Origin of the sequence: Nocardia sp. NPDC060249, from assembly GCF_042728755.1 — a bacterium.
In the GTDB taxonomy this organism is placed as follows: Bacteria; Actinomycetota; Actinomycetes; order Mycobacteriales; family Mycobacteriaceae; genus Nocardia.
Genome location: NZ_JBHXAQ010000002.1, coordinates 284,950 through 340,503, shown reverse-complemented (window position 1 = coordinate 340,503; position 55,554 = coordinate 284,950). Strand labels below are relative to the sequence as shown.

The following is a 55,554-nucleotide window of genomic DNA, read 5'->3' as shown; positions in this document are numbered from 1 at the left end:
CGGGGCCGGCGCCCGTGGTGTGGAAGTACCCGGTGTTGGGAATGCCCGCGCTGTCGGTCCAGGTGAGGCGATGGGTCGCGCTGGTCACCTGATCCGGGCGGCACGGCCGCATGAACCGCTCCAGGTACATCCGCTGGGACTGGGTCAGCGCGGCGCCGGATTCAGGCTGTAATGCGGTGGCACGATAGGTGATTCGCGACGGCGGTGGTTCGGTGGCGGCGAACAGTCCGGGCGCGGCCAGACGGGCCAGTACCCGGGACGCGGCGCGACGATCGTAGTGCTGCACGGTGGGCGAGCCCATCGTTCCTCCTCGGCGTCGGGGGCTTGAAGGGCAGGTCGTTCAGCGCCCGTGTCCGGTGATACCGGACACGCAGGCGACGAATCGGTCGATCTCGTCGAGGGTGTTGTAGAGGTGGGTGCTCACCCGCACCGAACCGTTCCCGGCGTCGGCCGAGGGCACGCAGTGCGCTCCGGTCCGCACCAGGAAGCCGGCATCGGCCAGCACGAACCCGAGGTCGGCCGCGCTGATCGTATCGAGGGTGAACGAGACGATCCCGTAGCCGACGGCGCAGGCCGCGTGCGCGGGCCCGGGGAGGAAGTCGAGCCCAGCGACCTCGCGCAGTCCGTCGGTGAGCCGCAGGGTGAGTACCCGGTTGTGCTCGGCGACCGCGAAGCGGTCGAGCTCGTCGAGAAGGTCGAAAGCCGGTGCCAGGGAGAGGATCCCGGGAATGTTGTGGGTACCGCCTTCGAGTAGCTCGGGCATTCCGGTGCCGAGCAGACCGTTCTCGGTGATCCTGACCCCGGAGTTTCCGCCGGGCAGGAAAGGCCGCAGTTTGTCGTGTACCCGGCGGTGGCAGTACAGCAGGCCGGTGCCGGGCGCGCCGAACATCTTGTGCCCCGCGAAGACCGCGAAATCGGCACGCAGCGCGGTCACATCGACCGGCAGGTGCCCTCCGCTCTGCGAGCAGTCGAAGCACAGCAGGATCTCGGGGTCGATCCGGCCGTGCAATTCCTCGAGAGTGGTGAGCCCGCCGTACACGTGATGGAGGTGGCTGGTGGTGATCAGGCGGGTGCGCGGACCGACCTGCGCGAGGATGTCCTCGATATCGGCTTCCCCGGTCGCGGTGCTTCGATAGGGCCGCAACACGATGCGGCGGCCGAACCGGGCGAGGGTGTCGCGCAGGTGGTGCCACGGCAGCACATTGGCGGCGTGATCGGCGGGGTTGTAGAGGATCTCGTCGCCGTCGTTCAGCTCGGCCAGGCCCCAACTGTGCGCGATGGCGCCGAGTGCGGCGGTGGCTCCGCTGGTGAACACGATCTCGTCGCAGTGGTGCGCGCCGACAAAACCGGCCGCGCGGGTACGGACAGCGGCGATCCGCGCCGACAGCGCGGTGGCCCAGCCGTAGGTGCCCCGGCCCGCGTTGGCGGTGTGCTCGCGGTGGTAGCTGGTGACGGCCGCGATGACGGTGTCGGGCTTCTGTGTCGTCGCGGCACTGTCGAGATAGACCACCGCGGGATCGGTCAGGGCCGGAAACCGTGTGCGAACCGAGGCGGGCACCGGGGTGGGCGCGTGCCGGATCACCGAGGCGGCGAGCTCGGGCCGGACGGGGTGCACCTGCTCAACGATACGCACGTTTCTGGTACAGCTCGCGAAGAATTATCGGGCGCAAGGCTTTTCGGTGTCGCCGGTCGGCGTCGGGCTCAGTAGTTGCCCTGCAGGTACTCGACGAGATGTTCACGTTCGGCGGCCAGTTCGGTGATCTCGCTCTTCACCACGTCACCGATGCTGACGATGCCGATGAGCCGGTCGGACTTCACCACCGGCATGTGCCGGATCCGGTGCTCGGTCATCACATCTCGTAGTGAGGACACGTCCTCATCGGGCCCGCAGGTGCGAACCCGGGCGGTCATGATGTCGGTGACCGGCCGATCCAGCAGAGCGGCGCCGTGGGCGTGCAGATGACGCACCACATCGCGTTCGGAGACGATACCCGTGATCACGGCACCATCGGGGGAGACGACCACCGCGCCGATATTGTGGTCGGCCAGCGCCGCCAGCAGGTCGCGCACGGTGGTGTGCGGCGGCACCGTCGTGACCGCCCTGCCCTTGTGACGCAGGATCTCCGCTATCCGCATACGCGCACCACCTGTCCGGATCGGTCGTCGCCCACCAGCATGACCTGTCGGAACCGGCCTGACCAGCACGAAGACGTTACGACCGCACTATTCGTCGTCCAGCCCCGCAGACAGGTACGCGGCGGCGGCCAGCCACTGGCGACATTGCGGACCGTGGATGTCGTGTTGGCTCAGCATCTCGCGTGCCTGACGGTAGGTGAGCCCGTTCGGCTCGTCGCTACACGCCGTGGGCGGTGCGCCTGCGGCACCGAGGTGTCGCTGAAACGGACTGCTCATCGAGTCCCCTCCCATTCGGCGACGGGAGGCCTGCCCGGCTGGTGGAGCCGACGTACCTCCCGGTGATCTTGCGGCCTGAGTCTACGGGCGGTCCGTTTTCGAATGCAAGCACATCTGCACGCTCGTTGTGGCCGTGTCGGGTCGCGATGGGGTTGCGGCGCTTACGAATTCAGGGGGCTGGACGAGACGGCCGGCGCCTGGCCCCGGTCATGACGTCGGGTAAGTACCGACCGGTGCGCGGTGGCGTTTCGCGTGTTAATGTCCCCATCGCGCAAGGCAGATGCAAGAACGTTTGTGCGTGCATCTGCAACTTTCGTACCGGTGGGCATCATTCGACAACGAGGAGTGCGGTATGTCCGGAATGCAGCATGATCAGCGTGAACGCCCGGGAGACGGCGCGTGGCGCAAAAGCACCTACAGCAACCCCAGCGGCAACTGCGTCGAGGTCGCCGAAGCCGCCGACGGCTCGGTCGCCGTACGCAACTCGCGCGACCCGCAGGGGTCGGTGATCTTCTACACCCGGCCCGAGATCGACGCATTCATCCGCGGCGCGAAGGCCGGAGAGTTCGACTACCTCACCGGGTAATCGGTAGGATCTGGGTCCATGACGGCTGAACCCGACGAGATCGGTCGCGTACAACCTGTTGTCGACCGTGGCCCCACCGTGTTGCGTATCGCGCTAGGTGGCCAGTTGCGCAAGCTACGCGAGAGCAAAGGCATCACCCGCGAGGCCGCGGGCGATGCGATCCGCGGCTCACACGCCAAGATCAGCCGACTCGAGCTGGGCCGCACGGGTTTCAAGGAACGCGACATCCGGGATCTGCTCACGCTCTACGGCGTGCACGACCCGGTGGAACGCACCGCGTTCTTCGAATTGGCCAGGCAGGCAAGCGAGCCCGGCTGGTGGCATCGCTACAGCGATCTGCTGCCGTCGTGGTTCAGCACCTATCTCGGGCTCGAGCAGGCGGCCAGTCAGATCCGCACCTACGAGGCGCAGCTGGTACCCGGCCTGTTACAGACGCCGGAGTACACCAGGGCGATCGTCACCCTCGGTTTCGAGGACGCCGAAACCGACCGTCGGGTCCAGGTTCGGCAGTTACGCCAGGATGTCCTGCGCCGGGTCGACCCGCCGGTGGTGTGGGCGGTGATCGACGAAGCCGTACTGCATCGCCCGATCGGTGGGCGCGAGGTACACCGGGCCCAGCTGCGCTACCTGGCCGAGCTCTCGGAACTGCCGAACGTGACGGTGCAGGTGCTGCCGTACTCGGCGGGCGGGCACGCGGCGGCGGGCAGTTCGTTCAGTATTCTGCGCTTCGGTGAGCCGGAACTGCCCGACATCGTCTACCTCGAGCAACTCACCAGCGCGCTCTATCTCGAGCGTCGCCAGGACCTCGCGATGTATCTGTCGGTGATGGATCAGCTCAGCGTCCAGGCCGAACGGCCGGATCGCTCACGCGAGATTCTGTTGTCCTACGCGGAGCGGGACTGACGACACAGCGGGACTGACAGCACAGCGGTGCTGATCAGTCGGGTGGAATCGGGCACGGAGAACTGATCGAACTACGCGCAGGGGGCGGGCCAGTCGATCCGCGGGTACCGATTCGTTGTCAGTACCGGATACAGCCGGCGGCGATACGCCAGAAAGTATCGGGACTCAACGTTTGCAGATCCCAGTCATCGGCCAGTTCGTGTGCGGTGGTCACGATCCGGTCGATATCGAAATCGTTGCGGGTCGCCGCGCCGGTGGATTCCACGGCATCGATGACGAAGGCGACCGCGCTTTCCCTCGACCATCGTGCAGTGCCGGGATGGGCGCGATCAGCGAGGCCGAACCGGCCCGTGGTGTTATTCATGTAAATGCCCCTGTGCTACTCAGGCAGTGGCAAACCCAAGGCAATCCTGGCCCCGGGTGTACCGCTCGCGGCCTCCCCTGACTATCCCCTGAATTGTGTTGCGGCCCTGAGTTTAGGACGGGGGGACTTTCAGATGCAAGCACATCTGCACGATCGATTCCGTCTCGATGCGGTGCATTTCCCCGCTTCTGAGCGGCGAATCCAGGGTGGCGTCACCACCTCCGTCATGCGTGCTGCTCGAATAGTGGCGTGACCGGCGGATCGCTGCGTCCATCGGGAGACGACAATGCGGCACGAGTTGCCGGCAGTCGCGGCCGAGGGGCGAAAAATAGTGCGATAGTTAATTTATGGCTATCAAATTGCCGCGATAGCTGTCTCGATCGGAAGTGACCCGGAGACCAGCTCGAGTGTGCGCCGAAAAGTATTGTCCGCGACCAAGATCGACGCGAGCGTCGCGGCGACATCGGCGCGCGGCACCGAATCGCGCGGAATCGGCGGCGGTCCGAGCGTGATCAGACCGTTGCCTTCGGTGTCGGTGAGCCGGCCCGGTCGCAGGATCGTCCAATCCAGCTCGCGAGTCCGCAGGTCCTCCTCGGCACGGGTCTTGGCATCGATATAGGCGGCCCACACCTCATCGGTCCCCGGCGCGGGCGGGCTGCCTGCACCCATTGTCGAGATCTGCACGAACCGCGCGACGCCCGTGTGCTCGGCGGCGTCGGCCAGCTGTACCGAACCGTTGAGGTCGACCGTGTACTTGCGCGCGACACCGCTGCCCGCGCCCGCGCCGGCGGCGAAGACCACCGCGTCCGAACCGGCGACCGCGGCCGCGAGGTCGGCGGGGGTGTCACGTTCCATGTCGTAGATCACCGGCACGCCGCCGGTCGCGGCGATATCGGCGGCCTGGCCGGGTTCACGGATGAGCGCGTGGACGTGATCGCCGCGCCGGGTCAGTGCCTGGGCGAGCAGGAGAGCGATTTTGCCGTGTCCACCGGCGATGACGATGCGCATGGGATGCTCCTATCAGCGTTCGGGGCCGCCGGGATTGCAGTTCGCCGCCACCGTGGCCTGATAACCGACGTCGGGGCGCCACGGTTCGAGATTCCAGCTCGGCTTGTCGGGCGCTACCATCCTGGCCCAAACCCAGTGACAAACGAACTGGTCGCGCATGCCCGGCGCGTCGGCGTCGGCGTCGAGGGCGCGTACTTCCTGCCACGCCAGTTCATCGGTGCCGGGCGCGGCGGTTTTGCGGCCCGCTTGGGTGGGGAAGACGAGCAGGCGGGGGCCGTCGACGTTCTCGGTCCAGGTCACGTGGTCGATGAGGGGCAGGCCCGCGTAGGGGTCGACGGTGGTGGTGGGCGGTGCGATGGTGGCGGGCACCCGCTTGGTGGTAGTTACCGGGGCGGTGGTGCTCGGCGCAGTGGCTACCTCCGTGGTGTCGGCCGAGCCGCAGCCGGTGAGGACGGCCACCGTGGCCAGTGCGAGCGGGAACTGCCACCGTGTCACGAATGCCCTTTCTGTCACCGCGAGCCGCGCCCGCCGTGCCAGCCTAGTGCGGACGGCGCCTCGGTGCCGCGAGCGTCAGTGCCACAGCGACCGGCAGGGCAACCGGCGCAGGCCGGGGCCGACGTTGCCGTCGACGGTCACCAGCAGGCCCGAATGTACGGCCGCCGAGGTGAACTCCCAGGCCTCGGCCTGGGTCGCGGAGTATTGCAGGACCAGTGCGTCCTCGGGGGTGGGACCGTCGAAGTAGACCGTGATCCGCCGGGTCGGTATCTCGCTCGGGTCGATGCGGTGGAGGGTGGCGGCGATGTTCTCGTCGGTGGGAATCATGGCGTGCTCCTTTCGCCCCGGCACTGGTGAGCGCCTTCCTACTCGACGGTAGGTCCTGCACCATCGAGAGGAACACGTTCCGATTTCGCTTGGAGATCTCACAATCCACCTGTCGCCGTGGCGGTGCGTCCGCATATCGGCGTGCTGCCTCCGGTCACAACCGCACCCAGGCGAGGTTGTGAGCTCCGCCGATGTTCGCGGCGACCCGTCGACGAGGTGCCACGGTACCGGCGAAGATCGGTCTCGACAGCAGCGACACGGGAGGGACAGCCGCATGATCCGGTTAGCCGCGGCACGACAGAGCCGGCCGGGCCGAACACTATTGATCTGTTTGGCGGCAGCGGTGCTCACCGTGGTCCCCGCCGCGGCGGGCCACACCACACCGCTGTATCCGACCGCCGACCCCGACCCCTTCTACAGCCAGCCCGCCGGCCTCGCCGAGCACAAGCCCGGCGACGTACTCGGAGTGCGGCAGATGCCGCCGCTGGCCATGTTCCCCGACGCGACCATCACCCTGATCCAGTTCCGCTCCACCAATTCCGCGGGCGAGCCGATCGCCGCGACGACGACGGTGCTGCAGCCGAACAACCACCGCACCGACGCCCCCGTGCTGTCCTACCAGCACATCATCAACGGACTCGGCACACGCTGCTCGGTCTCCAAGGTCCTCTACACCGACGACCCCGACCTGATGGTGCGCGAGGCAGTCGCCTGGAACTACGCGCTCGCGCGCGGCTGGACGATGGCCGTGCCCGATCACCTCGGACCCAATTTCGCCTATGGCGCAGCGAAATTGGGTGGCCAGGTGACCCTCGACGGCATCCGCGCGGTGCGCCGGGTCGAGCAGTTGCGGGTGGCCGGCAGCCGGGTCGCGATGGCCGGGTACTCCGGTGGCGGCATGGCGACAGCGTGGGCAGCGGCGCTGCAGCCCGAGTACGCGCCCGAGCTCGAGATCGCGGGTGCGGCGATGGGCGGAGTGCCGATGAACCTGGTGTCGATGCTCGAGGGCCTCGGTTTCGGTTCGCATCCGGTGTTCGGTCTCGCGCTGGCCGCGGGGATCGGGCTGGAACGTGAATACCCCCAGCGGTTCCCGATCAGCGATCAGATGAATGCCAGCGGTTTGGCCGCCCGCGCGTCGATCCGTGACGCCTGCACCAATGACATCCTGGGGGCGGGAGCCGGGCGCGGCATCCTCGACTTCGCGGCCACCACCTCACTGGTGCAGGATCCCGAAGCCCGCGCCGTGGTGGAGGAGAACAGCCTCGAGCTGTATCAGGGCGCGCCGACGATGCCGGTGTTCGAATGGCATTCGCCGATCGACGGCCTCATTCCGGTCGACGCGATCACCGCCACCACCCATCGCTGGTGTGCCGCGGGTACCGAGGTGGTCAGCCAGCAGACACCGACCCCGGACCATCTGACCGCAGCGGTGCTCGGCCTGCCTTCGGCGCTGAGCTGGCTCGACGCCCGGCTGCGGGGGGAAGCGGCGCCCAGCACCTGCTGAGCAGGTTTCTCTCGGCCCGGATCCGCTCGCCCCGAGGCGAATCCGGGCCGATTCGCGCCGTCGCGGTCGATTCTTGTTGCGATACAGCGGCATTGCGCACACGACTCGGGCACAACGCCGAAGTCCGTTCGCCCCGCACCGTAGCGTGAAGGATCTGACGACGGCGCGGTGGGGGAGTTTCGGCGGGGGTCGGAGCACCGCATGGTGGCACGTCATCGACGAATCCGTTGCCACCCGAAGGCGTGTGTGCCATGAGATCTGTTCGAGTACTTATCGGTTCGATGCTGCTGCTGTGCTCCTGTGCGGTCGGCACCGCGGCCGCCGAGCCGCCGCCGACCCAGGAATTCCCGGTGCCGCAGGTGGGGACACCCGGTTTCCTGCCCGATCTGCAGCGCTGGATCGACCAGGTGATCCCCTCGCCGATCCCGGTGAACGCCGCCGATCCGGCGGCCGAACTCACGGCACTGCACGCGGCGGTGCTCCCGTCGCCGGTCGGCGATCCGATCTTCGATCAGTGGCCGGCCGGGCTCGACGAGTTGTCGCCCGGCGATCTGATCGAATCCCGCGACGTCACCGCGTCCGCGGCCTGGTTGACCCTGGTTCCCATCCGTTCGGCGACACTGCTGAAGTTCCGCACCGACGACGCCCACGGCAGACCGTCCTACGCCACCGCGACCCTGATCGTGCCCGCCACCGAGTGGACCGGGCCGGGGGATCGTCCTGTGCTGGTGAACAACCTGCCGATCGACGCGCTCGGTCGCGAGTGCACTCCCGGCTACTCACTGGCGCACGGCCTGACAACGCAGTCGAGCGCGACAGAGTTCATTCCGCCGACCACCCAGCTGGCGGTCCTGCGCGGATACGCCGTCCTGGTGCCCGACCACGAGGGCCCGTGGATGGCCTACGCCGAACCGTATGTCGCCGGGCACGCGGTGCTCGATGCGATCCGGGCGGTGCGTGGTGTCGACCCCGCGGCCTACGGCGACAGCCGATTCGCGATGACCGGCTATTCCGGGGGCGCCATCGCCACCCACGGTGCGGCCAAACTGATCGATTCCTACGCACCGGAACTGGCCGACGCCATCGTGGGCGCGGCACTGGGCGGCGTGCCCGCCGACTTCGAAATCCTGTCGCGCAGTATGAATGCCAACCTCGCGTCCGGAATTTTTATGGCCGCGACCTTCGCGATCGGCCGGGAGCGACCCGAAATCCTCGCCGCGATGAACAATCTCGGGCGCTGGGTCACCACCTCGATTATGAAAGATACGTGCGCCAGCGTGTTCGCGGTGCCGGGAATCTTGCACCTGCCGATCGATGTGGGCGCCAATATTGCCGACCCGCTGCGTTCGGAACTGGCCACCGACATCTACGAGATCACCCGGATGCAAGGAATGCGGTCGTCGACTCCGCTCTACATCTACAACGGCGAGCAGGAGTGGTGGATTCCCGCCGAGGGTGCGCGCAATCTCTACGATGAGCAGTGCGAACTCGGGGCGAACGCGGTGTATCGCGGGGTGCTCGGTGAGCACATCATCGGCGCGGCGACCGGCTATCCGGAGGTGATGCTGTGGCTCGACCAGAGACTTCTCGGAGTCGCGGCGCGTAGCGAGTGCTGAATATTTTCCTGTGCCCTGTCATGGCAGTTTTCGAGGGCCTGTGGTGACCTACCCAGACCGCGCGTGACAATCGTCTCGTAAGGAATTCTGCGGCTTATGTTTTGGGCGGTTTCGACAAGCCATTCGTTCTCCCGGCAGAAAAGGGCGGCGAATATTCGAATCGCACAGGAAGACAAGTCAACACATGAAATCTCCCAGTCGCAGGCGCACGCTGCACACGGCGGTATTCGCCGGAGTCGGCGCCCTCTCCATGGTGCTCACCGGGCCGGGGGCGAGCGCGGCTCCTGCCTCGGCGCCGACCGAGCAGGATCTTGCCGGCATCGTCTCCGAAGGTCGGCAGGTCGCCGGGTCCGGGTCGGCGTGCACCTCCGGCAGTGGCGCCGGATCCGGTAACGGGTCCGGCGACTGCTACGGCGGTTCGGGTTCCAGCTCGGGTTCCTCGGGTGGCTATTCCTCCGACCCCGGTGCGTACGGACCGGCGTCGACGGCGTTCCTCGCCGCGTTCGCCTACGGTCTCGGCAACCCCGATGCTGCCGCGCCCGGGACGAACGACTGGAACTGCAAGCCGACCGCGCAGCATCCGCGCCCGGTGGTGTTGTTGCACGGCACCTGGATGAACGCCTACAACGGTTACGCCTACATGGGTCAGCCGATCAAGGACGCAGGCTACTGCACGTTCACGTTCAACTACGGCCGGTCCAATATCGTCGAAGGCGGCGGGCTCGGTTCGTTCCTGCCCGGCGTGATGGGCACCGGCTATATCCAGGATTCGGCGAAGCAGACCGCGGCGTTCGTCGATCGCGTGCTGGCTGCGACCGGCTCCGACGAGGTCGACATCATCGCGCACTCGCAGGGTGGGTCGATGGCGAACTGGTACACCAAGTTCGAGGGCGGCGCGGCCAAGGTCAACAAGCTGATCACCTTCGGCGCCACCCATCACGGCACCAGCCTCGACGGCATCGGCGCCCTGGGTCGCATGGTCAACAACCTGGGCATCGACATCCTGGGTCCGATCGAGATCTTCGTCGGCCACGCCGGTATCCAGCAGACAATCGGCTCGGATTTCGTCAACAACCTCAATGCCGGCGGTGACACCGTCGCCGGTGTCGACTACACCATCGTCGGCACGCGATACGACGAGGTGACCAATCCCTACGAACTGACCTTCATGAAAGCGGGCCCTGGGGCCACGGTCCACAACATCACCCTGCAGGACGGCTGCGAACAGGACATCTCCGATCACCTGACGATGATGTACTCGCCGCGGGCACTCTCGATCGCGTTGCGCGCGCTCGACCCGGTGCAGAACCCGCAGTTGACCTGCGCGTTCAACCCGTGGCTGGTCGGTGGCGGCGGCTCACTCTGACCCGCGGGCGCTGAGAACGACGAAGGCGCTGCCCACCATGGTGGGCAGCGCCTTCGCCGTATTCGGGATCAGGCCGCAACGGAGCGGTAACTGCGCGCGACCAGCGCGGAACGCAGGTACCACAGCCCCGAGGGCTGGGTGGGATCGAAACCGGTGAGCTGGCCGATGCGCTTGAGCCGGTAATCGACCGTATTGGTGTGCACGTGCAGCACACGAGCGGTGCGCTGACGGTTGAGGTTGTTGGCGATGTGGCGCTGCAGGGTCTCGAGCAGCTCGGGGTACTGATCCAGCGGATCCAGCAGCGAGCCGAGGAATTCGCGGCCGGGGCCGGGACGGGTCAGCTGGTATTCCAGGGCGAGCTCGTCGAAGCGGTACAGACCCGAGGTCACTTCGAGGCGCTGCACCATGTCCAGCAGTTCGTGGGCTTGGTCGGCGGCATCGGGGACCCCGGTGGTGCTCGTTTCGACCATCGCGGCGGTGATGCCGACCTGGGCTGCCTGGGAGAGCTGGGCGACCAGCGCGGTGAGACCCTCACGGTCGAAGGCGTCGGCGGGGATCAGCACCGTCCCGCCGTCGACGCTGAGCAGCGACAATGCCGAGTCGCCGCAGCGCTTGGCCAGTTCGGCTTGCACCCGGCGCAGCTTGCGGCGGGCGACGACCTTCGAATCCAGCGCCGGGTTGGCTTCTTCGCGGTGCTGGGGGATAGCCAGGGCGAAGACCGCGTAGGTCTCGGCGATGGTGATGCCGCATTCGCGGGCCATCGTCGAGGTGCTGTGTCCGCCGAGCAGGGCCGAGGTGAGGGTGTGAACGGCGGTGTGGTGCTCGCTGACCACACCGCGCAGCTCGCGCACATAGGCCAGCGAGATCTGGGCGGTGATGGTGTCGAGCAGCTCCATCACGACCTTGACGCCGCCGACCAGACTGTCGAAATCCTTGCCCGACGCGCTCGATACCACGAGGTCGAGGCCGATTTTGAAGCCCTCGGCGATCGAGTGGTGGATCGTGTCGATCGGCACGCCCTCCCTGGCCCACGCCCCCGCCGCGTCCTGCAGGCGCTGTAGCTGGCTCGGGACGTCACGCCCGTCGAGCATGCCGACGGCGAATTCCAGGCAGATCCGGGTGATCGTGGTCACATCGCCGGAGATGGCGTCACCGGGCAGCGTGCCACAGGGTGCGACGGTAGCGACGAAATGGCCGACCATCTGCCGCGAGAGTGCGCGAACGTCTTTGAGTGGCAACGACATCGGTTTGCCCGAGACGGTCAGCGACGGTCGGGGTGGATTGTGGACGGACATCTGTGTTCCCTTCGCCAGTTTCGGCTGTACCCCCCCGCTGTCCAGCGAACCCCACCCTAACGAACTACAAACGAAACCGGAATGGATTGTCAGGTTCTGGGTAGGGGGCCCACCCCCGGCCGCCGCCGCAGTGACGGATCACAAGTCTGGTTCTTCGCTATCAGTGGTTGTAGAGTTCAGCGCCATGCGACCTGCCGTCCGTTGTCTGGTCTGGGAACTGGACGAGACCCTGTGGGAGGGTGTCGTCCACGACGAGACCGGCACCACGCCGCGCCCACCGGCACTGCGCACGCTGACGAAACTGAGCGAGCGCGGTGTGCTCCATGCTGTCGCCGCGCGCGGTGACCGAGCCAGAACCATGCACACGCTGTACCGCCACGGTCTGTACGAGATGTTCTCGGCGGTCGAGGTGGGCTGGGGGCGCAAGTCCGCCTCGATCGTCCGCATCGCCGGCACCCTGGGCCTCGGTCTGGACTCACTCGCGTTCGTGGACTCCGAGCCGGTCGAACGCGCGGAGGTCTCGCGAGCACTGCCGATGGTGCGTTGCTACGCGGCCCGCAATGTCGACGTGCTGCCGTTGCTCCCGGACTTCCGCCACGAACTGCGTTCGGGCCCCGTGCCGACTCCACCGTTGGGGTTCGCCCGCGTTCCTGCCTTCTGACGTGATCGATGCATCGGCTGCGCCGTTGCATCGAGTGCCGAAACGGGGAAGTTCGGGTGCTTCGCGGCCCTGATCAGGGAATCAGCGACAGGGTGAGCGCGGCCAACCGATCCGGCGCGGCCACCACGTCGTAGGCCGTGATGCGCCCACCGCGGACGAGGAACGTCACCACGAAATCCGGTCCGCCGGCCCCCGGCACCACCAGTCCGGGCGTGCCGTCGACGAGCACCAGCACCGCGTCGCGCGAACGTCGCCGCAGCGCGAGCGCGCCCTCGGCCACGGCGCGGGCGCCGCGCACGACCAGGGCCATCCCGGGTGACAGCGCCGCCGGGTCGGCGGTGCGCACCACATCCGGTGCGAGCACCGCGAGCAGACCGCCGAGATCGCCCTCTCGGGCAGCCTGCACAAAGGCCGTCACCGCGACCTGGTGCGCGAGCAGTTCCGTCGGCTCGGCCTGTGCGGGCGCGTGCACACGCAGCCGGGCCCGGCTGGCCATCTTCTTGGTGGTGGCCGGCGTGCGCCCGAGCATCGGCGCGATCTCGGCGAACGGCACCGCGAACAGATCGTGCAGCACGAAAGCGACACGTTCCTCGGGGCCCAGCGTGTCGAGAACGACCAGCAGCGCCCGCCCGACGGAATCCGCCCGCAGCGCTTCGGTTTCGGGATCCACGCCGACGCCGGTCGCCACCGCAACGGCGGTCTCGGGGGCCGCGACCTCGGCGCGACGGGTACGGGCGCGCAGCATATCGAGGCAGATCCGCGACACCACTGTGGTGAGCCAGCCGTCGAGATCGGCGATCTCGATGTCGGTCTTGGCCAAGCGCAACCACGCCTCTTGGACCGCGTCCTCGGCCTCGGCTCCCGAGCCCAGCATCCGATAGGCGACGCCACACAGGCGATCGCGCCGTTGTTCGAACGCGCGCGCCGCTACTTCGCCCCGGTCAGTGCGCATCGGTCACCTTTCGCTCGCGCCGGTCGTCTCTCCGAGGACGGCACTCGCTGTCCCGTCACGGCTGTCTCCACCATGACAGAGGCGCCGATCACCGAAACCGGAGGATCTGATCCGATGCACACCACTTATCTCGTCGTCACCGTGCTCGCGGCCGTCGCTGCCTTGGCGGCCGCGTTGGTCGACGTCGTTCGCGCCGACTGGGTACGCGAGAACATGCGCCATTACGGCATCGCGCCCTGGACGCTCACGCCGCTGGCCCTGATCAAAGCGGCGGGTGGACTCGGTCTGCTCGCCGGTCTGGCCTATCGGCCGCTGGCGGTGGCAGCCGCAGCCGGGCTCGTGCTGTATTTCGTCGCCGCCGAATTCACGGTGTTGCGAGCGCGTCGGTACGCGGATCTGGGCTATCCGCTGCCGTACCTGCTGCTCGCGGCCGCGTCGCTCGGCCTCGCGGGAGCATGAGTGGTGATGGTGGCGCGCCGTTGCCAGCACGCCACCATCACCTCCGTCAGGCCTCGGCGAGGATGAAGTCCGCGGCCTGTTCGCCGATGAAGATGGCGGGGGCGTTGGTGTGGCCGCGGATGATCAACGGCATCACCGAGGCGTCGGCGACGCGCAGCCCCTCGACGCCGCGGACCGTCAGGTCCGGGGCGACGACGCTGGCGGCGTCGGTGCCCATCCGGCAGGTGCCGACCGGGTGGTACAGGGTGTGCGAGAACTGTTCGATGGTCAGCGCGATGGCCGCCTCGAGATCCTCGGGTGCCTCCGGCGGGTAGATCAGCGCGCCGAGCGCGCTCTTGAGCGCGGGCTGCGCGGCCAGCCCGGCGCACACCCGAAGTCCGGCGGTCAGCGCGGCCCGGTCGGCACCCTCGGCATCGGACAGATACCGCGGATCGATCACCGGCTTGGCCGTCGGATCGGCCGAGGCCAAGCTGATCTTGCCGCGGCTGCGGGGGCGGAGCAGGATCGCGCCGAGCACCACACCGTGTTCGGTGGCCTCGACCAGACCCTCGTGATAGAACGGCGCCGGAGCGTAGATCAGCTCCAGGTCGGGGTGCTCGAGGTCGGGCTCGCTGCGCACGAAACCGTACGCCTCACCGACATTGGAGGTGAGCATGCCGCGGTGGCGGACCAGGTAGTTGATCAGTTCGAGTGGCTTCTCCGCGGTGAACAACGAATCCGAGTCCACGCTGTAGCCGAGCGCCGAGATGAGGTGGTCCTGCAGGTTCGCGCCGACCTCGGGGGAGTGCGCGATCACCTCGATGCCGTGTTCTTTCAGCTCGTCCTGATCGCCGATGCCCGAAAGCTGCAGCAGCTGAGGGCTGTTCACCGCGCCACCACACAGGATGACCTCGCGATTCGCGGTCACGGTGCGGGTCTGCTCGCCGTTGCGGTACTCGACGCCCACGGCTCTGGTGCCCTCGAACAGCACACGGGTGGCCAGCGACTCGGCCAGCACGGTCAGGTTCGCCCGCTTCATCGCCGGACGCAGGTACCCGTCGGCCGTGCTCCAGCGCCTGCCGTCGCGCTGGGTCACCATGGTCTGGGTAAAGCCCTCGGGCGCGGGCCGGTTCGCCGATTCGAGTTCGTGGCCCGCCTGGCGCGCGGCCTCGAGGAACGCGTGCGTCGAGGCGCGCGGGCTGCGCTGGCGCTGCACGTGCTGGGGACCCTTGGATCCTTCGTCGGGGAACTGTGCGTCCTGGACGTTCTCGATCTTGCGGAACTGTTCCACCGCGGCGGCGAAGTTCCACTTCTCGCCTGCCAGCAGCCCCCATTCCTCGTAGTCGGCACGGAAACCACGCACCCACATCATCGCGTTCATCGAGGACGAGCCGCCGAAGGTCTTGCCGCGCGGCCAGTAGATCCGCCGGTCGCCGAGTTCGGCCTGCGGCTCGGTCAGATAGTCCCAATCACGCTCGCTGCGAAACAGTTTCGAGAACGCGGCCGGGATATGGGCGAACTTGTCGTCGTCGTCCGGACCTGCCTCCAACAGCACGACCGTGGTGCTCGGGTCGGCGCTGAGCCGATTCGCGAGCACCGCCCCCGCGGATCCGGAGCCGACGATCACGTAATCCGCGGACGTCCCACCTGCTTGCACTGTCCAACTCCGATCTGCACTTCGTCTGTCGTTCGGCGCGCCTGCTCCCCGGCGTGAAAAGACCGTGAGCCCAGCCGGACTGGTCGTCGGGCGTGACGCTGCAAGCAGAGTACTGACGAAACCTCCGTGGTGGGTCGTCCGCGGTTCAGCCCGCTGCCGCCGCTTTGCCCGCGCGACGGCCGTAGAAGCTGCCGTCGCCGAGCGAGGCCCCGCTCACATAGCCGTACGCGCACAGCCCGGACGTGCAGCGACCCGCCGCGAACAGGCCCTCGATCGGCTCACCGCTCACGTGCAGCACCCGCGAATCCAGGTCGGTGCGCAGCCCGCCGAGGGTGAACCCGGCGGTGAACCCGCGCAGATCGAAGCAGGCGAGCGCCCCGGTGATCGGACGCACCCATTCGGGTTTCTTGCCCAGCAGCGGATCGGTGCCGTGCTCGGCGTGCTGGTTGTAGGTGGCGATGGTGGTCTGCAATGTCTGTGCGGGCAGCCCCATCTCGGCCTCGAGTTCGGCGACCGTCTCGGCGACCCACTTGGGCTGGAAGCGGAAGAACGGGGTGGCGCTCTCGGTCGCGAGCGCCTCTTCGAGCGAGGTCTCGTCGATGATCAGGAACGCCTGGTTGTCGTTCTGCAACAGCGTCGCCTGACCGATCCGGCCGGGGTAGGTGTCTTCGGTGACGTAGCGCTGACCGCGTCCGTTGACGAGAATCCCGCGCGCCATCATCTGCGGATCGCCGAAGATGGCCACTTCACTGGCGTCCATGTGCGCGAGCTCGGCGCCGAGCGCCTGAGCCAGCCGGATGCCGATGCCGTCGTGTTCCTCGATGGCCGCGCCGGGCCTGCCGCTCAAGCGCGGGGTGTAGCGGTCGATCATCTCGGTGTCGTAGGCGAAGCTGCCGGTGGCCAGGACGACACCCCGCGCGGCCCGCACGGTGACGGGCTTGCCGTAGGTGGTGGCCAGCACGCCCACCACCCGGTCCTCGTCGTCGACGACCAGCCTGCGGATGCGCGTGTCGTACTCGACGTCGATGCCGAGCTCGGCGACGGTGTCGGCCAGCGGCTTCATCAGCATGTAGCCGCCGCTGCGCTTACCGATCTTCTTGCCCGCCAGCTCCGGAACGTGGCCGCGCGGAGCGGGTTCGGCGATGTCGAGGAACGGCGCGGCGTTCTCGCCGCCGGAGTACATCAGGCCTTCGTCGTGTGGGGGCTCCCAGCCGGGCTCGCCCCAGAACGACTCCTTGAACGGCACACCGCAGTCGACGAGCCAGTTGTAGTGTTCGACGCTGCCCGCGCAGTAGTCGTTGATCTTCGCCTCGTCGACGCCGGGTCCGAGCGCGGCGGTGAGGAAGGCCGCCATGTTCTCCGGGGTGTCGTCGAATCCGAGCGCCTTCTGCAGCGGTGTGCCGCCGCCGAGGTAGACGAATCCGCCCGCCAGCGCCGCCGCGCCGCCCCAGCCTCCGGTCCGTTCCAGGATGAGGACCTTCGCGCCCGCTCGCGCGGCCTCGATCGACGCGCACACGCCGGCGATGCCGAATCCGGCCACCACCACATCGGCTTCGAAATCCCACTGCGTCACCTCGCTCGCGCGCAGCGGGCGGACGGTATCGATCCGATGTGGCTGGTCGCTCACGGGCTTCCTCCGGTGCTTCGGGGTGCGGGCATCACCGCCCGTCCTTAGGAATGGTGCCGCGAACGGCGCGACAAAACAAGAACGTGTTACAGATTCTCTCGCCCAGCGGGACACTTGCGCGCCGATCGGGCTCCGGTACGGTGGCGATCGAACCGACATAGACGAGATCTGGTGGTGATGTGATGAGCGCGAACATTCGAGACATTGCGGTGCAGACCCTGGCGGGCGAGGACACCACACTGGGTGAGCTGGCTGGCGAGCGAGCAGTGCTGCTGGTCAACGTGGCCTCCAAGTGTGGCCTGACCCCGCAGTACGGCGCCCTGGTGGAACTGCAGAAGACCTACGGCGAGCGCGGTTTCACCGTGATCGGCTTCCCGAGTAACCAGTTCATGGGTCAGGAGCCCGGCAGCGCCGAGGAGATCCAGGAATTCTGCTCGGTCACCTACGGGGTCGACTTCCCGCTGCTCGCCAAGGCCGATGTCAACGGCGACGACCGGCACCCGCTCTACGCCGCGCTGGTCGAGACCGCCGACGCCGAGGGCGCGGCGGGCGACGTGCAGTGGAACTTCGAGAAGTTCCTCGTCGGTCGCGACGGCACGGTCGCGGGGCGGTTCCGCCCGCGCACGGCTCCCGACGCCGCCGACGTCGTCCAGGCGATCGAAGCCCAGCTCTGAGCTGGATCAGCTGAACTACTGAGCGTTCGCCAGCAGCGCGTACTGTGCCGCTGCCTGCTGGCGAACTCCGGCGGGTTCGGCGCCGCTGACGAACGCGCCGTAGCGCCGGTAGCTCACATAGCAGCGGGTCAGCGCGGGCGCAGTCCCGGCGCGGCGCTCCGCGCACCGCGCCTGCGGCAGGTCAAGGGGCGGTGCGACCGGGTGCGCGGCCGCGCTGAGCGTGTTCTGCCACGTGGTGCCGAATGCGAGGGCTGTGGCGTCGTCGCGGAACCGGAACAGGGTGGTGCTGTAGGAATTCGCCACGCTGTCCACGCCACCGCGATCCCAGGCCGCGCCGAGCTCGGCGGGTTCGGCGGGGCGGTAGTGCAGGCCCGCACGGCCCGGCCACGCCGCGAACTCCCGCGAGGAGATCGCGATCTGCTGATTGGCTGGCCCGGGAATCAGGATGCGGCGCAACAGATCATCGGGATCGCGGGGTAGCTCGGCGATCCGGTCGGATGCGGTCGGGGTGAACTTGTCGAGCAAGGTTGTCTGGGCGTCCAGAATCGCCGCGACGCGTGTGGCCAGCGCGTCGATATCGGGCGAGGGATGCTGGAGAAACAAGCTCACCACGATCTCGCCGTGGGCGAAGGTGGCCCCGATCGTCTTGATGCCAGGCCGCCAATGCGCGTGTGCGGCAGCGTAACCGGGGATCGGTACCGGCTGGTTGTCCGGACTCACCCGGAAGTCGGTCGCCTCGAGTTCCCGTGCCGCATCCGCGGCTGTGTGTGCGCCGGGAAACCGCAACAGCACCACCCTGGTGATCCGCGCGTCGGTCTCGATCGCCGGTTTCGCCTTGTCGAAAGCCTGGCTGCCCTCGGCGACGTCGAAGGCGACGATCATCCGATGCCGTTCCAGCACGGGAAGATTCACATTCGAGATCGCCGAGGTATCGGCAGCTCGTCGTGGTGTGTCCAGGACATCGGTGCCCCAGCTGTGGGTCAGCGCCGGATCGACCTCGTGCGGGAACACCACCGCGCCCGCCATCCGCAGACCTTCCAGAATCGGCCCGTCCGTGGACTTTCGGCCCGCCTCGAGATCGGCGGGCGCCGTCGTGTAGCTCCCCACGTCGAGCGAGCGGACATCGATCTCACCGGGTGTCGCGGCGCCCTGGACGGTGCCACAGCCGACGAGCAGTACGGCGAGCGCGCCCAGCGTCAGTCGCGCGGTCACAGCGGTGCGGTGCTCAACCATTGGTCGATCATCTCCTGATGGGTGTGGCCCTTCCAGTACACCTGGAGCAGCACAGTCGAATACGGCGCGGCGTCGAATCGCACCAGCAGCCATGGTCCGGTGGAGCCGTTGAAACTGTGCACGGTCAGCGGTCTGCCGTACCGCGACCGCGGCTGTTGGGTCGCCCCGGCGGGCACAGTCGCGACGAACCGTTCGACGGTGCCGGGATCCTTGTGGGCCAACACCTGCACCTGCAGGCCCTCGCGGTCGGTGCAGTCGAACCCCGTGTCCCACACCGCCTCCGGGCTCTTGGTCGCGAAACTGCACCGCAGTCCCCGATACCCCGCGCTGTCCGGATTCGCGGGCAGCAGGTCGGGAAACATCGCGATCGTCGGACGGGCCGCCGCCCACGCGTGGACGGTGGTGGCCGGCGCGGCGGTGGTACTCGCCGGAACGGCACCGGTGTCCACGGAACCTCGGATCGTCAGGACCACCGTGGCGATCGCGATCATGACGGCCACCCCGAGTGCGCCCGCTACCCACCACGCCGCGTTCCCTCGACGCGCCCCCGCATCGGTGGCGAAGTGTGCCCGGCCTCGAGCCGGGTAGTCGACCGGCTGCGCAGACCCGCCGAGGCCGGTCATCGGACGCGCCGGAGCGGTTCCCGTGGTCAAGGCTGTGCACGCCGCCGCGACCATCTCCGCGCAACTGGCGAATCGGTGCTCGGGATCCTTGGCGAGGGCCCGCGCGAACACCGCGTCCACCGCGGTGGGCATACCCGCCACGATCTCGCTGATCCGCGGCACCGGGTGCATCAGATGCGCACCGATCAACGCCCCAGCATTGGTCGCGGTGAACGGTGGCCGCCCCGCGAGCAGGTGAAACAGCGTGCACGCCAACGAATACTGGTCCGACCGCGGGCCCGCGGCGCGCCCGTCGAGCTGTTCGGGCGCCGCATACCGCAGCGTGGCCACCAGCGTCCCGGTCCGGGTCAGCGCCGTGCCCTCGTCGAGGGCCTTCGCGATGCCGAAATCGGTGAGCAGCACCCGCTCACCGCCGCCGCCCGCACTCTCGCTCAGCAGAATATTGGCAGGTTTGACATCGCGGTGCAGGAGCCCGGCCGTGTGCGCGCAATCGAGAGCTTCCGCCGTCGACCGGGCGATGCGCAACGCGCGCTGCGGCGCCAAAGCTCCTGCCCGCAGCGCCGTTTCCGCGTCGCTGCCCGCGATGTACTGCATCGCGATCCACAGCCGCCCGTCCTCGCTGCCGCGGTCGTGGATCGCCACGATATTCGGATGGTCGAGGCGCCCCGCGAGATCGGCTTCCCGCTCGAATCGCCCACGGAACACCGGATCCGCCGAATACGCGGAGTGCAGCAATTTCACCGCGACCAGTCGCGGCAACCGCGGGTGCCGGGCGGCGTACACACTCCCCATCCCGCCCGCCCCGAGCACCCGCTCGATTCGATAACCGGCGAAAATGTCACCGGCCCTGAGCTCGTGCATGGTGTCACGCTAGCTCAGGACCGATGGCCCCGCGATCAGCACACTCAGCGGCGGATCCCGCGCACCGCCAGCGCGGCCGAGGCCGCGGCCGCGAGTGTGGTCGCCGCGCAGATCAGATGCACGACCGCGACCGCGCCCGCCGCCGATGACGCGGTCGTTCCCACCAATGCGAAGAACACCGACCCGATGCTCGCGATCCCGGCCACGGTCCCCAGTTGCACACTGGTGACGAGAATGCCGCTGGCGTCGGCGGCCAGCGTCACCGGCACCGCGGCCAAAGCCCGTGTCATCAACGGGCTGAACGCCAGGCCGTTACCGAGGCCGAACACCCCGAACGCGATCGATGCCGCGACGCCGATACCCGCGCCGTCGCCCAGCAGCCACGCCAGCCAGACCAGCGAGGCCGCGCTCATCACCAGCCCGAACGGAATCATCCTCGCATGCAGCGTGGCCGGAACGCGGTGCCAGGACAGTCCGGCCACGGCGAACGTGACACCCATCGGCACGAATTGCATGCCCGCTCGCAGCGCGCTGTAGCCGAGGTCGCTCTGCATGTGGAGGGCGCTCACGAACAGCCAGCCGCCGAAGGTCCCCATCACCATGAGCAGGGTCGCGGCGGTGGCGAGCAGACCGGGCGCGCCGAGCGCCTGCGGCGCGAACAGGGGATCGCGACCGCGCCCGGCGATCGTCCGCTCGACCAGAACGAACACGGCGATCCCGAGCACGCCCGCCCCGAGACACAGCCATGACCACCCCGGAAACCCGAGCTCGCGGCCGAGCACCAGCGGCACGACCAGCAACAGCACGGTGGCCGTGAGCGTCACCAACCCCAGCCCGTCGACCGTTCGATCGGTGCGGGCGACGGTGACCGGGAGGACGCGCGGCGCCAGCACCAGCAGCGCGATGCCGATCGGCACGTTCACCAGGAACACCCCACGCCAGCCGGTGCCGCCCAGATCGGCGTCGACGATCAACCCGCCGAGGATCTGGCCCGCCAGCAGGCCACCGGAGACGATCGCGGCATAAATGCTCAGGGCCCTGGCGCGCGCCGTCCCGGTGAACGTGCGCTGGATCAGCGTCATCACCTGTGGCGCCATCGCGGCCGCCCCGACACCCTGACTGAAGCGGAACACGATGAGCGACACCTCGTTCCACGCCAGCCCACACGCGAGCGAAGCCAGTGTGAACCCTGCCAGGCCCGCGATGAAGGTGCGTCGCTGCGTGAATCGCTCACCCAGGCGCGCACCACCGATGAGCAACACCGCGTACGCGATCACGTACCCGGCGACGATCAATTGCAGCGCGGCTCCGCCGGTATCGAGGCTCGAGCGAATGGACGGAACGGCGACATTGACGATGGAGCCGTCGAGCACCGTCATGAACTGGCCGGTGAGGATGACGACGAGCACGGCGATCGAACGCCTGCCCGTCGCCGAATCGGGCACCGGGGCTGGTTTGAGCATCTGGATCATGCTCAGATCCTGGGATCGGACGCACAGGAGGAATAGGAGTCCACTGATACGGGTACTCCGGGTACCCGGCTCGCGGCTTTGTCCCGCGGGGAGGCGGAATGGCTTGTCTGCCAACGAAATCGATGCTCTAGGCTTGAATCGTCCAGTCGGTTCCGATGCTCGAAAGGCGCTCTCGATGTCGCATTCTTCTGCCGCCTACCCCAGCGCTGTTCCGGTCGGGGTGGACACCACCCGTGCGAGTATCGCGCGCGTCTATGACGCCGCGCTCAACGGCAAGGACAACTACGACGTGGATCGTCAGGTGCTGGACCAGGTCCGCACCGTCGCCCCGCAGGTCAACGACCTGGCCTGGGCCAACCGGGATTTCCTGATCCGCGCCTGCCGGTTCCTGGCCAGGGCGGGCATCGAGCAGTTCCTCGACCTCGGATCAGGTCTGCCCACCGCGGAGAACACCCACCAGGTGGTCCAGCGGGTGAACCCCCAGTCCAAGGTCGTCTACGTCGACAACGACCCGTCGGTTCTGGTGCACGCGCAGGCATTACTGGCCAGCAACAGCCGCACCCGCATCGCCGAAGCCGACATCTTCCGTCCCCTGGAAGTTCTCGGCAACGAGACGGTCCGCCGCGAACTCGACTTCACCCGACCGCTGGCCCTGTTCCACATCGGCACCCTGCACCACTACCTCGGCGACGACGGCCCTGCCCTGATGCAGACCTACATCGACGCACTGCCCTCGGGCTCGTTCGTCGCGATCGCCCACTTCCACGACCCGGAAACCGCCGAATACAGCGAGCTGGCCCGGAAAATGGAAGAGAAGTTCATCCACAGCCCGATGGGCAGCGGCCGCTTCCGCACCCGCGACGAAATCCAAGCCATGTTCGGCACCCTCGACATGGTCGAACCCGGCCTCGTCCGCTGCGACGACTGGTGGCCCGACGGCCCCCACCTCACCCCCCTCTCCGACGTCCGCCACTGCATCGTCGGCGGCATCGGCCGCAAACCGTAGTCCGGCTTCGGCGAGTTCCGTCGATCGTGCTAACTCCGCGACGTGATGTGGCGACATAGCGGTTATGCCTCCCAGCTCTGATGACGTCGAAAAGATTGTGCGGTACGTGAAGTCGCTCGGTCTCGTTCCGTGCGAGGCCGAGCGGCGATGGGACCACATCGGCGCGGTGATCGTCGATGCGTCGCTGCAACCCCGAACGACGTACGCGACCGTGGTTCTCCCACGGGTGCGGGATGTGATCGCTCAGTGGCCCGAAGCGGTGGTGCTGTCCGGGTTCCGCCGTCGACTCGATACCGATGATCTGGCCGGATTCCTCAGGTGGAGTGAGCGATCACGCAAGCTCACCGTCATCACTGAACTCACCGCGACCCTGGGCGAACTGGGGATCGAGACGGTGCACGAGTTGGCGGACTGTTACGACGGCAGTGACTGCGAACTGCAGACTCGGCGGGCTCTGCGCCGTGTCAAGGGTGTGGGCCCCAAAACCGTTGACTACATCGCGATTCTGGTCGGCTCGAACCGCTGTGTCGCTGTCGACAGGCACGTCGCCGCATTCGTTCGCGCGGCCGGCGTGGGTAGCGGTGGTGGTTATGATGCGATCAAGGCCCTCGTCGTCGAGGCCGCGAGCGAATTGGGGTGCACGGCAGGCGCGCTCGACGCGGCGATCTGGAAGTACATGAGCGATTCGGATCGGCGTTCGAGTCCCGGGCACTACATTTCAGCGCGCTGACGAGGTACAGATCCTCGGTGACCATCGAAGAACCCGCACCCCGTCGGTGGCATTGCCGGATAAGCGGGGCTATTTCTGGATGGTGCGGGCGAGGATGCCTAGTGTGGCCCGTAGCGCGGACTCGGGGATGATCGGGAAGATGGCTGCTTCGCGGTAGCGGGGCGCGATCCTGCTCCAGTCGTAGTACGAGGTGACCAGGGTGCCGGTGTCGCTGGGCTCGAGGCGATAGCCGTACAGGTGCTCGATCGGCGGTTTGATGGTGCCCGAGATCGTCCACTCGAGATGCTTGTCCTGCTCGAATTCGGTGATGATCACGGTGACGTCGTATTTGCCCATCGGGAGGTCGTTGAGAGACTCGCGATCCATGTGCACGATGAACTCGTCGCCGACGCCGGTGACGGGCTTACCCTCCGCCGATTGCAGCATGCCCGAACTGTCGATGGCTACGTGCCCTTCCGGGGAGCACAGCAGGGTGAAGATTTCCGAGGGTGATGCGGGGACCTGCCGCTGCACTTCGAACCGTTCTACCGTCATGCCGTCCACCCTCGCATACTCGGCGTCGATGCGGCTGCCGCTGAACCGAACCGCTACGGGCAGCAGGAGCTGACTCGCTGGTGTCACCTCGGTGATGTGGCCGGTGGGCGGGCGATCGATGGCGTCGGACGCGGCGACCTCGTCGTGGGAGGGGGCTTGGTCGTCGTCGGCGATGTGGTCGTCGGTGCCGCCGGCGTTGTAGATGCCGCCGGTGACCGGGATGTCGTGGTCGGACTCGTCGGAATTGTGGTTGTCGTGGTGCTGGTTGGCGCTGTCGTGGTGGCGGTCGGCACCGTCGTCGTGGTGGTTGGCACCGTGGTGGTGGAAGTGACGGTGCTGGCCGACGGATCGGCAGACACCGTCACCGTGCTCGGATCGGCTGTCACCGTGATCGTCGACGGATTGGTCGGCGTCATGGTGACGGTCACCGTGGATACCGAGGTCGAGGCGACGGCACCCGGGTCCTGCACACCGGACGTGTCCTGGATCGAAAGGCTTGCCGTGGCAGAGAAACTCGCGCTCACCGAAACAACCGTCGAGTTCGGTGCCGAAACATCCGTCGTCGTTTCCGACGCGGCGGCCGTGCTCGTGGAATCGGGCTCCGGCGGAGCCGGCTCCGCATCGGTAGCGGTGTAGGAACCCGGGACGTCGGCCGGTACGGCGACCGCGCTCGGTGTCTCGGGTGTCGTGCTCGTGATCATCCCGCCGGACTGACTTCGGTCGGCGATGTCGTCGGAAGTCCGGACGGTGGGTTCGCCCGCGAAGGCCTGCGCACTGTTCGCAGATACAGGCGGACTCGAATCCGCGCGCACCACGAGCGTGATCCCGATAACCGCGGTCGCCACTGCGGCCGCCACGCCCACACGCGACATCTGCCGCCGGAACCGATCGGTTGATAGTGTCGCGGTCATTCCATTCCTGCCTTCTCCCTCGAAATGCGCCGATCGGCGTGCCAATTTTCAGGGGCGCGAATACGGATCCACCTCGCGCAGTCGTTGCCGGTGAGTTCTTTGCAACTCGCCCGCACGGGTCAAGAAATCGGCGATTGTTTCGAGTTCGGCGGCGTCATAATAGTTCAGCAACATTTTGTAGCTCTCGACGATCATCGGTACGACGAGTTCTTGTACGCGATCGGCCGCGAGTTCGGTGGCCATCACGAGGACGCGACGACGATCGGTCGGGTGCAGCGACCGTGCGATGTAGCCCTGTTTCTCGAGCCGGTTGAGCATGATCGTGACGCCGGCGGACGTGAGGCCGAGCCGTTCGGCCAGCCTGCCCGGCGTGGTGGCCTTCTCCTCGAGCAGGACGATCTCCAGCGCACGCCGATCGGTCTCGTTCACGCCCAGCACCCTGATCAATTCTCGGACCAGGTCCTCGACGCTTCCGTGATAGAACTCCAGCGCCCTTTTGAGCTCGACCGAGATCCGGGCGGGTTCGCTTGTTGTCGGGCACAAGGGCTTTCCCATCGATCACGTGAAACAGAGAACCGCTCAGCACAAATCACCGATCAGGGCCTGCTCGGTTGCTGAGCGCCCGGATTCGTGCGGGGGAGTCGTGGAGCTCGGCGAAGTCGAGGGATGCCGCGGGCCGCGGCAGGAGGGAGTGCCGCCGGGTGCTCGAAGTGGGCATCGGGGCTCCTGTCAATCGATCGACCGGCGGCCCGCACCGCAGCTGACGAACATCACGAAAGCGGCACCGCTCCGGTCGTCGAAGCGGCCGTGGCTGTGCCGGACATGCACTGTACGACACACCGGGCGAGGCGATACTGCGCATCGGAGAATTCGGTCGAAGTGGTTCCTCGGCACCAAACCGTAAGCAGGGCAACCACTATCGTGTGCGGTGGCCTTCCGGTGCGGGTCGATGGGGCCGGACCGGGCTGCTGACACAACCCGGTCCGGGACGTTCACCACGGGCCGCCGGTCACCTTCCGGCGGCACCCGCCTGCGGGCTCAGACGACGGTCGTGGTGGTCAGTGTCGGGGACGGGTTCGGATAGCACGAGGTCGCGACATTGCCGACAAAGGAGACATTGGTCGTCATGGTCATGCCGGGGCTGGTGTAGCTGGTCCCCGCGTACTTGCTGGTGATCGGCGTCCCGGCGGTGCCCGCGGTGACGTTGATGGTCACCGCCGGTGGGGTGAAGCTGGTGCCGCCGGCGATCGGACCCGGCACTGTCAGAACGACATTCCCGCCCGACGTGGCGACGGTGCCGGCCACGGTACCCCCGGAAGCGGTAGCCGAGACCAGTGTCGAATTCGCCGGCGTCGGAATGGTCATCTTCAGGTTGCTGATGTTGTTCACCGTGAAGCCGGAAGCCGAACTGGGAACCGACGAGGCGCCCGGCGTGATGGTGATGGCCACGGCGGAACCCGACGCCGCCGAGCCCGGCGCGGTACCGGTGACCGAGGTGTTCATGCTCGAGGTTTGGCCGATGCCGAAGACTGTGCCCCGGCAGCTCCAGTTCACGCTGACGGGGGCCGCATTTACCGGTGCGGCCAAACAAAAGACGGTAGCGACGGCCACCGGGGCAATAAAGCCCGCACGAAACAGGGAAGAGGTCGATATCATGGCGATCTCCAGGGAATGTCGAGCAGCGGTAAGTCGGGTTGTCGAACCGCAAAACAATGGGTGTTCAGAAAATATAACCCGCTCTCATCTTCCTGTTGTTGAAATCGCAAATCTTAGCGTGTCAAAAATATCATTATCCGCAATTAGATATCTACTCCTAATAGTTAACTGCAGAAAGGTTGCTGTGCGGACCCGATATTGTCTTGGTCGGCAATCACCGGCGGGCTGCTCAGTGGCTGGACGTTTTTGCGGTGAGCTGCCGCAATCCGTCGGGGTCGACGATGTCGATGCCTATCGGGCCGACGGTGATCAGGCGGTGTCGTTGGAATTCCTCGACGACCTTGTGGAACGAGGTGTTTCGCACACCGAGCATGGCGGCGAGCGTGCGCTGGTCCGGCTGAACCGACCCGCCGACGGCTTCGTCGAGAAGCAATTGCGCCACCTGGACCGGAAGCGGACGATCGAGGATATCGGTCAACCGAGCCTGGACCGCCGAAAGCCGTTGCGCCACACTCGATATCCAGCGCCGCGCGATCGCGGGGTGGGTGGTGAGCAGCGTGTCGAAATCGCGCTGGGGCAAGAACAGGCAGTGCGCCTCGGTGAGCGTGCGCGCGGTGTATGCCAGGGGCACTTCGAGCAACAGCGCGATATCGCCGTCGACATCGCCGGGACCCAGCATCCCCACCACCGCACGCTGCGTGCCCGATTCGACCGACAGCTCGACCTGCCCCTGCCGTACGAACCACACCCCCTCCGGCGGTTGATCCGCCGAGAACATCACCGATCCGGCGGGCAGGTTCGGGGACTCGAGACGGTCGGCGACGACGGTGAGGTCATCGGGGTGCAGGGGAGCGGTGGCGCCGCGGCCCACCCACCGCGCGACCCAGGCCGCATGGCGCACGTGGTGGTCGTCGAAAGACTGCTCACCCATATCGTGTAGCAAGTGGGAGAACGTTCGGTGGCTGTGTAGCATCGCGTGCTCCTGGTGGTGCGTACGAACTCGTCAACCCACCGTCCATTGTCCTCCCTCCGGCAACAGAACCAGTCGCGCGCATGACTCATGCGACTGATACGACACCGATCAGGGTCGAAGGATCAGGTCCGCGCACTTCTCGCCGATCATGATCGAGGGCGCGTTGGTGTTCCCGCCGATGATGCTCGGCATGATCGATGCGTCCGCGACGCGTAGACCGTCGATGCCCAGTACCCGCAACTCGGGATCGACGACTGCCCGCTCGTCGACTCCCATTCGCACCGAGCCCACCGGGTGGTACACGGTGTGAATCCGGTTCGGCAGCTCTGCGCGCAGCGACACATCGTCGGAAAACTCGGCCCCGGGATTGATCTCGCCGGCGTTGTCGCCGGTTCCAGCCATGATCTCGCGCACCATCGCGATGCCTTCGAGCAGCACTTCCGCGTCTGTGGGCACGCTCAGGTACCCGGGGTCGATGAGTGGAGCCGCGGTGGGATCCGCGCAGGAGAGCCTGACGGTGCCGCGGCTCTCCGGGTAGATCAGCGTCGGGAAAACACTCTGCCCCGGCTTCTTCGTCGGCGGCACCACCCGCTTGCCGGAGTCTTGGTTGGGCGAAGGATAGACCCAGTAGAGGCTGAGCAATTGCAGGTCGGGAATGTCGCGGGCGAACGACGTGCGCACGAACGCGACAGATTCGAACGACGATCCGGCCGCCCACGAACTGCCCGGCCGACGCTTCTCGGCGAGTAGACCGCGCAGGAAGTACGACGGAGTCGGTCGACGCAACGCCGAGGTCATCTTGTACGAGAGCGGGACGAAGAGATGGTCGTGCAAGTTGTCGCCGACCGGTAGATTCGCGCGCACCGCGACAGCATGCTGCGCGAGGTGTTCGGCGGGACCGATTCCGGACAGTTGGAGGATCTGTGGCGACCCGAACGCTCCCGCCGAGAGGATCACCTCGCGCGACGCGCGCACAATCTGCTTGCCGCCCTTGACCGAGATCTCGACCCCGGTTGCCCGCGACCCGTGGATGACGATCCGGATGACCGTCGTATCGGTGAGAACCAGCAGGTTCGGGAGCGGATTATCGTGGATGTAACCCTGTGCCGTGGAATACCGCAATCCCTTCGCGGCGCTCTGCTGAAAGACCGCGACGCCTTCCTGGCTTTCCGCGTTGTAGTCGTCGATGGCAGGCACGCCGAGGCGCTCGGTCGCCGCTGCCATGAATGCGCGGGCCGCCTCGGTGAGATCGGTTTTGCGGGTGACCTTGATCGGGCCACCGGCACCACGGAGGTCGCTGGCGCCGCCCTCCCAATCCTCGAGCCGTTTGAAGTACGGAAGGACACCGGCGTAGTCCCAGCCCACGCAACCCTCGGCCGCCCAGTCGTCGAAGTTCTTCTTGTTGCCGCGGACGAAGAGCATGCCGTTGACCGAGCTCGAACCACCCAGGACCCGGCCACGCGTCAGGGGGATCGTGCGGTTGAGCGCATTGCGCTGCGGTGTCGACCGGGAACCCCAATCGAACAGCTTCTTCAACTGCGGCGTGGAGTGCATGACGTTGATAGCACCCGGAATCTGGAAGAGCATCTTGGCGATGCCTGTGTCGTCCGCGCGCCCGGCCTCGATCAGCACGACGGACGCGCCACTTTCGGCGAGTCGGCGAGCCACCGCGCAACCGGCGCTTCCGGCTCCGACCACGACGTAATCGGCGTCGGTCATCGGCGTTCTCCGTTCGATTACCGTTCGTCCGGCACAGCGTCGAGCACGCCGCCGTAGCCGACCTCCAGGATGTGCTCGAGGTGATCTTCGACCACATCGGCGGCTGGGCGGACCCCTTCATTGTGCTCTTCCGGGAACGCCGCCGGGACGCTCGCGATCCAGTGGTATCCCCGGTGACGCATCATCGACCAGTTCCGCCGGCTCGATGAACGCCGATCAGGGTTGAACGTCCGCTGTACTGCCGCCGAGCGGCATGGCGGGCAGACCGAGTTTGCGATGGTCCCACGAGCGGACCCGCGTCGGCTCGACCCGAACGACGATCCGATTGTGCATCATGGACTCGACCAGCGGACGAGCCTGCTCGGTGTACGGACCGACGTAGCGGCGGAAGACATCGATTCCGGCGTTCCAGTACTCCTCCGCCGCGGGGTCCTCGATCAGATGCGCCGTTCCCTCGATCGAAACGCCGCGCAACTGGTCGTAGGTGTCGCCCGCCTCGGCCATACAGGTGAGGGTCGGGTTGCGGCGCAGGTTGGTTGCCTTCTGCGACTTCGCCTTGGTCTCGAAGTAGATCGTGCCGTCGATGTGCCCGAACCACATCGCGGTCAGGTGCGGTTTCCCCTCGGCATCGAGGGTGGCCAAGGTGAGCACCCTGCTGCGGTCGAGGAACTGCGCGATCTCCTCCGCGCTCATCTGCACCGTGGCGCGCTGTTTGATTCCCACGTTCACCTCCAGCTCGATCGTTGCGCCGACCCTATCGAGCAACCGCGCTCGGCGATCCCGAACGCGAGTATTCCGCTGGTCAGCCGCCCGGGGCGCTATTGTCGCCCGACTGGCCGGGCAGCGGCACAATGCCCAGGTTGGCGTCGAGGCCACCGTCGACGACGAGGGTGGTGCCGGTGATATAGCCGGCGGCGGGGGAGGCGAGGAACCAGATCGCCTCCGCTTGTTCACGTGGTTCCGCGAACCGGCCGAGTGGGATCCGGCGTTCGATCGCGGCCAGCAGCGCGGGGTCCTGGTGCACGCCGGCGGTGATGCCGGTGCGGGTGAGCCCGGGTGCGATGGCGTTGATCCGAATCCCTTGTGCGGCATAGTCGATCGCGACCGCGCGGACCAGGTTGATCACCGCGCCTTTGGACGCGTTGTAGGCCCAGGTCCCCGCATCGCCACGCAAACCGGCCACCGACGCGGTCACCACCGCCGAGCCCCGGGATCGGCGCAATGCCGGAATCGCCGCGCGCAGCCCGCGAATCGGGCCCAGCAGGTTCACGTCGAGGATGCGGTCGGCCGTGCGCACCGCGTCGGCGGATTCGAACGGCGGGGTGCCGCCGGTTCCGGCATTGAGGACGATGGTGTCGAGTCGGCCGAAGCGGTCCAGCGCGGCGTCCACCGCGGCCTGGTTCACCGCGTCGGAGGACACGTCGCCGGACAGAGTCACGATGCCGTCGCCGAATCCGGTCAGGCCGCGCTCGGAGATGTCCACGGCGACCACGTCGTGCCCGCGTTCGGCGAACAACTCGACAGCGGCACGGCCGATACCGGACGCGGCGCCGGTCACGATCGCGACGCGACGCGTGTCGGTGCGGGAGAGCTCGCTCATCTGAGGCCTTGTGTGGGTCCCCGAGCAGCGCGCCCGATCTCGGCCACTCGGGCAGTCGTATCGATGATCAGTCGAGCACTTCGTTCAGTTTCCCGGTCGCGACGTCGAAGACGAATCCGCGCAGGGAAGTGGTCCGCGTGATGAAGGGGCTGCGTTCGATGCGGCGCAGCGAGTTACGGATGTCCTCGTCGAGATCGCCGAAAGCCTCGGCGGACCAGGTCGGTTTGATGCCGATCTCGTCCTGGATAGCCCGTTTGAAGTCGTCGTCGGTGAAGGTGAGCATGCCGCAGTCGGTGTGGTGGATCAGGATGATCTCGGTGGTGCCGAGCAGTCGCTGGCTAATGGCCAGCGAGCGGATCTCGTCGTCGGTGACCACGCCGCCCGCATTGCGGATGACATGCGCTTCACCGTCTCGCAGACCCAGGATGCGGTAGACGTCGAGGCGGGCGTCCATGCACGCCACCACGGCGACGTGCTTGCTGGGCGGCAGCGGAAGCGGGCCGCTGAACTGCGCCGCGTATGCGGTGTTGTTGCTGAGGTATTCGTCTGTGACGGTCATGGCGGCGTCCTCGGGTCGATGGGTGGCGACGTACGAATCTCCGCATTCATGGTTGGTGCTGTGCCGGAGAGCGGCCAGAGATTCGCGCAGATCGAGGAGAAGGGTCGTTCGCAGCGGTGCGAACGAGTAGAAGCGCGCAGTGCTAGTGCGCGAAGGGCTTGAGCCGGTCGAAGTATCCGTTGGGCTTGAGCTCGTCGAGGTGTCCGAGCGAGGCGGTGATGTCGTCGCTCAACGCCCTGGCCATATCCGCGGAGAACCCTTCCCGCACCACGACGCGCAACACCGCGATATCGGTGGCGTTGTCCGGCAAGGTGTACGCGGGCACCTGCCAGCCGTAAGAGCGCAGCGCGTGGGAGACGTCGAACTCGGTGTAGTCGGGGTTGCCGGACAGCCGGAAGCTGATCACCGGGATCGCGGAGCCGTCTGTGATCACCTCGAAGTGTCCGCTCGCGCGCAGTTGGTCGCCGAGCCAGCGCGCGGTCTGCGAGAGCGATTGCATGACCAGGCTGTAGCCGAAGCGGCCGAGCCGCAGGAAGTTGTAGTACTGGCCGATGACCTGATTGCCGGGCCGGGAGAAGTTGAGCGTGAAGGTGGGCATGTCGCCGCCCAGATAGTTGACCCGGAAGACGAGGTCGTCGGGCAGGTACTCGGGGCCGCGCCACACCACGAACCCGATACCGGGATACGTCAGCCCGTATTTGTGGCCACTGACGTTGATCGACACCACGCGCGGCAGCCGGAAGTCCCACAGCAGATCGGGATGCAGAAAGGGCACCACGAAGCCGCCGCTGGCCGCGTCGACGTGCACGGGAATGTCGAGTCCTGCGTCGGCGGCGAGCTTGTCGAGCGCCGCGCATATGTCGCTGATCGGTTCGAGTTCGCCGGTGAATGTCGTGCCCAAGATGGCCACGACGCCGATGGTGTCCTCGTCGACGTTGTCCAGCACCTGCTCGGGTGTGATGACGTAGCGGCCCTTCTCCATCGGCAGGTATCGCGGCTCGACGTCGAAATAGCGGCAGAACTTCTCCCACACCACCTGCACGTTGGAACCCATCACCATGTTCGGTGTGCGGCCCTTCCACCCGTCGCCGACCTTCTCGCGCCACAGCCACTTCATGGCCAGCCCGGCCAGCATCACCGCCTCGCTGGAGCCGATCGTCGACACCCCCGTGGCACTGGACGGGTCGTCGTCGCGGAGACCCTCGGCATGGAACAGATCGGCGACCATGCACACGCACCGCTGCTCGATCGCGGCGGTCGCGGGGTATTCGTCCTTGTCGATCATGTTCTTGTCGAACGTCTCCGCCATCAGCTTCTCGGCCTGTGGATCCATCCAGGTCGACACGAAGGTGGCCAGATTCAGTCGGCTGCTCCCGTCGAGCATCAGCTCGTCGTGGATGAATCGATAGGCGACATCAGGATCCATACATTCCTCGGGCATCCGCAGCGCGGGCACCGGGGCCATCGACAGCCGCCCGGTATATGCCGGGGAGACCTGAGGAACATACGTGCGCTTGCGCGACATGGAGATCCCTTCGATTCAATGCTGGCAACAGCGGCTCGGACACGCCGAGGAAGACATTCGGCAGCGCTCAGACCCGATCTGGGGTCCAGGTGGAGATGGCCCAGATGACGACGAGGTCGATGACGATGAGGATCACCGACCACCACGGGTAGTAGGGCAGGGACAGGAAATTGGCGATGATCGACAGGGCGGCCAGGCAGTAGGCGACGATGCGGGCCCAGGTCGCGGTCACCATCATCCCGAGAGCGACGGCTACGAGCAGCACGCCGAGTACGAGATGGATCCAACCCCAGGCGCTCACGTCGAGCTGATAGACGTAGTCACCGGGCACCAGAAATACTTCGTCTTCGATGATGCCGGCGATGCCGCGCAGGATGCTCAGGGTGCCCGCGATCACCAGCGCGGTCGCCGCGAGCAGGGTGATGCCCACGGCCAGGACCCGCCGGGCGGGGTGTGAGGTGGTGGTCATGGTTTCGACGGTAGAACTGTCGTCGATGGGCCCGTATCCCCCATAAAGGGTGAATCTTGCGCCGTGCGCCGAGATCGTACTGTCCGGGTGATGTGTGTGCGGATGATCGAGCGCTTGACCCTGACACAGTGACAATGTCTTCACTGGAGGCAGGAGGTAGTTCCCATGAACTCGACACCAGCACATTCGGTAGACCCGCGGCTGCTCGCCGCACTGAGCGCGCAGAACGCGTCGACCCGGCTACAGGCCGCGCTGGCCGCGGGCACGCATCCGCGCCCGGCCCTGCTCGGGGCTCTGATCGACCGCTGTGCCGTGGAGCCGGACTTCTTCGTCCGCGACATGCTCACCTGGGCGCTGACCAGGCTCCCCAGCGAGCTGACCGTGCCCCGGCTGTGCGCCGAGCTGGAATCCGAGGGTGCCCAGGCCCGCGGCCAAGCGCTGCACACGCTGTCCAAGATCGGCGATCGGGCAGTCTGGCCGTTGATAACCCCGGCGCTGTTGCGCGATCCCGACGACGACGTGGCCCGCAGCGCATGGCGCGCCGCGGTGGTGCTCGTGCCCGAGGCCGAGCGCGAGGCGCTGGCCACCGAACTGGCCACCCAATTCGGGCGCGGTGATCGCGACGTACGGCGCAGCCTGAGCCGGGCGCTGGTCACGCTCGGTGCGGTGATCACCACGGTGCTGCACCGCGCGGGCGGCAGTGCCGACCCGCACGTGCGAGCCCACGCACAGGCCACCGAGCAACTGCTACGTGACCCGGACGCCGCCTTCGGCCTCGACATCGACGCGGCGAAACGAGTCGCGGCGCTCGACGGCGCACCGTGCTGATCGGCGAGGTGGCGCGGCGTTCGGGAGTCAGTACCCGCATGCTGCGCCACTACGACTCGCTCGGACTGGTCCGCCCCACCGGGCGCACCGTCGGCGGCTACCGCCAGTACTCCGACGCCGACATCCGCAGCATCTTCCACGTGGAAAGCCTGCGCTCCCTCGGCCTTTCGCTGCGCGAGATCACCCGGGTACTGGCAGACCGGTCGTTCACACCGCAGACCTTGGTGAGTGATCTCATCCGGCGCACCGAGGAACGGCTGGTGCGCGAGCGCGAACTCCTCGAACGACTGCGCGCTGTCGAGAACGCCGAGCCCGGCGACTGGCACGACGTCCTGCGCATCGTCGAACTCGTGCGCACTCTCGGCTCGACCGACCCGCATCGCCGCCTGCAGGCGGTGCTGAACCCGGCCGACAACGCGCCGGTGCCGACCGAGTTGCTGGCCGCGGCTGTGCTCACCGAGACCGAACCCAACATGGCAGGTGCCCTGCGCTGGGCGCTGTCGCGGGCCGGTGACGACGGGCTGGCCGGGCTCGCGCCCGGGCTGACCGCCGCCGACGTCGAGGTCCGGCGCCGGGCGGTGCTGGCCGTGGCGGAGATCCCGGGCGACGCCGCGACCGTGCTGCTCACCGCCGCGCTCGACGACCCGGACCCGGCCGTCCGCGGCCCCGCCGCCCTGGCCGCCGGAAGCCGCGGGGTGAGCGCGGCCGAGCCGATCCTGGTGGCCATGGTGATCGCGGGCACCAACGATGTCGACGCCGGCGAAGTGCTGGGCGCGCTGTCGCATGACCCGGAATCCACAGACCGAATACTGGGCGCGCTGGCCGCCGCGCTGACCGCACACGAAGACGACGCGCGCATCCGAATCCGCCTCGTTCAGGCACTGGTAGAGCTGCCCGGCACCCGCGCGCTGGCTACCTTGCGGGCACTGAGCGCGGACACCGACCACTCGGTCGCCCTCGTCGCCACCGCCTTCACCGAGTTGGTGGCTGCGCGGGCGACGAGCCCGGATCGCTGATCACAACCGGTCGCCCTGGGAAACCGGTTCAGCGCAGAACGCGGGTGAACAAGTCAGTCAGTTCGGTCCAGTGGCGGGTGTCGGCTTCGGCGTTGTAGGCCTCGGTGTCGGATTGGGTGAAGCCGTGGCCGGCCCCGGAATACACCTCGGTGCGGAAGGTGGTGCCCGCGTCGGCGAAGGCGGTGTCGAGCTTGTCGATCTGTTCCGGCGGGAGGCCGGGATCGGCGTCGGCGTGCCCGAGATACACCTCGGCTGTGATGCGGTCGACGACGGCGTGTGGGCTGGTGGGGTCGTCGGTGGCCAGCCTGCCGCCGTGGAAGCCGGCCACCGCGGCTACTCGGTCGGGGTAGGCGGCGGCGGTGTGGAGTGCGTGGCGCACGCCCATGCAGTATCCGGACAGCCCTACCGGGTTGCCGGTGGTCAGCGGGGAATCGGCCAGCCACGACAGGTATGCGGCGGCGTCGGCGACGACGAGTTCGGGTGTCAACGCGGTCAGCAACGGGCGCAGTGCGCCGAAGATCTCATCGCGTCGGTCGGCCCCGATGAAGTCGGGAAGGTCGACTACCGGTGCGGAGCCGTGGCGGTAGAACAGATTCGGAACGAGCACCGTGAAGCCGTGGGCGGCGAGGCGTTCGGCGTCACGGCGGACCACCGGCCGCAGGCCGAACGCGTCGGAGAACACCAGAACCGCGGGGTGCGGCGCGTTGTCGTCGGGGTGGGCGAGGAAAGAATCGGCTGTGCCGTCGGCCGTAGCCACGGCGAGGGTGGACGTGTGTACCGCCACGGCGGGACCTCCTGAGCGCGTCGAGTTGACCACAATCTACTGATCGCGCAGCGGTGATCGGGCGCTCGAACCGGTCGGCGCCGGCATCTGCGCACGCACTGAATTCGGCGCAGCGCAAGCACATTCTTCCGTGGGCCTATCGCTCGGACGAACCGCTCGCCGATCCACTTCCCAGGATGCACAACGGATTCGCCACCATGGCCGCCTGCGCCGAACCGGACGACGAACCGGTGATCCCGGCGTCGATCGGGGGCGTACTAGGCACCGGTGCTGCCGGGTTGCCCGAGCCGCCGGTCAACATCGACTCGCCGTCGAGATTCGCGGGAGCCGACACATCGAGCAGATCCAGAACGGTCGGTGTGATGTCGGCGAGGGTGTAGCCGTTGTTCTGCGCTCCCGCCGCGAACCCCGCTCCTCGCGCGATGACGAAACTGGCTGTCTCGTAGGCGCTCTGACCGCCATGACCCCCATCCGGTTTGTGCCCGTGGTCGGTGGTGACCAGAATCGTCCACCGCTCGTTCGAATGCGAGGCCGCCCGCGCGTCCACCGCGGCGGTGATCTGCCCGACCAAGCTGTCCACCCGGCTGATGGCATCGCGATAGGCCTGCGGCCAGATTCCGCGCAGTGTGTGTCCCACGATGTCCACCTGATCGAGGTGCGTGAACAGCAGATCTGTCGCCTCCTCGGTAACAGCCGAGACAACCTTCGCGGTGGCGTTGGAATCGGCGGTGGTCTCACAGACGCCCGCACCGGAGGGATCGATCTGCGTGACGGCCACCCGGTCGGCCTGCGGGCTGCCGGTGCGGGCGATCATGCCGATCGTGTCCCAGGTCCCGATCGAGGCTGTCGACAAGGACGGGCGCTCCCGCTCCACCTGTGTGAACACCGTCGGATATTGTGCGAAAGGTCCTGCGTTGCAAGTGGACCCATTGTCCTGAATCCCGTGCTTGTTGTCCCACACGCCGGTCAGCGCCGTTGCCCACGAGACGCACGACATGGTGGTGTGCGGGGCGAGGGAAGTGCGCGCCAGGGTGCCCTCCGCGGCCAGGCGGTCGAGGTTGGGGGCGTCGGCCGCCGACACCTCACTCCACAGGGTGCCGTCGATACCGATGACCACGACCTTGTTCACGACCGGAGCCGCAGAGGCAGGCGCCGCCGCGGCGAAGGGGAGAGCGGCCAGGGCCGCGGACGCGAGTATGCGGTGAGTGCGAGACATGCGCGGGACCGTAGTTGCCGAGCACCCAACAAATTGGACAATTGACCGAAACAGTCCCGACTACTGGGAAATCCGATGGTCGCGCGCACGGTGAACTGCCGGGCCATTGCCGTGTGACGTCCGGTTGATTGCCATGGGCTATCGCTGCATGTCGACGCGGGAAACGACCGTAGGGTCGTCGAGCATGAGCATTCGTCTCGGATATCAGATGCCCTACTTCGGCTACGCGGCCTCGCCGCGCGAACTGTTCCCGCAGGTCATCGCACAGGCGCAGGACGCGGAGGCGGCCGGATTCGACGCCGTGCTCTTCATGGACCACTTCTATCAGGTCTACGGACAGCCCGATGACTGGATGCTGGAGGCCTACACGGCGCTGGCCGGGCTGGCCACCGTCACCGAGCGTATCCAGCTGGCCACCCTGATGACCTGCAACACCTACCGCAATCCGGCGCTGCTGGCCAAGATCGTCACGACGCTGGACGTGATCAGCGGCGGGCGTGCGGCCCTCGGTATCGGCGCGGGCTGGTTCGAGCAGGAGCACATCGGCTACGGCTTCGAATACGGCAGCTTCACCGAGCGGTTCCAGCGACTGGACGAGGCGCTGCAGATCATCTCGCCGATGCTGCGTGGGCAGCGGCCGACCTTCCGGGGCACGTGGTACCGCGCCGAGAACGCGATCAACGAGCCGCAGGTGCGCGACGACCTGCCGATCCTGCTCGGTGGGGGCGGTGAGAAGAAGACCTTCGGCCTGGCCGCGCGGTACGCCGACCACCTGAACATCCTGTGCCACACCACCGAACTGCCGCGGAAATTGGCCACACTGCGGCAGCGCTGCGAGGAGGCCGGGCGCGATCCGCGGACTCTGGAGACCAGCTTTCGCGCGGTCGTTGTCGTCGACGAGGACGGTGACCGGGCGCGCAAGCTGGCGCAGGAGTTCATGCAGCGCGATGTCGTGGTGGTGATCTCGCAGGACAGTGTGTTCGCCGGCGCCCCCGACGACGTGGCCGAGCAGGTCCAGCGCCGCATCCTGGATCACGGGGTCGACGGCATCATCGTCAACATGGTCGCCAACGGTCACGAGCCGGGCATCCTCGAACTGGCAGGCAAAGCCCTGAGCCCGCTGGTGCACGGCTGACTCGCGAATGTTGCGCCATAGCCAGGGCCGCGATAGGCGGCGAATCCGATAAAGATGCATCAATTCTGCATCGTTTGCCCGATCCTGCGGGTTCGGCTCCTAGCATCACAGGAAGGGACAACCGGATGTCGGCGACCACTCAGCGACTCTGATCAGCTCACGGATTGCCCTCGCACAAGCCCGCGTGAGTCAGGACGGGCTTCTCCTCGGCCGCCGGCGTGACACCGACAAGTTCGATGACCGTCGGAAATCGTGATGGCGAACCACGCCACCCCGTCGGAGAAGAGGAGAGTGACCGCGATGAGTTTCAACGCACGAGTGGGTGTGGCAGGAGTGGGCGTGGCGGCGTTGGCGCTGTTCGGCCTGACGGCGTGTTCGTCAGATGATTCATCGGACTCGGCGGCGATGACGACCACCCGATCGATGTCGATGGAATCGACGGCGCCGACATCCGGTGCTCAGATGGGAGCGAGCCTGGTGGGCCCGGGCTGCGCGGAGTACGCCGCGCAAGTCCCGACCGGTCCGGGGTCGGTGGAAGAGATGGCCGAAGAACCGGTGGCCGAGGCGGCATCGAACAATCCGCTCCTCACCACCCTGACCGCCGCGGTTTCAGGGCAGCTGAATCCGCAGGTCAACTTGGTAGACACGCTCAACGGTGGCGAGTTCACGGTCTTCGCTCCGGTAGATGCCGCGTTCGCCGAGGTCGACCCGGCCACTATCGAGTCCTTGAAAACCGATGCACCCACATTGGAGAAGATCCTCACCTATCACGTGGTGCCGGGCCGGACCGCGCCGAATGCCATCGCGGGTACACACACGACGGTGCAGGGCACAACAGTGACCGTCACCGGCGACGGCGACAACCTGAAAGTCAACGATGCCGCAGTCATCTGCGGGGGCGTCGAGACAGCGAATGCCACTGTCTACCTGATCGACTCGGTTCTGATCCCGGAGTGAAGGAGATGACAATGAAAGGCTACGACTACGGACGAGCGGCGGGCGCTGGATTCGGTGCAGCGGTGGCGATCGCGGGATTGATCGCGCTCGCTCCGGCGGCTACCGCGGCACCGGTCGAGTGTCGCGCTCCCGGCGCGAGCGCGATCGAGAATTCCTCGGACAGTTCAGAATGTGCCGCGTCGAGCGTCGGTGGAAGTGCTGCCGCGGCGTTCGGCGTCGACGGATCCGCCGCGGCGTCCGCGGGGTCGCAGGGGCTTGCTCTCTCGATCGCCGTCGGCGGAGCCACAGCGACGTCGCAAGCCCAAGGCCTGTCCGGGCCTGCCGCGATCGCGCTGGGTCCAGGAGCGGCTGTCGACGCAACCGGCGTACGGCCCGGGCTCGCGATCGGAATCGCGGGCACCGGTGCGAACGTCACCATCGATGGGGTGACCAGACCCACCTGCGCCGGTGGTCCGGCGCTTGCCGGAGACCTGCAGACCTTCACCGGATGTTTCTCCCTCGAATGACGCCCCGAGCGACGCAGATCGGCTGCTTCCTCGCGATGAATTCCTCGCGACGAACGTTGCGGCAGTGTCGAGCTGGATCGCCCGAAACGTCTTGTGGCGATCACGCATGGACTACGCGGCGGAATACGTTCCGCTGAGCATGTCCACGGGCGTCGGCGGCGGAACTCGCCCCACATCGCGTCGATCCGGGTATCAGCACCACCTGGATACCGGGATCGGCATCGGTGACGATGGTGAGATGAGTGAAGTGGCCGACCTGCGTACCGAGCGTCGTGCCCAACTCGGCGCGTTCCTGAAATCCCGTCGCGCCAAGATCACCCCGGGGGAGCTGGGTCTGCCGACGGGCACGCGGCGGCGCACGCCGGGTCTGCGGCGCGAGGAAGTCGCGCAATTGTCGGGTATCGGGGTCACCTGGTACACGTGGCTGGAACAGGGCAGGCCGATCAATGCCAGCGTCCAGGTGCTCGACGCGGTGGCACGCACCCTGGGCCTGGATCACGCGGAGAAGGTGCACCTCTACCGCCTCGCGAATGTGCCGTCGGTGCCCGCGGCCGCGGCGGAATCGGCGATGCCGCCCGGTATGCCGATGATCCTGGACCAGCTCGCGCCCTTGCCCGCGGTGCTTCTCGATTCCCGGTACGACGTGCTGGCGCACAATGACGCCTATCGCGCCTTGTTTCCCGGCCTCGCCCGCCCCGACGCCAATGTGCTGCGCACAGTGTTCCTGACACCGGAGTGCTGCAATCCTTATCGGCACAACATCGATGACCTGCGTCGCATGGTCGCCTACCTGCGCGGTGCGTCGGTCCGCCACCTCGACGATCCGGCCTGGCAGGAGTTGATCGACGAGTTGTGTACGTCCAGTGCCGAGTTCGCCGGGATGTGGGCTCGTAACGACGTGGCGGTGCCGGTGAACCTGGTCAAGGTGATCCAGCATCTCGCCGTGGGGGAGCTCGCGATGCACCTGACGATCATGAGTCTGCCCGCCACCGACGGCGAGTGGATCCAGATCTTCACCCCGGTCGACGACGCCGAGGCCGCGAAGCTCTCCGTGCTGCTGGCGATGTCGGACGGTGAGCGGCGGCGCCCCGGCGAAGACCATCGGCGGCGATTCCACCGGTCGGCTGACCTGGGGTAACGGCATATCACGCCGGGGCTCAGATATCCGAAATCGATAGCGCGAAGACACAACTCGCAAACCGAATTCCTCAGGTACTATCGCCGACGGGGGAGCACGAGATGAACGATGGTCTTCGGCTGCCCTATACCGATTTGCGACCATCTCCAGGGGATGAAACTTGATCCACATGACACCGAACCCCACCTCGCGTCGGCGCTTCGCGCGACGTTCCGGCATCACTTCGGTCGTCGCGGCGGCGGCGGTCTGCGCGGCCCTCGTATCCGGCTGCACCAAAGACGACTCGGCCACCACGGCGGGCCCGGTGCCCACCGGCCAGCTGCCGGATGGCGCGCAGATCGTGAAGGAGTCGGCGAAGACCACGCAGACCCTGCACAACGTGCACCTGAAGATCAACGTCAAGAACCTGCCCGACCTGCCGGTGGAAACCGTGTCCGCCGACGTCACCAACGAGACCCAGGGCTCGGGCGCGGCGATGGGCGACGCGAAGGTCAAGCTCACCCCCGAAGCCTCCTTCACCGAGGCGAAGTTCCTTGTGGTGGACAAGGTTCTGTACACCCAGGCCGGCGGTCGCTACGTGCCGGCGGGTCCGGCCGAGAAGGTCTACGATCCGGGCGTCATCCTGGACAAGGACAAGGGCATCGCGAATGTGATCGCCAATATCCAGAACGCCAAGACCGAGGGTCGTGAGGTGATCGACGGCATCAACACCGTCAAGGTCTCCGGCACCATCGACGCCGCCGTGATCGACCCGATCGTGCCGCGCATCGGCCAGAACGCGGGCACCATGCCGATCACCGTGTGGATCCAGGACACGGCCCCGCCCGCCTCCGATTCGACCAAGCCCTCGGACGCGGCGTCCACCGGTGACGGCCCGAATCTTGTTCGCGCCGTGGTGAAGAAGGACCAGGGCGAGGTCACCGTCGGCCTGTCGAACTGGGCCAAGCCGGTCAACATCATCAAGCCCGCCGGCTGATATTCGCCGGTAATTCCGGATCAACCACACCGGTCCGGGGTCAGCGGAGCTTGGCACGCAGTGCCCTCCGCAGCCCCGGACCGGTGTGTCGTCTGGGTGTCGCCTGCGGTAAACGAATCACGAACGCACGAGTACGCATCCAATAAGAGAATGTTCAGCGAGATGCAAGGCGCCACAAGGACTATACGTGTCGGGACGCTGGTCGGCAGGCAACACGCATCGGACGCCGATCGGACACGGAGGAAGAACTAATGACGATCGATGATCGACCTGATGAAGCGGAGCGCGAGCTCCCGCCACCACCCGGCCCGGGGGGTCGGCCTCCCGTCAACAACGTATGGGTTTATAACGGCAGAGCCTACGACCTGAGTGAGTGGATCTCCAAGCATCCAGGTGGTGAATTCTTCATCGGCCGCACGAAAAATCGCGATATCACCTCGATCATCGGTTCCTACCACCGTGATCCGGAAAAAATCGGGCGGATGATCGAGCGTTACAGTCTCGGTCGCGATGCCACGCCCGAGGACATCCATCCCAAGAACAACGCTCCCGACTTCCTGTTCAAGGACGGGTTCAACAGCTGGGACGACACTCCGAAGTACAAGTTCGACAACAAGTCCGATCTGCTGCACCAGGTGAAGGCCAGGCTCAAGGAGCCCGAGCTGGCCGCGCGACTGAAGCGCATGGACCGCGCGTTCGACATCGTCGTCGGTGTGCTGATCTTCGCCTACATCGCTGTGCAGGCGCTGCGTCTCTACGACACGAGCTGGATGCCGTTGCCCGCCTTCGTGATCGCGATGGTGCTGCTGCGTAGCTCGCTGGCGGGCTTCGGCCACTACGCGATCCACCGCGCGCAGAAGGGCTTGAACAAGTACGCGGTCAATGCCTTCGACATGAACTATGTCGCACTGTCTTTCGTCACCGCCGACGGCCACGCGCTGCTGCACCACCCGCACACCCAGAGTGAAGTCGACATCAAGAAGAACGTCTTCACGATGATGATGCAGATCCCGCGCCTGTACCGGGTGCCGGTGCACACCGTGCACAAGTTCGGACATCTGTTGACAGGCATGATCATTCGGCTCCTCGATGTCTGCCGGCTCACCCGCAAGGTGGGCATCAAGGACATGTACGGCAGCTGGCGCGGCGCGCTGCCGCACTTCATCGGCTCGTTCGGGATGCGGTTCCTGCTGGTGGCCGAGTTCGTGGCCTTCGCCTTCGCGGGCGATCTGCTCGCCTGGGGCCTGCAATTCGTGATCACCCTGTGGATCAGCACCTTCATGGTGGTGGCCAGCCACGACTTCGAGGTCCCGACCGAGGAACTGCACGTCGAGACCGAGGACTGGGCGGTGAACCAGCTCGAGCAGGCCTACGACCTGACCGTGGTCGGCAACAAGTACGTCGACTGCTTCCTCTCGGCCGGGCTGAGCTCGCATCGTGCTCATCACGTACTTCCGTTCCAGCGCAGTGGGTTCGCCAATATCGCCTCGGAGAACGTGGTGCGTGAGGAGGCCGCGAAGTTCGGCGTGGAGTGGCTGCCTGCCAAGAGCTTCTTCGGAGATCGTTTCCCCAAGCTGTGCCGGACCTATCTGCTCGCGCCCTCCCGTGAGGCCGAGGAGAACCGGTGGGGTTTCGTGCGCGAACACTGCGCACCATCAGCGCTGAAGACCTGTGTCGTCTACACCGCGCAGGGCTTCTCCGGCATCGGAACCGTCTGACCCGGCCCGTTGCCACCTCTGATCTGTCTCGAAAGGATTTGTGCCCGTGTCTGTTTCCTTTGACCTGCTCCGCACGCCCGACGTCGAGCGCGGGCACGACCTGCTACCACCCACGCCGCCGACGACCGTCGGCGTCATCGAAGCGGTGGCCACCGGTTCGCCCTCGCTCGTCGTCGATCAGGCCGTCAACGCGGGCCGGGTCGCCGAACTGTTCTCTGATCCCGCACAGCGTCAGCGCATTCCACGCATCTACGCCAATACCAGGATCGACACCCGGCGCCTGGCCATCGACCCCCTCGACCCCGAGTTCCTCGAGTTCAGTCGCAAGCCGGGCACCATCCGGGAGCGGATGAACCTGTTCTTCGAGCACGCGGTGCCGCTGGCGGTCGACGTGGCCACGCGCGCGGTCGCCGGACTGGAGAACCCCGCCGAGGACATCGGCCAGCTGATCTTCGTGACCAGCACCGGCTTCATCGCCCCCGGCGTCGACGTCGCCGTGGTCAAGCAGCTGGGTCTGTCGCCGAAGGTCGGCCGGATGGTCATCAACTTCATGGGATGCGCCGCGGCCATGAACGGCATCCGCGCCGCCGTCGACTACGTCCGGGCCCACCCGGACAAGAAGGCGATGGTGCTGTGCATCGAATTGAGTTCGGTCAACGCCGTTTTCGACGACGATGTCAACGACGTGATCACCCACAGCCTCTTCGGTGACGGCTGCGGTGCGGTGGTGATCGGCGCCAACCAGGTGCACAAGCCGCTGGCGCCCGGCAGCGTCGTGATCCGCGACAGCTTCAGCCACCTGTTCGACGACGCCGAGGACGGCATCGTGCTCGGGGTGAAGGACGCGGGCATCACCTGCGAACTGGCGACCAGCCTGCCCGACTACATCTACCGCGGTGTCGACCCGGTGGTCTCGGAAGTGCTGGCGCGCAACGGACTCGCCAAGTCCGATATCGAGTTGTGGGCGATCCATCCCGGTGGTCCCCGCATCATCGAGGAGTCGGCGCGTTCGCTCGGCATTCCCGCCGAGCTGGCGGCGCCGAGCTGGGAGGTGCTCGCCGAGCACGGCAACATGCTCAGTGTTTCGCTGATCTTCGTGTTGGAGCGGATGATCCGCGACGCACAGACAGTGGCGCCGATCTCTACCGGTGTGGCGTTCTCGTTCGCACCGGGTGTCACCCTCGAGGGCATCGTGTTCGATGTCATCCGAAGCTGAGAGCCGAAGGTTATGCATCTGCTCCGTTTTCTCGCCGCGCTGTCGCCGGCCCGGATCGCGGCCGTCGTCGTCGCCGGCCTGATCTGCGGCGCCGCCAACACCTATCTGGTGACGCTGATCAACGCGGTCGTCTCGCCGCGTCCGCAGCCGGACAATTTGCTGCTGCGCTTCGGTGCGACAGGTCTGGTGATCCTCGTCAGCGGTGTGCTGTCGCAGGTTCTGCTGATTCGCCTGTCCCAGGACGCGATCTACCGGCTGCGCAGCGACATGAGCTCCGGAATCGTCTCCGCCCCACTGGAACACCTCGAACGGCTCGGCATGCATCGCCTGATGGCCACGCTCACCGAGGACGTGCGTTCGCTGTCGCAGGCGGTGACCGCCATTCCCTCGATCTGCGTGGATGTTGCGACCATTGTCGGCTGCTTCGTGTTCCTCGCCGTGGTCTCGGGACCGATTTTCGCGGTCACGGTCGGCGGCACGCTGATCGGCATCGCGTGTGTCGAACTGGTTCTCAAGCGGGTCCGCGGCATCTACCGGGAAGCCAGGGAGAACGAGGACGCGTTGCTGCGATCGTTCCAGGCCGTCACCCTCGGCATCAAGGAACTGAAGCTGCACCGTGGCCGTCGCCGTGACTTCATGGACCGGCACCTGCTCGGTTCGGCGGGCACGCTGCGCGACCAGAACACCGACGCGGGCTCGAAGTTCTCCTACGCCCAAGGCTTCGGCCAGGCGTTGCAGCTGGGCACGATGGCGCTGATCCTGTTCGTCATCGCGGCCGCACTGGATCTGCCGCGTGACACGATGGTCGGCTACGTGCTGGTCACCACGTTCCTGGCGATGCCGATGCAGAACTTCATGCACCGCATCCCCGATCTGCTGCGGGGTGATGTCGCGTTGGCCAAGATCCGGGCGATGAACCTGTCGATGACGACGCTGCACGACGAGGAGTCGCTGCCGTATTCGGAGCGTCCAGCGGCAGGGGAGGCCAAGCTGGAACTGACCAACGTCAGCTACATCTATCGTTCGGAGGCGCCCTCTCAGGTGCCGCCGCCGCCGGGATCGCACGGGCCGGGCGGGCCACCGCCGCGTCCCGGGATGCCGCCGCGCGAGGGTGACGGCAGGCCGCCGCATCCGCATCCGGCTCACCCCGGTGCCCATCCGGGTGGCGGTCCGGTGGATGTCAACGGCAAGAACTGGGTCGACCACGGTGGCGTCGATGTGCGCCCACTGGCTCCGCCGCCCGGACTCGACGAGTCCGAGGACGCCGGGTTCCGGCTCGGCCCGATCGACCTGGTTTTCGAACCGGGCCAGATCACGTTCATCGTCGGGGGCAACGGCAGCGGCAAGTCGACGCTGGCCAAGCTCATCACCGGTCTGTATGTGCCACGCTCGGGGTCGTTGTCGCTCAACGGGGAGAGGATCGACCACGACAACATCGAGTGGTATCGGCAGAATTCGTCGGCGGTGTTCACCGATTTCCATCTGTTCGAGGACTACCTGGGTTTCGACCGCCCCGGTATCGACGCCGAAGTCCAGCGTTATCTCGACGAGTTGCAGATCGCGCACAAGGTAACGGTGCAGGACGGGCGGTTGTCGACCGTCGACCTGTCGCAGGGGCAGCGCAAGCGGCTGGCCTTGCTCACCGCCCTGCTCGAAGACCGCCAGATCTACGTCTTCGACGAATGGGCCGCCGATCAGGAACCGCGGTTCCGCGACGTGTTCTATCACGAGATCCTCACCGATCTGAAGCGCCGAGGTAAGACGGTCATCGTGATCACCCACGACGACCGGTACTTCGATTGCGCCGACCAATTGGTGAAGCTCGATTTCGGTCTCGTCGCTGTGTGATGCGTGGACGCCGGTCCCTACGGGGGCCGGCGTTTTCGTGTGTCAGGCGATGTCGCGGTACTCGGCGATACGGCGCGACATCGGTGGCCGGTCGGCCAGGCTGACCTCGGAAGGTGTTCGCTGCCAGCCGGTGTCGCCGGGCAAGAACTGGACCAGACCTATCCCGGAATCCCGGATGCCGAGTCGGTCGAGCAGCGTCGCCACGACCTGGCGGCTCATCACCGCGAGTTCGTGCGTCGGACGATTGCGGTGCACGCGGATCCCGAGGTCGACCTGGGCGATGGCCGACAATCCGCGCCGCTGCCAGCAATCGAGCAGGATCCCGATCTCCGCGCCGTACCCGCCTGCGATGGAGATCTGCCCGAGAAACGCCCGTGTGGTGGCACATTCGCCGCCGAGCGGCTGGATGATCTCGGCCAGCGCGGGCGCGAGCGCGGTGAGCAGCGGACGCGCCACGAGCTGAGTGACCCGGCCACCGCCGTCGGCGTCATCTGTCATCGGCCTGCGATAGTAGCCCTTCACCAGGGCAGTGTGCGGGTCGGCGAGCAACGGTGCGAGCAAGGTGGGCACGAACATCGGATCGGGTTCGACGAGATCCGCGTCGAGGAATACGATCAGATCACCGGTACACACCGCCATCGACCGCCACAGCGCCTCGCCTTTGCCCGGCCGCACCGCCACCCCCGGCAAAGCCTCTTCCCGCGTATAGACCTCGGCCCCGGCGACCCGCGCCCGCGCGATGGTGCGATCCGCGGATCCGGCATCGAGCACGATCAACTCGTCGACCAGGCCACCGAGCAGCGGCCGAACAGAAGCAACCACCCCGGCAACGGTGTCCTCGTCGTCCAGCGCGGGCACCACCACCGAGACCCGACGACCCGCCTTACGGTCGATCAGTTCACGGACGTCCATCCCGCCAGTCAACGACACACCCGCCACCCCCGCTACCGCTGCGTCTCGATCTGTGACCGAATCCAACAGTTTTTCGGCTGTGCTTGGAGATAGCTACAGCTGCGTGCCGGTCGCTGAACGCGCGCCCGCCGTCCTGCTCTGCGGGTACCGTGGGGCACAGCCGACCGGTGGAGGGGCAGGAACATGAGTGGGAGTGCGGCAACGATGGTCGAGGTGTCCAAAGGGTCCAAGACCGATCTCGTCGACGGGCGGTATACGGTGCGCCTGGATCTGGACAGTCCGGCCGGGGCGGTGGACATCGCGGCGGTGCTGTTGACCGCCGACGGCAAGGTGCGTTCCGATGCCGACTTCGTGTTCTTCAACAATCCGGCCGCGTCGGGTGTTCGGCTGGAGTCCGATGCTGTTGTCGCGGTAGATCTTTCGGCCTTGCCTGCCGAGATTCATCGGGTGGTGATCACCGGGAGCACCGAGGCGCAGGGGATTAGGTTCGGTGCGGTCGCCGGGCTGCGGGTTTCCGCTGTCGGGTCCAGTCAATCGGTGAGTTTTGTGCCGCCAGGACTGGATTCGGAGACGGTGTTGCAAGCTGTCGCGCTGTATCGGCGGGGCAGTGGGTGGCGGCTCGACGCGATCGGTCAGGGATACAGTGCCGGGCTGGCGGCGTTCGCGACCGATCACGGCATCGTCGTCGACGCGGACGAAGAACCGGCCGAAGTGTCTTCGCCGGTGGCCGAAGTGCCCGCACCCCAGCGTGTTACGTCCCCGGCGCCCACGGTCGATCTGCGCAAAGTCGACGTCGTGCTGACCAAGGATTCGCCGGATCGCCGCGCTACGATCGACCTACGCAAGGGCGATCCGGGCTACGTCTTGACCGTCGGCCTCGAATGGGACGGACGCGGTGCGAAATACGACGCGAACGGTCGTGTCACCGAGTTCGGTACAGGCGACCTCGACGTGTACTTCTTCTGCCGCAACGAGATCACCGGCGACTACGTGGTCCTCAGCGGCGAGAAAGGCCACCAGGGCGACATCACGCAGTGGCCGTTCATCCATCACCAGGGCGACAGCCGCGGTCCCGGCGCCAACAATCTTCCTGCCACCGAACAGGTCACCGTCCGCCCCACCGAGAACGGCGACCTGCTCCTCAACGTCTACCAATCCGTGGACAACGGTGCGGGCGCCATCGACAAATTCGGCAACCCACGCGTGCGCGTGCGCTACGGCCGCCCTGGCCCCGACGGCCTGCCCGACAAGGATGCCGATCAGATCACCGTCGTCATCGGCAACGGTAAGAGCTCCTTCTGGGCCACGGTCGCCCACATCGACGTGCGCGAGGGCATCCTCACCGTCGACGGCACCATCCACTACAGCCGAGCTTTCAGCGAACGCATGCCCGTCCTCGACACCGGTGGCACCTGGGTCCGCTCGGCCAAGAACGGCCCCGTGGGCCGCAGCAAGAAGGCCAACGGTCTCGGCTTGAGCCGCTACGAAGGCCAGTGCCCGACACCTCGCTGAGCCGAGATCACGTCAGAGGCCCCGTCGGGTGTCGGCCACCTCGCTATTTCGAGCCGGCCGACTCGTCCGGCAAGCAGCCCTCGCAGAGCAATCGCTTCACTTCGACGGCCGTGAGCTGGTCCGGGGGGAAGAGCTCGTCGCAACGCGCGCAACGCTTCCTCCGGGTCGACGGCGGTAGGGGAGGACCATACTGGGAAAGAGCGGCAAGATCGAACGTCCACTCTTTCTCGGAGCGGGCACGCCATTGCTCGAACTGCTGCTCGAGATAGAGATCGGTGTGCGCCGGGGTCCAACCATTCACCTCCGCCAGGTGGCTGCGGGCCTGCTCTCCCCGGCCATCGGCGATCTCCCGGCCGATGTGCTTGACGGCGTGGCAGGCCGCACACAGCGCCTCCAGCCGGACCAAACGCTGGATCTGCTGCTGGTCATCGTATTCCCAGACCTCGTTGCAATCCGGAGCCCGCCGCCCGGCACCGTCGCAGATCTCACATCGGTTGCCTGCCGCCTCGCACACGATTGCTCGAAGCCGCTTCCATTCCCTCGCGGAGAGCTCCGACCGCAGGTTGGTTCCCCACCTCGTCTTCGGAACCAGCTCGACGGTGAGCCGTGGGGGAGAAGCCCGAGTCGTCGGCACAGCTACCCGCAGCTCCGGCGAACTCGTCGCAGCGCCGACGAATTTACGGCGTCTGCTGCCGACCAGCACCACCAACATGATCAGCACGGCGGATAGGACAACGCCGACGATTCGAATCATGCGCCTGATCGTGTCACTCAATCCTCGTGTCGACGCGATAATCACAAGGTTCGCGCATGACTGTTCTGCGCTTTCTGAATCGGCGCGCAATCCGCTGAGCCGGTGGTATCGACCGGAGCTGGTGGATCAACCGGGCTGCTCGCCGACGACCAGAGGTAGCGCGGGGTCGGCGGTCCATGCGGTCAGGGATCCGTCGTAGACGGAGACATCGTCACGCCCGACGAGGGCCAACGCGTGGGCGACCCCCGTTGCCGCGACACCTCCACCGCAGTAGGTGACGGGCGTGATCGCCGGATCGAGCAGACCCGCGGCGGCGAACAATGCCCGCAGTTCCTCGATGGGGCGCAGTGCGCCGGTCTCCGGATCGCGGATCCGGTCGATCGGCAGGTTGATGCTTCCCGGGATGTGGCCGGGCCGGGCGAAAACGCCTGTCTCGCCGCGATAGGTCGCGGCGTCGAGGACGCCCACGAGCCGGAACTTGTCGTCGGCGATCGCCGCCTCGACCTCGTCGGTGGACCGGATGAGGCCGGGGCGGCGGCGGGCGGTGAAGGTGGCCGGTGTGGGCGTCACCGGGGAATCCGAAATCTCGGCACCCGCCGCCCGCCATGCGGCAAGGCCGCCGTCGAGGACCGCGACGTCGTCGAAACCCTCCAGGCGCAAGTGCCACCAGAAGCGGGTGGCCCAGATTCCGTCGTGCTGGTCGTAGACGACGACGCGCACCCCGTGGCCGATGCCGATCGCGCCGGCCGCAGATGCGAAGCGCTCTGATTCCGGTGCGGTGCAGGGCTGATCGGAGGCGGGATCGGCGAAGTCGGTGAGCAGATCGGCGAACACGGCGCCCGGGAGGTGGGCCGCCGCGTACGCGGTCCGCCCCGGCTCGAGCGTGAAGGATCCGTCATCGAGCGCCGTGAATTCGGTGCTCGCGTCCACGACCAGCAGGCCGGGCTCGCCCTGATGGTCACGGAGCCAGGAGACGGACACCGTGTGGGGGACGTTCTGCCCCATGTGGACCTCCGATTACGCTGGTGGGCACTGCATTCCGAATCTAGCGAGCACGCCGGGCCCGCACCAGACCACCGATCTGCGTGAACGAAACCCGGGTCGTCTCGGGCCGGCCGGTTGAACTCGTGGATACAGTTCGCTGGTCTTCCGAGATGACATCGCTGAACTATGCCGTTACCGTTGATCATCGAGACTGTTCGACGAGACGAGGAGGCTACTCGCCCGGCTCCAGTCGCGCCGGGTCGTGGGCGAGCCCCGGTCCGAGGTCTGTGCCAAGGCCTCTCGGTGACATCCCCCCACTGCGCGCACGATTACCATCACATTCCGTGCCTCGGCAATACTCGATACTGTTCCGGTAATGGCCTGTGCAAGTGTGTAATTCACGATGTGATCTGCAAGAGATAAGATCATCGTATTCATATGTTGAACATCACTCTGAATTGCGCTGTGTCGCTGGTACTTTGACATCCGGGGGGACTTTCGCGGCCTTCGACGGCGTGGTCGTGGAAGCTCGGCTCGCTGCACCAGGGAGACTTCATGACCAATCATCCTGTGTCCCGTTCGGAAGGCGTATCGCCCCCGAGCGTAATGAATGTTATGTCGGATCGTCAGAAAGTATTGTCGATCAAAACATCCCGGAGCTCTGGGTGCGTCGCGCCGGTGAGATGTGGTCACGCGGAATCGACGTGGTGTGAACGCCGAGACTCCCGGCTCACCGACAAGATCGAATATCTGTCCGGTGTCGGTCGCGCCGAGGCCCGCCTCCGTTTCGGCGATGCCGACACCCTGTGCGGCGGCGTGCAGAACATGCTTTTCGTGCACTGCGGAGTCCTGGACCGCGAGACCATCGTCCGGCGATCGGAACTCGTGCTCGACGCCGAATCCGACGAGCCGGACCCGGGGTGTCTGTGGCTGGCTCTGCTGTCCCTGGTCTACGCGGACCGATGTGCGGAGGCCGCGGCGTACTGCACCCGGTTGCTGTCCGCCGGACGCGGCGAGATCCCGTTTCGCCTCTTCGAAGCGCTCACGCTCATTCGCGCCAGAATCGACGCGCAAGCCGGTCGCCCCGCCGCGGCGATCGCGGCGATGGAACCGCTACTGCGTCGCGGTGTCTCACCCGCGCTGCGCGGCATCGCGCTGGCCTGGCTCGTCGAGGCGCTGGTTCAGGTCGGCGATCTGAGCAGTGCGCGGTGCCTGTTCGAGGACCGGATGAGCGCGGTGGACGCGATGCCCGACCACGCCCACGTACTCGCCGCCCGTGGTGCGCTGCATCGTGCCGAAGGCGATCTCGAGCGCAGCCTGGCGGACTATCTGGCCTGCGGAAAGGTGTTGACCGCGCTGAATGTGGCCAATCCGGCGATCATTCCGTGGCGCTCGCGCGCCGCGCTGGTGGCGGCCGCACTCGGCCGCTGCGATCTCGCGGGGGCACTGGCCGACGACGAGCTCGCGGCAGCCCGGCGCTGGGGCTCACCGGGGGCGGTGGGACGGGCTTTGCACGCGGTCGGCATGGCGCGGCGCAACAGTCGGTCGGTGAGCGCGCTCGAACGTGCCGTGGAGCTGCTCGAACTCGCTGAAGCACGCTACGAGCTGATGGGCGCACTGTGTGATCTGGGGCAGCTGCACGCGGTCGAGGGCGACGCGGAGCGATCGCGGTGGGCGGTCACCGCGGCCACCGAGCTCGCGGCCGCCGCCGGCAACAGCCCCGTACTGCAGCGTGCGGACTCGGTCCTGGGCGCACTGGACAGTCAGCACCGAGAGACCGGCTTGACCAGACAGGAGCGCAAGATCGCCGGCCTCGCGGTGCGCGGGCTCAGCAACAAGGAAATCGCCGAACAGTTGTTCCTGACGGTGCGTACTGTCGAGTTCCACCTGTCCAATGTGTACCGGAAACTCGGTATCGCGGGCCGGCGTCAACTGGCCGGGGTAATGAATGCGCGGGAGTGCGCGTGAGGTAGTTTCCGGTAGTCGAATTACCCGGACGGCAGTCGTGTTCCGCACGACTGCCGTCTTTTGTGCGTGTGCCGTCGGTTCCGAAGGCGTTGCCCTGGTGACGATCCTGTGGTTTCCCCGGGGAGAACCTACGGGTCGACCGTAGAGTCGTTCCGCAGCTCTTGAATCGTCGCCGAATTCTGTGGGAGATTTTCGGTGATCGGTGAGCAGCGTTGTCGCCGAATAATTCTCGAACTTCTCCGATACCGCTTCGGTATTCACGATATTCGGCGAGAGGAATCGACCATGTCTACCAATCCGTCCCGTGAGGAACTCGTCGAGCGGGCCACGAAGCTGGCGCCGTTATTGCGTTCGCGGGCTCGGTGGATCGACGAGAACCGCCGCCTGCCCGACGATGTCATCGACGCGATCGAGGAATCCTCGCTGCTGAACATGCAGGTTCCCGCGCAGTACGGCGGCTACGAATCCAACACCCGGGATTTCGTGGACGTGCTCGCCGAGGTCGCCCGCGGCAACACCTCGGTGGCGTTCTGCCTGTCGATCTACGCCTCGCTCACCTGGATGTCGGCGCTGTGGCCCGACGCCGCGCTCGACGAGGTCTTCGCGACACCGAACGTGCGGATCTCGGGCACGACCGCCCCCACCGGTACCGCGACGAAGGTCGAGGGCGGTTGGGTGCTCAACGGCACGTGGCGCTTCAACAGCGGTGTGCTGCACGCACACTGGAAAGTCACCGTGGCGCTGCCGACCGAGCCCGGCGCCGCGCCGGTGCCGATCTTCGCCCTGGTGCCGACGGCTGATCTGCGAATCGTCGACGACTGGTACACCTCCGGGCTGGAGGGCTCCGGCAGCGTCTCGACGGTGGCCGAGAACGTCTTCGTGCCCGAGCACCGGGTGATCACCGGCGAGGACTTCTACCTGAACCGGTCCAAGTCGGCGGTGAACGTGCTCAAGCCGCAGTACGCGGCGCCGGTACTGGTGCCCGTCACCGCGATCCAGACCGGTCAGCTGGTCGGCGCGGCGCGGGCGGCGCTGGCGGCGTTCGTCGAACGGCTGCCCGGTCGGCCCATCACCTACACCGACTACCCCAGCCAGCTCGACGCCCCGGTCACCCATCTGCAGGTCGGGGAGGCAGCCCTGCTGATCGAGGACGCCGAGGCACGGGCACGCACGTTCGCCGACGTGATCGACGCGAAAGCCGCGGCGAACGAGGCGTGGACCGAACAGGAACGCGTCTGGTCGCGGGTGCAGATCGGCTGGGTGGCCCACCAGGCCAAGGCCGCGGTGGAGATCCTGGCACAGGCCAGTGGCGGCTCGTCGATCCAGCGCGACGTGCCGATCGCGCGATTGCAGCGCGACGTCCACGCGACCTCGCTGCACGCGATGATCACGCCCAGCGTGAACATCGAACTGTACGGCCGTTCGCTGGTCGGCCTGCCGCCCAACACCGTCTACCTGTGACCGTGACGAAGCGACGGAAAGCAGCGACCATGCGCAAGGTACTCATCGCCAATCGGGGCGAGATCGCGGTCCGCGTCGTGCGCGCGTGCCGCGACGAAGGATTGGCCGCAGTGGCGGTCTACGCCGAGCCCGACCGGGACGCACCGCATGTGCGCCTCGCCGACGAGGCGTACGCGCTGGGCGGGGACACACCGGCGACCAGCTACCTCGACGCCGCGAAACTGCTGCGCGCCGCGGCCGCCGCCGGAGCGGACGCGGTGCACCCCGGCTACGGGTTCCTGTCCGAGGACGCCGATTTCGCGCAGGCGGTACTCGACGCCGGTCTCATCTGGATCGGCCCGCCGCCCGCGGCGATCCGTGCGCTGGGTGACAAAGTGTCGGCCCGGCGGATCGCCGAGGCGGTCGGTGCACCGCTGGTACCGGGCACACGGGATCCGATCGCCGGTGCGGCCGAAGCGGTCGCCTTCGCGGACCGGCACGGACTGCCGATCGCGATCAAAGCCGCGCACGGCGGCGGCGGTCGCGGATTGCGGGTGGTGCGCGACCGCGCGGAGATCGCCGAACTGTTCGACGCCGCCGTGCGTGAGGCCACCGCCGCCTTCGGGCGCGGGGAGTGCTTCGTGGAGCGCTACCTCGAGCAGCCGCGTCACGTCGAAACCCAGTGCCTCGCCGATGCTTTCGGGCACGTGGTGGTGGTGTCGACGAGGGATTGCTCGTTGCAGCGTCGTCACCAGAAGCTGGTGGAGGAGGCGCCGGCGCCGTTCCTCACCGATGCCCAGCGTGACGAGCTGTACCGGGCCTCGAAGGCGATCCTGTCCCAGGCGGGGTACGTGGGCGCGGGCACCTGCGAATTCCTGATCGGCGGCGAT

57 protein-coding genes (2 of these 57 cut by a window edge) are annotated in these 55,554 nt (G+C 66.8%); 25 read left to right on the top strand and 32 right to left on the bottom strand.

Features of this window, described 5'->3' with window-relative positions; translation table 11 throughout:
* The 4 genes from ACFWFP_RS09190 to ACFWFP_RS09175 all read right to left on the bottom strand — a co-directional run.
* Positions 1-301, bottom strand: the 5' end (the start) of a protein-coding gene (locus tag ACFWFP_RS09190) for a heavy-metal-associated domain-containing protein (RefSeq protein WP_379294208.1). 950 nt of this gene lie to the left of the window's left edge; 301 of the gene's 1,251 nt are visible here — the first part of the coding sequence; its start codon is at positions 299-301; its stop codon lies off the left edge, out of view.
* A 39-nt stretch (positions 302-340) separates the two neighbouring features.
* Complete coding sequence (locus ACFWFP_RS09185) at positions 341-1,615, bottom strand: aminotransferase class V-fold PLP-dependent enzyme (protein WP_379294207.1); 1,275 nt, start codon at positions 1,613-1,615, stop codon at positions 341-343.
* Positions 1,616-1,701: 86 nt separating this feature from the next.
* Positions 1,702-2,136 (bottom strand): CBS domain-containing protein, encoded by a 435-nt coding sequence (locus ACFWFP_RS09180; RefSeq protein WP_379294205.1) that lies wholly within the window; start codon positions 2,134-2,136, stop codon positions 1,702-1,704.
* 87 nt (positions 2,137-2,223) lie between these two features.
* Positions 2,224-2,412: a hypothetical protein gene (locus tag ACFWFP_RS09175; protein WP_067445892.1), complete on the bottom strand. Its 189-nt coding sequence runs from the start codon at positions 2,410-2,412 to the stop codon at positions 2,224-2,226.
* A gap of 352 nt (positions 2,413-2,764) precedes the next feature.
* Here ACFWFP_RS09175 and ACFWFP_RS09170 point away from each other — a divergent pair, with 352 nt between their 5' ends.
* The gene (locus ACFWFP_RS09170; protein WP_056817490.1) at positions 2,765-2,998 is read left to right on the top strand and encodes a DUF397 domain-containing protein; all 234 of its coding nucleotides are present in this window, start codon (positions 2,765-2,767) and stop codon (positions 2,996-2,998) included.
* Positions 2,999-3,016: 18 nt separating this feature from the next.
* Complete coding sequence (locus ACFWFP_RS09165; protein WP_379294204.1) at positions 3,017-3,901, top strand: helix-turn-helix domain-containing protein; 885 nt, start codon at positions 3,017-3,019, stop codon at positions 3,899-3,901.
* Positions 3,902-4,019: 118 nt separating this feature from the next.
* Here ACFWFP_RS09165 and ACFWFP_RS09160 read toward each other — a convergent pair whose 3' ends face one another.
* The 4 genes from ACFWFP_RS09160 to ACFWFP_RS09145 form a co-directional block, all read right to left on the bottom strand.
* Positions 4,020-4,265, bottom strand: coding sequence for a hypothetical protein (locus ACFWFP_RS09160; protein WP_379294203.1), 246 nt, complete (start codon positions 4,263-4,265; stop codon positions 4,020-4,022).
* Between the two features lie 354 nt (positions 4,266-4,619).
* Positions 4,620-5,273, bottom strand: a complete 654-nt coding sequence (locus ACFWFP_RS09155; protein WP_379294202.1) for an NAD(P)H-binding protein — start codon at positions 5,271-5,273, stop codon at positions 4,620-4,622.
* Between the two features lie 12 nt (positions 5,274-5,285).
* Positions 5,286-5,768 carry a DUF2599 domain-containing protein gene (locus ACFWFP_RS09150; protein WP_379294201.1) on the bottom strand — a complete coding sequence of 161 codons (483 nt, stop codon included), beginning with the start codon at positions 5,766-5,768 and terminating at the stop codon, positions 5,286-5,288.
* Positions 5,769-5,843: 75 nt separating this feature from the next.
* Positions 5,844-6,095 carry a hypothetical protein gene (locus ACFWFP_RS09145; RefSeq protein WP_379294200.1) on the bottom strand — a complete coding sequence of 84 codons (252 nt, stop codon included), beginning with the start codon at positions 6,093-6,095 and terminating at the stop codon, positions 5,844-5,846.
* A gap of 274 nt (positions 6,096-6,369) precedes the next feature.
* On the opposite strand from ACFWFP_RS09145, the gene ACFWFP_RS09140 reads away from it, so the two are divergent.
* The 3 genes from ACFWFP_RS09140 (at position 6,370) to ACFWFP_RS09130 (ending at position 10,581) form a co-directional block, all read left to right on the top strand.
* A complete protein-coding gene (locus ACFWFP_RS09140) occupies positions 6,370-7,599 on the top strand; it encodes a lipase family protein (RefSeq protein ID WP_379294198.1) in 1,230 nt (409 codons plus the stop codon).
* 251 nt (positions 7,600-7,850) lie between these two features.
* A complete protein-coding gene (locus ACFWFP_RS09135; RefSeq protein ID WP_379294196.1) occupies positions 7,851-9,215 on the top strand; it encodes a lipase family protein in 1,365 nt (454 codons plus the stop codon).
* Between the two features lie 184 nt (positions 9,216-9,399).
* Positions 9,400-10,581 carry an esterase/lipase family protein gene (locus ACFWFP_RS09130; protein WP_379294195.1) on the top strand — a complete coding sequence of 394 codons (1,182 nt, stop codon included), beginning with the start codon at positions 9,400-9,402 and terminating at the stop codon, positions 10,579-10,581.
* Positions 10,582-10,649: 68 nt separating this feature from the next.
* On the opposite strand, the gene ACFWFP_RS09125 is transcribed toward ACFWFP_RS09130, so the two are convergent.
* On the bottom strand, positions 10,650-11,876 hold the full coding sequence (locus ACFWFP_RS09125; RefSeq protein WP_379294194.1) for a PucR family transcriptional regulator: 1,227 nt from the start codon (positions 11,874-11,876) through the stop codon (positions 10,650-10,652).
* A 184-nt stretch (positions 11,877-12,060) separates the two neighbouring features.
* Here ACFWFP_RS09125 and ACFWFP_RS09120 point away from each other — a divergent pair, with 184 nt between their 5' ends.
* A complete protein-coding gene (locus tag ACFWFP_RS09120; RefSeq protein WP_379294193.1) occupies positions 12,061-12,537 on the top strand; it encodes an HAD-IIIC family phosphatase in 477 nt (158 codons plus the stop codon).
* A 73-nt stretch (positions 12,538-12,610) separates the two neighbouring features.
* On the opposite strand, the gene ACFWFP_RS09115 is transcribed toward ACFWFP_RS09120, so the two are convergent.
* Complete coding sequence (locus tag ACFWFP_RS09115) at positions 12,611-13,489, bottom strand: sigma-70 family RNA polymerase sigma factor (RefSeq protein ID WP_379294192.1); 879 nt, start codon at positions 13,487-13,489, stop codon at positions 12,611-12,613.
* 114 nt (positions 13,490-13,603) lie between these two features.
* Between ACFWFP_RS09115 and ACFWFP_RS09110 the strand changes: the two genes are divergently transcribed.
* Positions 13,604-13,948 (top strand): DoxX family protein, encoded by a 345-nt coding sequence (locus ACFWFP_RS09110; protein ID WP_379294191.1) that lies wholly within the window; start codon positions 13,604-13,606, stop codon positions 13,946-13,948.
* 46 nt (positions 13,949-13,994) lie between these two features.
* Here ACFWFP_RS09110 and ACFWFP_RS09105 read toward each other — a convergent pair whose 3' ends face one another.
* Both ACFWFP_RS09105 and ACFWFP_RS09100 read right to left on the bottom strand, forming a co-directional pair.
* Positions 13,995-15,584 (bottom strand): GMC family oxidoreductase, encoded by a 1,590-nt coding sequence (locus ACFWFP_RS09105; RefSeq protein ID WP_379294190.1) that lies wholly within the window; start codon positions 15,582-15,584, stop codon positions 13,995-13,997.
* A 145-nt stretch (positions 15,585-15,729) separates the two neighbouring features.
* Entirely contained in the window at positions 15,730-17,211 is a 1,482-nt protein-coding gene (locus ACFWFP_RS09100) for an FAD-dependent oxidoreductase (RefSeq protein WP_379294189.1), read from the bottom strand.
* 182 nt (positions 17,212-17,393) lie between these two features.
* Between ACFWFP_RS09100 and ACFWFP_RS09095 the strand changes: the two genes are divergently transcribed.
* Positions 17,394-17,885, top strand: coding sequence for a glutathione peroxidase (locus ACFWFP_RS09095; RefSeq protein ID WP_379294188.1), 492 nt, complete (start codon positions 17,394-17,396; stop codon positions 17,883-17,885).
* A 15-nt stretch (positions 17,886-17,900) separates the two neighbouring features.
* Here the strand turns inward: ACFWFP_RS09095 and ACFWFP_RS09090 are convergent, their stop codons facing one another.
* Genes ACFWFP_RS09090 through ACFWFP_RS09080 form a run of 3 tightly spaced genes read right to left on the bottom strand, consistent with a single transcriptional unit; the run spans position 17,901 to position 22,065 of the window.
* Positions 17,901-19,118, bottom strand: a complete 1,218-nt coding sequence (locus ACFWFP_RS09090; protein ID WP_379294187.1) for a hypothetical protein — start codon at positions 19,116-19,118, stop codon at positions 17,901-17,903.
* Positions 19,094-20,602: a serine/threonine-protein kinase gene (locus ACFWFP_RS09085; RefSeq protein ID WP_379294186.1), complete on the bottom strand. Its 1,509-nt coding sequence runs from the start codon at positions 20,600-20,602 to the stop codon at positions 19,094-19,096. The genes ACFWFP_RS09090 and ACFWFP_RS09085 overlap by 25 nt, the downstream gene beginning before the upstream one ends.
* A 44-nt stretch (positions 20,603-20,646) precedes the next feature.
* A complete protein-coding gene (locus ACFWFP_RS09080) occupies positions 20,647-22,065 on the bottom strand; it encodes an MFS transporter (RefSeq protein ID WP_379294185.1) in 1,419 nt (472 codons plus the stop codon).
* A gap of 184 nt (positions 22,066-22,249) precedes the next feature.
* Here ACFWFP_RS09080 and ACFWFP_RS09075 point away from each other — a divergent pair, with 184 nt between their 5' ends.
* A complete protein-coding gene (locus tag ACFWFP_RS09075) occupies positions 22,250-23,080 on the top strand; it encodes an SAM-dependent methyltransferase (protein WP_379294184.1) in 831 nt (276 codons plus the stop codon).
* 106 nt (positions 23,081-23,186) lie between these two features.
* Positions 23,187-23,810, top strand: coding sequence for a hypothetical protein (locus ACFWFP_RS09070; RefSeq protein ID WP_379294183.1), 624 nt, complete (start codon positions 23,187-23,189; stop codon positions 23,808-23,810).
* Between the two features lie 69 nt (positions 23,811-23,879).
* Here the strand turns inward: ACFWFP_RS09070 and ACFWFP_RS09065 are convergent, their stop codons facing one another.
* Entirely contained in the window at positions 23,880-24,344 is a 465-nt protein-coding gene (locus ACFWFP_RS09065; RefSeq protein ID WP_379294181.1) for a polyketide cyclase, read from the bottom strand.
* 144 nt (positions 24,345-24,488) lie between these two features.
* Here ACFWFP_RS09065 and ACFWFP_RS09060 point away from each other — a divergent pair, with 144 nt between their 5' ends.
* Positions 24,489-24,980: a hypothetical protein gene (locus ACFWFP_RS09060; protein ID WP_379294180.1), complete on the top strand. Its 492-nt coding sequence runs from the start codon at positions 24,489-24,491 to the stop codon at positions 24,978-24,980.
* A gap of 323 nt (positions 24,981-25,303) precedes the next feature.
* On the opposite strand, the gene ACFWFP_RS09055 is transcribed toward ACFWFP_RS09060, so the two are convergent.
* From ACFWFP_RS09055 to ACFWFP_RS09005, 11 genes are all read right to left on the bottom strand, one after another.
* Positions 25,304-25,810 (bottom strand): MarR family winged helix-turn-helix transcriptional regulator, encoded by a 507-nt coding sequence (locus ACFWFP_RS09055; RefSeq protein ID WP_379294179.1) that lies wholly within the window; start codon positions 25,808-25,810, stop codon positions 25,304-25,306.
* 34 nt (positions 25,811-25,844) lie between these two features.
* On the bottom strand, positions 25,845-25,973 hold the full coding sequence (locus ACFWFP_RS09050) for a hypothetical protein (RefSeq protein WP_379294178.1): 129 nt from the start codon (positions 25,971-25,973) through the stop codon (positions 25,845-25,847).
* 320 nt (positions 25,974-26,293) lie between these two features.
* Complete coding sequence (locus tag ACFWFP_RS09045) at positions 26,294-26,842, bottom strand: hypothetical protein (RefSeq protein ID WP_379294177.1); 549 nt, start codon at positions 26,840-26,842, stop codon at positions 26,294-26,296.
* Positions 26,843-27,140: 298 nt separating this feature from the next.
* A complete protein-coding gene (locus ACFWFP_RS09040; protein ID WP_379294176.1) occupies positions 27,141-27,842 on the bottom strand; it encodes a Crp/Fnr family transcriptional regulator in 702 nt (233 codons plus the stop codon).
* A gap of 150 nt (positions 27,843-27,992) precedes the next feature.
* A complete protein-coding gene (locus ACFWFP_RS09035) occupies positions 27,993-29,603 on the bottom strand; it encodes a GMC family oxidoreductase (protein ID WP_379294174.1) in 1,611 nt (536 codons plus the stop codon).
* A 17-nt stretch (positions 29,604-29,620) separates the two neighbouring features.
* Positions 29,621-29,788 carry a hypothetical protein gene (locus ACFWFP_RS09030; protein WP_379294173.1) on the bottom strand — a complete coding sequence of 56 codons (168 nt, stop codon included), beginning with the start codon at positions 29,786-29,788 and terminating at the stop codon, positions 29,621-29,623.
* Positions 29,789-29,819: 31 nt separating this feature from the next.
* Complete coding sequence (locus tag ACFWFP_RS09025) at positions 29,820-30,326, bottom strand: pyridoxamine 5'-phosphate oxidase family protein (protein WP_379294172.1); 507 nt, start codon at positions 30,324-30,326, stop codon at positions 29,820-29,822.
* 79 nt (positions 30,327-30,405) lie between these two features.
* Positions 30,406-31,203 carry an SDR family NAD(P)-dependent oxidoreductase gene (locus tag ACFWFP_RS09020; RefSeq protein WP_379294171.1) on the bottom strand — a complete coding sequence of 266 codons (798 nt, stop codon included), beginning with the start codon at positions 31,201-31,203 and terminating at the stop codon, positions 30,406-30,408.
* A 67-nt stretch (positions 31,204-31,270) separates the two neighbouring features.
* Positions 31,271-31,762, bottom strand: a complete 492-nt coding sequence (locus tag ACFWFP_RS09015; RefSeq protein ID WP_379294170.1) for a beta-class carbonic anhydrase — start codon at positions 31,760-31,762, stop codon at positions 31,271-31,273.
* A 142-nt stretch (positions 31,763-31,904) separates the two neighbouring features.
* On the bottom strand, positions 31,905-33,287 hold the full coding sequence (locus tag ACFWFP_RS09010) for a glutamate decarboxylase (RefSeq protein WP_379294169.1): 1,383 nt from the start codon (positions 33,285-33,287) through the stop codon (positions 31,905-31,907).
* Positions 33,288-33,354: 67 nt separating this feature from the next.
* Positions 33,355-33,756: a hypothetical protein gene (locus ACFWFP_RS09005; RefSeq protein ID WP_379294168.1), complete on the bottom strand. Its 402-nt coding sequence runs from the start codon at positions 33,754-33,756 to the stop codon at positions 33,355-33,357.
* A 165-nt stretch (positions 33,757-33,921) separates the two neighbouring features.
* Here ACFWFP_RS09005 and ACFWFP_RS09000 point away from each other — a divergent pair, with 165 nt between their 5' ends.
* Together ACFWFP_RS09000 and ACFWFP_RS08995 are read left to right on the top strand one after the other, a co-directional pair.
* Positions 33,922-34,584 carry a HEAT repeat domain-containing protein gene (locus tag ACFWFP_RS09000; RefSeq protein WP_379294167.1) on the top strand — a complete coding sequence of 221 codons (663 nt, stop codon included), beginning with the start codon at positions 33,922-33,924 and terminating at the stop codon, positions 34,582-34,584.
* A complete protein-coding gene (locus tag ACFWFP_RS08995) occupies positions 34,578-35,600 on the top strand; it encodes a MerR family transcriptional regulator (protein ID WP_379294166.1) in 1,023 nt (340 codons plus the stop codon). Before ACFWFP_RS09000 ends, ACFWFP_RS08995 begins: the two co-directional genes overlap by 7 nt.
* 28 nt (positions 35,601-35,628) lie before the next feature.
* Here ACFWFP_RS08995 and ACFWFP_RS08990 read toward each other — a convergent pair whose 3' ends face one another.
* Both ACFWFP_RS08990 and ACFWFP_RS08985 read right to left on the bottom strand, forming a co-directional pair.
* Positions 35,629-36,384 (bottom strand): dienelactone hydrolase family protein, encoded by a 756-nt coding sequence (locus ACFWFP_RS08990; protein WP_379294165.1) that lies wholly within the window; start codon positions 36,382-36,384, stop codon positions 35,629-35,631.
* 136 nt (positions 36,385-36,520) lie between these two features.
* Positions 36,521-37,600, bottom strand: a complete 1,080-nt coding sequence (locus tag ACFWFP_RS08985; protein ID WP_379294164.1) for an alkaline phosphatase family protein — start codon at positions 37,598-37,600, stop codon at positions 36,521-36,523.
* A gap of 184 nt (positions 37,601-37,784) precedes the next feature.
* Here ACFWFP_RS08985 and ACFWFP_RS08980 point away from each other — a divergent pair, with 184 nt between their 5' ends.
* The 8 genes from ACFWFP_RS08980 (at position 37,785) to ACFWFP_RS08945 (ending at position 47,094) form a co-directional block, all read left to right on the top strand.
* Positions 37,785-38,735, top strand: coding sequence for an LLM class F420-dependent oxidoreductase (locus tag ACFWFP_RS08980; RefSeq protein WP_379294163.1), 951 nt, complete (start codon positions 37,785-37,787; stop codon positions 38,733-38,735).
* A gap of 300 nt (positions 38,736-39,035) precedes the next feature.
* The gene (locus tag ACFWFP_RS08975) at positions 39,036-39,692 is read left to right on the top strand and encodes a fasciclin domain-containing protein (protein ID WP_379294162.1); all 657 of its coding nucleotides are present in this window, start codon (positions 39,036-39,038) and stop codon (positions 39,690-39,692) included.
* Positions 39,693-39,703: 11 nt separating this feature from the next.
* A complete protein-coding gene (locus tag ACFWFP_RS08970) occupies positions 39,704-40,198 on the top strand; it encodes a DUF6764 family protein (RefSeq protein ID WP_379294161.1) in 495 nt (164 codons plus the stop codon).
* Positions 40,199-40,304: 106 nt separating this feature from the next.
* Positions 40,305-41,336: a helix-turn-helix transcriptional regulator gene (locus tag ACFWFP_RS08965; protein WP_379294160.1), complete on the top strand. Its 1,032-nt coding sequence runs from the start codon at positions 40,305-40,307 to the stop codon at positions 41,334-41,336.
* Between the two features lie 169 nt (positions 41,337-41,505).
* Positions 41,506-42,312, top strand: coding sequence for an LppX_LprAFG lipoprotein (locus ACFWFP_RS08960; protein WP_379294159.1), 807 nt, complete (start codon positions 41,506-41,508; stop codon positions 42,310-42,312).
* A 251-nt stretch (positions 42,313-42,563) separates the two neighbouring features.
* A complete protein-coding gene (locus ACFWFP_RS08955) occupies positions 42,564-44,030 on the top strand; it encodes a fatty acid desaturase (RefSeq protein WP_379294158.1) in 1,467 nt (488 codons plus the stop codon).
* Positions 44,031-44,076: 46 nt separating this feature from the next.
* Positions 44,077-45,246, top strand: coding sequence for a type III polyketide synthase (locus ACFWFP_RS08950; RefSeq protein WP_379294157.1), 1,170 nt, complete (start codon positions 44,077-44,079; stop codon positions 45,244-45,246).
* Between the two features lie 12 nt (positions 45,247-45,258).
* Complete coding sequence (locus tag ACFWFP_RS08945) at positions 45,259-47,094, top strand: ATP-binding cassette domain-containing protein (protein WP_379294156.1); 1,836 nt, start codon at positions 45,259-45,261, stop codon at positions 47,092-47,094.
* Between the two features lie 42 nt (positions 47,095-47,136).
* On the opposite strand, the gene ACFWFP_RS08940 is transcribed toward ACFWFP_RS08945, so the two are convergent.
* Positions 47,137-48,006: a glucosyl-3-phosphoglycerate synthase gene (locus tag ACFWFP_RS08940; protein ID WP_379294155.1), complete on the bottom strand. Its 870-nt coding sequence runs from the start codon at positions 48,004-48,006 to the stop codon at positions 47,137-47,139.
* Positions 48,007-48,189: 183 nt separating this feature from the next.
* On the opposite strand from ACFWFP_RS08940, the gene ACFWFP_RS08935 reads away from it, so the two are divergent.
* Complete coding sequence (locus tag ACFWFP_RS08935; RefSeq protein WP_379294154.1) at positions 48,190-49,518, top strand: TerD family protein; 1,329 nt, start codon at positions 48,190-48,192, stop codon at positions 49,516-49,518.
* Between the two features lie 43 nt (positions 49,519-49,561).
* Here ACFWFP_RS08935 and ACFWFP_RS08930 read toward each other — a convergent pair whose 3' ends face one another.
* Entirely contained in the window at positions 49,562-50,272 is a 711-nt protein-coding gene (locus ACFWFP_RS08930; RefSeq protein WP_379294153.1) for a hypothetical protein, read from the bottom strand.
* Positions 50,273-50,398: 126 nt separating this feature from the next.
* The gene (locus tag ACFWFP_RS08925; protein ID WP_379294152.1) at positions 50,399-51,277 is read right to left on the bottom strand and encodes a sulfurtransferase; all 879 of its coding nucleotides are present in this window, start codon (positions 51,275-51,277) and stop codon (positions 50,399-50,401) included.
* 657 nt (positions 51,278-51,934) lie between these two features.
* On the opposite strand from ACFWFP_RS08925, the gene ACFWFP_RS08920 reads away from it, so the two are divergent.
* From ACFWFP_RS08920 to ACFWFP_RS08910, 3 genes are all read left to right on the top strand, one after another.
* A complete protein-coding gene (locus ACFWFP_RS08920; RefSeq protein ID WP_379294151.1) occupies positions 51,935-53,224 on the top strand; it encodes a LuxR C-terminal-related transcriptional regulator in 1,290 nt (429 codons plus the stop codon).
* A gap of 285 nt (positions 53,225-53,509) precedes the next feature.
* A complete protein-coding gene (locus ACFWFP_RS08915) occupies positions 53,510-54,685 on the top strand; it encodes an acyl-CoA dehydrogenase family protein (protein WP_379294150.1) in 1,176 nt (391 codons plus the stop codon).
* Between the two features lie 29 nt (positions 54,686-54,714).
* Positions 54,715-55,554: the 5' end (the start) of an acetyl/propionyl/methylcrotonyl-CoA carboxylase subunit alpha gene (locus ACFWFP_RS08910; RefSeq protein ID WP_379295110.1), read on the top strand. The gene runs 915 nt beyond the window's last position; only the first 840 of its 1,755 coding nucleotides appear in the window; its start codon is at positions 54,715-54,717; the stop codon falls past the right edge of the window.

What these genes read in the sequence shown, in the direction of transcription:
- ACFWFP_RS09005 (WP_379294168.1), bottom strand. Translation starts at nt 33,756, where the DNA reads ATGACCACCACCTCACACCCCGCCCGGCGGGTCCTGGCCGTGGGCATC.
- ACFWFP_RS08960 (WP_379294159.1), top strand. Translation starts at nt 41,506, where the DNA reads ATGACACCGAACCCCACCTCGCGTCGGCGCTTCGCGCGACGTTCCGGC.
- ACFWFP_RS09020 (WP_379294171.1), bottom strand. Translation starts at nt 31,203, where the DNA reads ATGAGCGAGCTCTCCCGCACCGACACGCGTCGCGTCGCGATCGTGACC.
- ACFWFP_RS09010 (WP_379294169.1), bottom strand. Translation starts at nt 33,287, where the DNA reads ATGTCGCGCAAGCGCACGTATGTTCCTCAGGTCTCCCCGGCATATACC.
- ACFWFP_RS08975 (WP_379294162.1), top strand. Translation starts at nt 39,036, where the DNA reads ATGAGTTTCAACGCACGAGTGGGTGTGGCAGGAGTGGGCGTGGCGGCG.
- ACFWFP_RS08935 (WP_379294154.1), top strand. Translation starts at nt 48,190, where the DNA reads ATGAGTGGGAGTGCGGCAACGATGGTCGAGGTGTCCAAAGGGTCCAAG.
- ACFWFP_RS08965 (WP_379294160.1), top strand. Translation starts at nt 40,305, where the DNA reads ATGGACTACGCGGCGGAATACGTTCCGCTGAGCATGTCCACGGGCGTC.
- ACFWFP_RS09135 (WP_379294196.1), top strand. Translation starts at nt 7,851, where the DNA reads ATGAGATCTGTTCGAGTACTTATCGGTTCGATGCTGCTGCTGTGCTCC.
- ACFWFP_RS09055 (WP_379294179.1), bottom strand. Translation starts at nt 25,810, where the DNA reads ATGGGAAAGCCCTTGTGCCCGACAACAAGCGAACCCGCCCGGATCTCG.
- ACFWFP_RS09035 (WP_379294174.1), bottom strand. Translation starts at nt 29,603, where the DNA reads ATGACCGACGCCGATTACGTCGTGGTCGGAGCCGGAAGCGCCGGTTGC.
- ACFWFP_RS09115 (WP_379294192.1), bottom strand. Translation starts at nt 13,489, where the DNA reads ATGCGCACTGACCGGGGCGAAGTAGCGGCGCGCGCGTTCGAACAACGG.
- ACFWFP_RS08985 (WP_379294164.1), bottom strand. Translation starts at nt 37,600, where the DNA reads ATGTCTCGCACTCACCGCATACTCGCGTCCGCGGCCCTGGCCGCTCTC.
- ACFWFP_RS08970 (WP_379294161.1), top strand. Translation starts at nt 39,704, where the DNA reads ATGAAAGGCTACGACTACGGACGAGCGGCGGGCGCTGGATTCGGTGCA.
- ACFWFP_RS09140 (WP_379294198.1), top strand. Translation starts at nt 6,370, where the DNA reads ATGATCCGGTTAGCCGCGGCACGACAGAGCCGGCCGGGCCGAACACTA.
- ACFWFP_RS09175 (WP_067445892.1), bottom strand. Translation starts at nt 2,412, where the DNA reads ATGAGCAGTCCGTTTCAGCGACACCTCGGTGCCGCAGGCGCACCGCCC.
- ACFWFP_RS08925 (WP_379294152.1), bottom strand. Translation starts at nt 51,277, where the DNA reads ATGGGGCAGAACGTCCCCCACACGGTGTCCGTCTCCTGGCTCCGTGAC.
- ACFWFP_RS09155 (WP_379294202.1), bottom strand. Translation starts at nt 5,273, where the DNA reads ATGCGCATCGTCATCGCCGGTGGACACGGCAAAATCGCTCTCCTGCTC.
- ACFWFP_RS09040 (WP_379294176.1), bottom strand. Translation starts at nt 27,842, where the DNA reads ATGGGTGAGCAGTCTTTCGACGACCACCACGTGCGCCATGCGGCCTGG.
- ACFWFP_RS09125 (WP_379294194.1), bottom strand. Translation starts at nt 11,876, where the DNA reads ATGTCCGTCCACAATCCACCCCGACCGTCGCTGACCGTCTCGGGCAAA.
- ACFWFP_RS09075 (WP_379294184.1), top strand. Translation starts at nt 22,250, where the DNA reads ATGTCGCATTCTTCTGCCGCCTACCCCAGCGCTGTTCCGGTCGGGGTG.
- ACFWFP_RS09120 (WP_379294193.1), top strand. Translation starts at nt 12,061, where the DNA reads ATGCGACCTGCCGTCCGTTGTCTGGTCTGGGAACTGGACGAGACCCTG.
- ACFWFP_RS09015 (WP_379294170.1), bottom strand. Translation starts at nt 31,762, where the DNA reads ATGACCGTCACAGACGAATACCTCAGCAACAACACCGCATACGCGGCG.
- ACFWFP_RS09080 (WP_379294185.1), bottom strand. Translation starts at nt 22,065, where the DNA reads ATGCTCAAACCAGCCCCGGTGCCCGATTCGGCGACGGGCAGGCGTTCG.
- ACFWFP_RS09065 (WP_379294181.1), bottom strand. Translation starts at nt 24,344, where the DNA reads ATGACGGTAGAACGGTTCGAAGTGCAGCGGCAGGTCCCCGCATCACCC.
- ACFWFP_RS09110 (WP_379294191.1), top strand. Translation starts at nt 13,604, where the DNA reads ATGCACACCACTTATCTCGTCGTCACCGTGCTCGCGGCCGTCGCTGCC.
- ACFWFP_RS09085 (WP_379294186.1), bottom strand. Translation starts at nt 20,602, where the DNA reads ATGCACGAGCTCAGGGCCGGTGACATTTTCGCCGGTTATCGAATCGAG.
- ACFWFP_RS09030 (WP_379294173.1), bottom strand. Translation starts at nt 29,788, where the DNA reads ATGATGCGTCACCGGGGATACCACTGGATCGCGAGCGTCCCGGCGGCG.
- ACFWFP_RS08955 (WP_379294158.1), top strand. Translation starts at nt 42,564, where the DNA reads ATGACGATCGATGATCGACCTGATGAAGCGGAGCGCGAGCTCCCGCCA.
- ACFWFP_RS08980 (WP_379294163.1), top strand. Translation starts at nt 37,785, where the DNA reads ATGAGCATTCGTCTCGGATATCAGATGCCCTACTTCGGCTACGCGGCC.
- ACFWFP_RS08940 (WP_379294155.1), bottom strand. Translation starts at nt 48,006, where the DNA reads ATGGACGTCCGTGAACTGATCGACCGTAAGGCGGGTCGTCGGGTCTCG.
- ACFWFP_RS09165 (WP_379294204.1), top strand. Translation starts at nt 3,017, where the DNA reads ATGACGGCTGAACCCGACGAGATCGGTCGCGTACAACCTGTTGTCGAC.
- ACFWFP_RS09090 (WP_379294187.1), bottom strand. Translation starts at nt 19,118, where the DNA reads ATGGTTGAGCACCGCACCGCTGTGACCGCGCGACTGACGCTGGGCGCG.
- ACFWFP_RS09050 (WP_379294178.1), bottom strand. Translation starts at nt 25,973, where the DNA reads ATGCCCACTTCGAGCACCCGGCGGCACTCCCTCCTGCCGCGGCCCGCG.
- ACFWFP_RS09170 (WP_056817490.1), top strand. Translation starts at nt 2,765, where the DNA reads ATGTCCGGAATGCAGCATGATCAGCGTGAACGCCCGGGAGACGGCGCG.
- ACFWFP_RS09130 (WP_379294195.1), top strand. Translation starts at nt 9,400, where the DNA reads ATGAAATCTCCCAGTCGCAGGCGCACGCTGCACACGGCGGTATTCGCC.
- ACFWFP_RS08930 (WP_379294153.1), bottom strand. Translation starts at nt 50,272, where the DNA reads ATGATTCGAATCGTCGGCGTTGTCCTATCCGCCGTGCTGATCATGTTG.
- ACFWFP_RS09145 (WP_379294200.1), bottom strand. Translation starts at nt 6,095, where the DNA reads ATGATTCCCACCGACGAGAACATCGCCGCCACCCTCCACCGCATCGAC.
- ACFWFP_RS09095 (WP_379294188.1), top strand. Translation starts at nt 17,394, where the DNA reads ATGAGCGCGAACATTCGAGACATTGCGGTGCAGACCCTGGCGGGCGAG.
- ACFWFP_RS09160 (WP_379294203.1), bottom strand. Translation starts at nt 4,265, where the DNA reads ATGAATAACACCACGGGCCGGTTCGGCCTCGCTGATCGCGCCCATCCC.
- ACFWFP_RS08915 (WP_379294150.1), top strand. Translation starts at nt 53,510, where the DNA reads ATGTCTACCAATCCGTCCCGTGAGGAACTCGTCGAGCGGGCCACGAAG.
- ACFWFP_RS08945 (WP_379294156.1), top strand. Translation starts at nt 45,259, where the DNA reads ATGCATCTGCTCCGTTTTCTCGCCGCGCTGTCGCCGGCCCGGATCGCG.
- ACFWFP_RS09180 (WP_379294205.1), bottom strand. Translation starts at nt 2,136, where the DNA reads ATGCGGATAGCGGAGATCCTGCGTCACAAGGGCAGGGCGGTCACGACG.
- ACFWFP_RS09000 (WP_379294167.1), top strand. Translation starts at nt 33,922, where the DNA reads ATGAACTCGACACCAGCACATTCGGTAGACCCGCGGCTGCTCGCCGCA.